At 67.7% G+C, this 56,279-nt stretch carries 52 protein-coding genes (1 of these 52 cut by a window edge); 21 read left to right on the top strand and 31 right to left on the bottom strand.

Going from position 1 to position 56,279, the window contains the following annotated elements; translation table 11 throughout:
• A protein-coding gene (locus VH569_RS21535) for a PAS domain-containing protein (protein ID WP_423317783.1) crosses the window boundary here: on the bottom strand, positions 1 to 2,879 show its 5' portion. The gene continues 895 nt to the left of window position 1, outside the view; 2,879 of the gene's 3,774 nt are visible here — the first part of the coding sequence; it begins with the start codon at positions 2,877 to 2,879; the stop codon falls past the left edge of the window.
• 208 nt (positions 2,880 to 3,087) lie between these two features.
• On the opposite strand from VH569_RS21535, the gene VH569_RS21530 reads away from it, so the two are divergent.
• Positions 3,088 to 4,539, top strand: a complete 1,452-nt coding sequence (locus VH569_RS21530; protein ID WP_423317781.1) for an aldehyde dehydrogenase family protein — start codon at positions 3,088 to 3,090, stop codon at positions 4,537 to 4,539.
• A 291-nt stretch (positions 4,540 to 4,830) separates the two neighbouring features.
• Here VH569_RS21530 and choX read toward each other — a convergent pair whose 3' ends face one another.
• Both choX and betC read right to left on the bottom strand, forming a co-directional pair.
• Positions 4,831 to 5,823 (bottom strand): choline ABC transporter substrate-binding protein, encoded by a 993-nt coding sequence (gene choX / locus VH569_RS21525; RefSeq protein WP_423317779.1) that lies wholly within the window; start codon positions 5,821 to 5,823, stop codon positions 4,831 to 4,833.
• Positions 5,824 to 5,878: 55 nt separating this feature from the next.
• Positions 5,879 to 7,420, bottom strand: a complete 1,542-nt coding sequence (gene betC / locus VH569_RS21520; RefSeq protein WP_423317777.1) for a choline-sulfatase — start codon at positions 7,418 to 7,420, stop codon at positions 5,879 to 5,881.
• 111 nt (positions 7,421 to 7,531) lie between these two features.
• Here betC and VH569_RS21515 point away from each other — a divergent pair, with 111 nt between their 5' ends.
• Positions 7,532 to 8,470 carry a choline sulfate utilization transcriptional regulator gene (locus tag VH569_RS21515; RefSeq protein ID WP_423317775.1) on the top strand — a complete coding sequence of 313 codons (939 nt, stop codon included), beginning with the start codon at positions 7,532 to 7,534 and terminating at the stop codon, positions 8,468 to 8,470.
• A 28-nt stretch (positions 8,471 to 8,498) separates the two neighbouring features.
• On the opposite strand, the gene VH569_RS21510 is transcribed toward VH569_RS21515, so the two are convergent.
• The 9 genes from VH569_RS21510 to VH569_RS21470 all read right to left on the bottom strand — a co-directional run bounded on the left by VH569_RS21510 (position 8,499) and on the right by VH569_RS21470 (position 18,005).
• Positions 8,499 to 10,277: a chloride channel protein gene (locus VH569_RS21510; protein ID WP_423317773.1), complete on the bottom strand. Its 1,779-nt coding sequence runs from the start codon at positions 10,275 to 10,277 to the stop codon at positions 8,499 to 8,501.
• A 48-nt stretch (positions 10,278 to 10,325) separates the two neighbouring features.
• A complete protein-coding gene (locus VH569_RS21505; protein ID WP_377805335.1) occupies positions 10,326 to 11,249 on the bottom strand; it encodes an aminotransferase class IV in 924 nt (307 codons plus the stop codon).
• Between the two features lie 58 nt (positions 11,250 to 11,307).
• Positions 11,308 to 12,135: an amino acid ABC transporter ATP-binding protein gene (locus tag VH569_RS21500; protein WP_423317771.1), complete on the bottom strand. Its 828-nt coding sequence runs from the start codon at positions 12,133 to 12,135 to the stop codon at positions 11,308 to 11,310.
• Positions 12,136 to 12,161: 26 nt separating this feature from the next.
• On the bottom strand, positions 12,162 to 12,827 hold the full coding sequence (locus tag VH569_RS21495) for an amino acid ABC transporter permease (protein WP_423317769.1): 666 nt from the start codon (positions 12,825 to 12,827) through the stop codon (positions 12,162 to 12,164).
• 12 nt (positions 12,828 to 12,839) lie between these two features.
• Entirely contained in the window at positions 12,840 to 13,505 is a 666-nt protein-coding gene (locus VH569_RS21490) for an amino acid ABC transporter permease (RefSeq protein ID WP_423317767.1), read from the bottom strand.
• Between the two features lie 85 nt (positions 13,506 to 13,590).
• Positions 13,591 to 14,454, bottom strand: coding sequence for a transporter substrate-binding domain-containing protein (locus VH569_RS21485; protein ID WP_423317766.1), 864 nt, complete (start codon positions 14,452 to 14,454; stop codon positions 13,591 to 13,593).
• Between the two features lie 58 nt (positions 14,455 to 14,512).
• Complete coding sequence (locus VH569_RS21480; RefSeq protein WP_423317764.1) at positions 14,513 to 15,229, bottom strand: GntR family transcriptional regulator; 717 nt, start codon at positions 15,227 to 15,229, stop codon at positions 14,513 to 14,515.
• A 136-nt stretch (positions 15,230 to 15,365) separates the two neighbouring features.
• Entirely contained in the window at positions 15,366 to 16,961 is a 1,596-nt protein-coding gene (locus tag VH569_RS21475; RefSeq protein ID WP_423317763.1) for a gamma-glutamyltransferase family protein, read from the bottom strand.
• A 135-nt stretch (positions 16,962 to 17,096) separates the two neighbouring features.
• Positions 17,097 to 18,005 carry a LysR family transcriptional regulator gene (locus VH569_RS21470; protein WP_423317761.1) on the bottom strand — a complete coding sequence of 303 codons (909 nt, stop codon included), beginning with the start codon at positions 18,003 to 18,005 and terminating at the stop codon, positions 17,097 to 17,099.
• Between the two features lie 164 nt (positions 18,006 to 18,169).
• Between VH569_RS21470 and VH569_RS21465 the strand changes: the two genes are divergently transcribed.
• The 6 genes from VH569_RS21465 (at position 18,170) to VH569_RS21440 (ending at position 23,974) form a co-directional block, all read left to right on the top strand.
• A complete protein-coding gene (locus VH569_RS21465) occupies positions 18,170 to 19,279 on the top strand; it encodes an ABC transporter substrate-binding protein (RefSeq protein WP_423317759.1) in 1,110 nt (369 codons plus the stop codon).
• 73 nt (positions 19,280 to 19,352) lie between these two features.
• Positions 19,353 to 20,426, top strand: coding sequence for an ABC transporter ATP-binding protein (locus VH569_RS21460; RefSeq protein WP_423317757.1), 1,074 nt, complete (start codon positions 19,353 to 19,355; stop codon positions 20,424 to 20,426).
• On the top strand, positions 20,423 to 21,274 hold the full coding sequence (locus VH569_RS21455; protein WP_098736408.1) for an ABC transporter permease: 852 nt from the start codon (positions 20,423 to 20,425) through the stop codon (positions 21,272 to 21,274). Before VH569_RS21460 ends, VH569_RS21455 begins: the two co-directional genes overlap by 4 nt.
• Positions 21,274 to 22,071 carry an ABC transporter permease gene (locus VH569_RS21450; protein ID WP_423317755.1) on the top strand — a complete coding sequence of 266 codons (798 nt, stop codon included), beginning with the start codon at positions 21,274 to 21,276 and terminating at the stop codon, positions 22,069 to 22,071. The genes VH569_RS21455 and VH569_RS21450 overlap by 1 nt, the downstream gene beginning before the upstream one ends.
• A gap of 37 nt (positions 22,072 to 22,108) precedes the next feature.
• Positions 22,109 to 23,161 (top strand): agmatinase, encoded by a 1,053-nt coding sequence (gene speB, locus VH569_RS21445; protein ID WP_423317753.1) that lies wholly within the window; start codon positions 22,109 to 22,111, stop codon positions 23,159 to 23,161.
• Between the two features lie 276 nt (positions 23,162 to 23,437).
• Entirely contained in the window at positions 23,438 to 23,974 is a 537-nt protein-coding gene (locus VH569_RS21440; protein WP_423317751.1) for an HD domain-containing protein, read from the top strand.
• Between the two features lie 11 nt (positions 23,975 to 23,985).
• Here VH569_RS21440 and VH569_RS21435 read toward each other — a convergent pair whose 3' ends face one another.
• Positions 23,986 to 24,363: a hypothetical protein gene (locus tag VH569_RS21435; protein WP_109050894.1), complete on the bottom strand. Its 378-nt coding sequence runs from the start codon at positions 24,361 to 24,363 to the stop codon at positions 23,986 to 23,988.
• Positions 24,364 to 24,642: 279 nt separating this feature from the next.
• On the opposite strand from VH569_RS21435, the gene VH569_RS21430 reads away from it, so the two are divergent.
• Positions 24,643 to 25,140, top strand: coding sequence for a nuclear transport factor 2 family protein (locus VH569_RS21430; RefSeq protein WP_376962986.1), 498 nt, complete (start codon positions 24,643 to 24,645; stop codon positions 25,138 to 25,140).
• A 70-nt stretch (positions 25,141 to 25,210) separates the two neighbouring features.
• Here VH569_RS21430 and VH569_RS21425 read toward each other — a convergent pair whose 3' ends face one another.
• The 3 genes from VH569_RS21425 to VH569_RS21415 all read right to left on the bottom strand — a co-directional run bounded on the left by VH569_RS21425 (position 25,211) and on the right by VH569_RS21415 (position 27,984).
• Positions 25,211 to 26,026, bottom strand: coding sequence for a MetQ/NlpA family ABC transporter substrate-binding protein (locus VH569_RS21425; protein ID WP_423317748.1), 816 nt, complete (start codon positions 26,024 to 26,026; stop codon positions 25,211 to 25,213).
• An 83-nt stretch (positions 26,027 to 26,109) separates the two neighbouring features.
• Positions 26,110 to 26,547, bottom strand: a complete 438-nt coding sequence (locus tag VH569_RS21420) for a hypothetical protein (protein WP_423317746.1) — start codon at positions 26,545 to 26,547, stop codon at positions 26,110 to 26,112.
• 78 nt (positions 26,548 to 26,625) lie between these two features.
• Positions 26,626 to 27,984, bottom strand: coding sequence for an Nramp family divalent metal transporter (locus tag VH569_RS21415; RefSeq protein ID WP_423317744.1), 1,359 nt, complete (start codon positions 27,982 to 27,984; stop codon positions 26,626 to 26,628).
• A gap of 114 nt (positions 27,985 to 28,098) precedes the next feature.
• On the opposite strand from VH569_RS21415, the gene mntR reads away from it, so the two are divergent.
• On the top strand, positions 28,099 to 28,536 hold the full coding sequence (gene mntR / locus VH569_RS21410; protein ID WP_423317742.1) for a manganese-binding transcriptional regulator MntR: 438 nt from the start codon (positions 28,099 to 28,101) through the stop codon (positions 28,534 to 28,536).
• Between the two features lie 6 nt (positions 28,537 to 28,542).
• Here mntR and VH569_RS21405 read toward each other — a convergent pair whose 3' ends face one another.
• Together VH569_RS21405 and VH569_RS21400 are read right to left on the bottom strand one after the other, a co-directional pair.
• Positions 28,543 to 29,175 carry a response regulator gene (locus VH569_RS21405; RefSeq protein WP_423317740.1) on the bottom strand — a complete coding sequence of 211 codons (633 nt, stop codon included), beginning with the start codon at positions 29,173 to 29,175 and terminating at the stop codon, positions 28,543 to 28,545.
• Positions 29,172 to 30,506, bottom strand: a complete 1,335-nt coding sequence (locus tag VH569_RS21400; protein WP_423317738.1) for an ATP-binding protein — start codon at positions 30,504 to 30,506, stop codon at positions 29,172 to 29,174. Before VH569_RS21400 ends, VH569_RS21405 begins: the two co-directional genes overlap by 4 nt.
• A gap of 478 nt (positions 30,507 to 30,984) precedes the next feature.
• Here VH569_RS21400 and VH569_RS21395 point away from each other — a divergent pair, with 478 nt between their 5' ends.
• Positions 30,985 to 32,901: a methanol/ethanol family PQQ-dependent dehydrogenase gene (locus VH569_RS21395; protein ID WP_423317736.1), complete on the top strand. Its 1,917-nt coding sequence runs from the start codon at positions 30,985 to 30,987 to the stop codon at positions 32,899 to 32,901.
• Positions 32,902 to 32,974: 73 nt separating this feature from the next.
• On the top strand, positions 32,975 to 33,655 hold the full coding sequence (locus VH569_RS21390) for a pentapeptide repeat-containing protein (RefSeq protein ID WP_423317734.1): 681 nt from the start codon (positions 32,975 to 32,977) through the stop codon (positions 33,653 to 33,655).
• Positions 33,656 to 33,671: 16 nt separating this feature from the next.
• On the opposite strand, the gene VH569_RS21385 is transcribed toward VH569_RS21390, so the two are convergent.
• Genes VH569_RS21385 through VH569_RS21375 form a run of 3 tightly spaced genes read right to left on the bottom strand, consistent with a single transcriptional unit; the run spans position 33,672 to position 36,221 of the window.
• Entirely contained in the window at positions 33,672 to 33,881 is a 210-nt protein-coding gene (locus tag VH569_RS21385; RefSeq protein WP_423317733.1) for a hypothetical protein, read from the bottom strand.
• A 3-nt stretch (positions 33,882 to 33,884) separates the two neighbouring features.
• Entirely contained in the window at positions 33,885 to 35,819 is a 1,935-nt protein-coding gene (gene feoB, locus VH569_RS21380) for a ferrous iron transporter B (RefSeq protein WP_423317731.1), read from the bottom strand.
• Between the two features lie 36 nt (positions 35,820 to 35,855).
• The gene (locus VH569_RS21375; RefSeq protein WP_423317729.1) at positions 35,856 to 36,221 is read right to left on the bottom strand and encodes a FeoA family protein; all 366 of its coding nucleotides are present in this window, start codon (positions 36,219 to 36,221) and stop codon (positions 35,856 to 35,858) included.
• A 769-nt stretch (positions 36,222 to 36,990) separates the two neighbouring features.
• Between VH569_RS21375 and VH569_RS21370 the strand changes: the two genes are divergently transcribed.
• The 5 genes from VH569_RS21370 to VH569_RS21350 all read left to right on the top strand — a co-directional run bounded on the left by VH569_RS21370 (position 36,991) and on the right by VH569_RS21350 (position 43,435).
• On the top strand, positions 36,991 to 38,496 hold the full coding sequence (locus tag VH569_RS21370; protein WP_423317727.1) for an MFS transporter: 1,506 nt from the start codon (positions 36,991 to 36,993) through the stop codon (positions 38,494 to 38,496).
• A gap of 152 nt (positions 38,497 to 38,648) precedes the next feature.
• Entirely contained in the window at positions 38,649 to 39,767 is a 1,119-nt protein-coding gene (locus tag VH569_RS21365) for an alpha/beta fold hydrolase (protein ID WP_423317725.1), read from the top strand.
• A gap of 11 nt (positions 39,768 to 39,778) precedes the next feature.
• Positions 39,779 to 40,399: a histidine phosphatase family protein gene (locus VH569_RS21360; protein WP_423317724.1), complete on the top strand. Its 621-nt coding sequence runs from the start codon at positions 39,779 to 39,781 to the stop codon at positions 40,397 to 40,399.
• Positions 40,400 to 40,484: 85 nt separating this feature from the next.
• Positions 40,485 to 42,161, top strand: coding sequence for a methyl-accepting chemotaxis protein (locus VH569_RS21355; RefSeq protein ID WP_423317722.1), 1,677 nt, complete (start codon positions 40,485 to 40,487; stop codon positions 42,159 to 42,161).
• Positions 42,162 to 42,307: 146 nt separating this feature from the next.
• Complete coding sequence (locus tag VH569_RS21350; protein WP_423317720.1) at positions 42,308 to 43,435, top strand: malate/lactate/ureidoglycolate dehydrogenase; 1,128 nt, start codon at positions 42,308 to 42,310, stop codon at positions 43,433 to 43,435.
• Positions 43,436 to 43,445: 10 nt separating this feature from the next.
• Here the strand turns inward: VH569_RS21350 and VH569_RS21345 are convergent, their stop codons facing one another.
• The 3 genes from VH569_RS21345 to VH569_RS21335 form a co-directional block, all read right to left on the bottom strand.
• The gene (locus VH569_RS21345; RefSeq protein ID WP_423317718.1) at positions 43,446 to 43,877 is read right to left on the bottom strand and encodes a DUF1810 domain-containing protein; all 432 of its coding nucleotides are present in this window, start codon (positions 43,875 to 43,877) and stop codon (positions 43,446 to 43,448) included.
• A gap of 126 nt (positions 43,878 to 44,003) precedes the next feature.
• On the bottom strand, positions 44,004 to 45,149 hold the full coding sequence (locus VH569_RS21340; RefSeq protein ID WP_423317716.1) for a hypothetical protein: 1,146 nt from the start codon (positions 45,147 to 45,149) through the stop codon (positions 44,004 to 44,006).
• 8 nt (positions 45,150 to 45,157) lie between these two features.
• Positions 45,158 to 46,411, bottom strand: a complete 1,254-nt coding sequence (locus tag VH569_RS21335) for a polysaccharide pyruvyl transferase family protein (RefSeq protein WP_423317714.1) — start codon at positions 46,409 to 46,411, stop codon at positions 45,158 to 45,160.
• A 722-nt stretch (positions 46,412 to 47,133) separates the two neighbouring features.
• Between VH569_RS21335 and rpoH the strand changes: the two genes are divergently transcribed.
• Complete coding sequence (gene rpoH, locus VH569_RS21330; protein WP_423317713.1) at positions 47,134 to 48,087, top strand: RNA polymerase sigma factor RpoH; 954 nt, start codon at positions 47,134 to 47,136, stop codon at positions 48,085 to 48,087.
• Between the two features lie 42 nt (positions 48,088 to 48,129).
• On the opposite strand, the gene VH569_RS21325 is transcribed toward rpoH, so the two are convergent.
• Together VH569_RS21325 and VH569_RS21320 are read right to left on the bottom strand one after the other, a co-directional pair.
• The gene (locus tag VH569_RS21325; protein WP_174474757.1) at positions 48,130 to 48,585 is read right to left on the bottom strand and encodes a hypothetical protein; all 456 of its coding nucleotides are present in this window, start codon (positions 48,583 to 48,585) and stop codon (positions 48,130 to 48,132) included.
• Positions 48,586 to 48,728: 143 nt separating this feature from the next.
• Positions 48,729 to 49,508, bottom strand: a complete 780-nt coding sequence (locus VH569_RS21320) for a class I SAM-dependent methyltransferase (protein ID WP_423317712.1) — start codon at positions 49,506 to 49,508, stop codon at positions 48,729 to 48,731.
• A gap of 548 nt (positions 49,509 to 50,056) precedes the next feature.
• Between VH569_RS21320 and VH569_RS21315 the strand changes: the two genes are divergently transcribed.
• Genes VH569_RS21315 through VH569_RS21305 form a run of 3 tightly spaced genes read left to right on the top strand, consistent with a single transcriptional unit; the run spans position 50,057 to position 52,883 of the window.
• Positions 50,057 to 51,370: an NAD(P)/FAD-dependent oxidoreductase gene (locus VH569_RS21315; protein WP_423317710.1), complete on the top strand. Its 1,314-nt coding sequence runs from the start codon at positions 50,057 to 50,059 to the stop codon at positions 51,368 to 51,370.
• On the top strand, positions 51,319 to 52,101 hold the full coding sequence (locus tag VH569_RS21310; RefSeq protein WP_423317708.1) for a lysophospholipid acyltransferase family protein: 783 nt from the start codon (positions 51,319 to 51,321) through the stop codon (positions 52,099 to 52,101). The genes VH569_RS21315 and VH569_RS21310 overlap by 52 nt, the downstream gene beginning before the upstream one ends.
• Positions 52,098 to 52,883 (top strand): glycosyltransferase family 2 protein, encoded by a 786-nt coding sequence (locus VH569_RS21305; protein ID WP_423317706.1) that lies wholly within the window; start codon positions 52,098 to 52,100, stop codon positions 52,881 to 52,883. The genes VH569_RS21310 and VH569_RS21305 overlap by 4 nt, the downstream gene beginning before the upstream one ends.
• Here the strand turns inward: VH569_RS21305 and fabG are convergent.
• The 5 genes from fabG to VH569_RS21280 all read right to left on the bottom strand — a co-directional run.
• Positions 52,864 to 53,583, bottom strand: coding sequence for a 3-oxoacyl-ACP reductase FabG (gene fabG, locus VH569_RS21300; protein WP_423317704.1), 720 nt, complete (start codon positions 53,581 to 53,583; stop codon positions 52,864 to 52,866). The genes VH569_RS21305 and fabG overlap by 20 nt on opposite strands.
• A complete protein-coding gene (locus VH569_RS21295; RefSeq protein WP_423317702.1) occupies positions 53,580 to 54,029 on the bottom strand; it encodes a hypothetical protein in 450 nt (149 codons plus the stop codon). The genes fabG and VH569_RS21295 overlap by 4 nt, the downstream gene beginning before the upstream one ends.
• Positions 54,020 to 54,832 (bottom strand): beta-ketoacyl synthase chain length factor, encoded by an 813-nt coding sequence (locus VH569_RS21290; RefSeq protein ID WP_423317700.1) that lies wholly within the window; start codon positions 54,830 to 54,832, stop codon positions 54,020 to 54,022. Before VH569_RS21290 ends, VH569_RS21295 begins: the two co-directional genes overlap by 10 nt.
• Positions 54,832 to 56,025, bottom strand: a complete 1,194-nt coding sequence (locus VH569_RS21285) for a beta-ketoacyl-[acyl-carrier-protein] synthase family protein (protein WP_423317698.1) — start codon at positions 56,023 to 56,025, stop codon at positions 54,832 to 54,834. The genes VH569_RS21290 and VH569_RS21285 overlap by 1 nt, the downstream gene beginning before the upstream one ends.
• Before the next feature lie 10 nt (positions 56,026 to 56,035).
• On the bottom strand, positions 56,036 to 56,279 hold a 244-nt coding region (locus tag VH569_RS21280; protein ID WP_423317696.1), incomplete at its 5' end, for a hypothetical protein.

Genomic DNA, 56,279 nt, shown 5'->3' with positions numbered 1-56,279 from the left:
TGCCGCAGGTCGGCGGGAAGGCGGAGCGTGAAGCTGGTGCCCTGGCCCGACGCCGTGTCGACGGAAATCCCGCCGCCCAGCATGTCGGCGAAGGCCTTGGTGATCGCCAGCCCGAGCCCGGTCCCGCCGAAGCGCCGGGTGGTCGAGCTGTCGGCCTGCATGAAGCGTTCGAACAGCCGGCGGACCTGTTCCGGCGTCATGCCGATCCCGGTGTCGGTGACGCGGAAGACGACCATGTCGGCGGTCGTGTCGTCATCCGCGTCGAGCGGGCCGGGAGCCGCCCGCTCGACCGACAGGGTGATCGTGCCGTCTTCGGTGAATTTCGCCGCGTTGCTCAACAGGTTGAACAGGCACTGGCGCACCTTCACCACGTCGGTGTGCATGGTGCCGAGCCCGTCCGCCACCTCCACGGCCAGCCGATTGCCCTTCTTCGACACCAGCGCCTCCACCGTCGCGGCGACCTCGCGCGTCAGCTCGGCGATGTCGGCGTCCTCGCCGTGCACCTCCATCTTGCCGGCCTCGATCTTCGAGATGTCGAGGACGCCGTTGATCAGGTTCAGCAGGTGGCGGGCATTCGCCTCGATCTTCTCCAGATCGGGCAGCATGCTGTCGACGCCGAGGTCGGCCAGCTCCTCCTCCAGCATTTCGGTGTAGCCGATGACCGCGCTGAGCGGCGTGCGCAGTTCGTGGCTCATGTTGGCGATGAACAGGCTCTTGGCCCGGTTGGCCTCCTCCGCGGTGAAGCGGGCGGCTTCCAACTCCTCCTCCGCCCGTTTGCGCACGCTGATGTCCTGCATGGCGCCGATCATCCGCAGGGGCTGGCCGATGGGGCTGCGCAGGACGAAGCCGCGGTCGAGGATGCTGGCATAGCTGCCGTCGGCGCGGCGGAAGCGGTATTCGTCGTTCCAGCGCGTGCCGCCGCCGTCGATCACCGCATGGATGCCGGTCACAACATGGTCCTGGTCGTCGGGGTGGATGTGGTCCATCCACCAGGAGGCGGAGGTCTCGCCGGTGTCCGCGCCATAGCCGAAGAGAGTGCGCACCGCCTCGTTCCAATGGATGCGGTCGGACGACAGGTTCCAGTCCCAGATGGCGTCGTTGGTGGCCTGCGCCGCCAGCCGGTAGCGCTCTTCCGTCTCGCGCAGCGCCTCCTCGGCGCGGCGGCGGGTGGTGATGTCGGTGTGGACGCCGACCCATTCCTGAACCGCGCCACCGGCGTCGAGCAGCGGCACGGCGCGCACCAGCATGTCGCGGTAGACGCCGTCGTAGCGGCGCAGGCGGTGTTCGGCCTTGTAGATGGTCCGTCCGGCCCGCGCGGCGCGCCACGCTTCCGAGGTGTGGGGGCGGTCGTCGGGATGGATGGCCTCGACCCAGCCGATGCCCTTCAGCTTGTCGAAGGTCTGGCCGGTGAAGTTGCTCCAGCTCGGCTGCGGGGCCTCGAAGCGGCCGGCGCCGGAGGTGTACCAGACGATGGCGGCGGTCGCCTCCACCAGCGAGCGGAAGCGTTCCTCGCTGAGGCGCAACTTCTCCTCCGCCCGCTTGGCGTCGGTGGTGTCCCAGGTGACGCCGATCAGCGTCAGGCTGCGTTCCGGCGTGCTGTCGGTCACGACGCCGCGCGCCACCGCCCAGCGGATTTCGCCGGACGGCAGCAGGATGCGGAATTCGGCGTCATACTCGCCGCGCTCCCGCCGGGCGGTGTCGATGATCCCGCCGATCCGCGGCTGGTCGTCGGGATGGACGCGGCCGGTCACGTCGGAGCCGTTTATCGGCTGATCCGCGGTGAAGTCGAAGATCTCGCGCAGCCGGCCGTCGGCCTCGATGCGGTCCTCCTCCAAATTCCACGACCATGCGCCGATCCGCGCGGCGCGCAGCGCCAGTTGCAGCCGGCGTTCCGCCTCCATGATCCGGGATTCGGCCTTGCGCTGCTCGGTCACGTCGGTGTTGGTGCCCAGCCAGCGCAGGATGCGCCCATCCGGGCCGCTCACCGGGACGGCGCGCGACAGGAACCAGCGGTACCGGCCATCCCTGCCGCGCAGGGGGAAGGTGTCCTCCCACGGCTCGCCCGTGCGGATGGCGCGGAAGAAGCCGTCGGAGGCCCGTTCGACATGGTCGGGATGGTGGACGCTCCGCCAGTTCCAGCCCTCCGTCTCGCCCGGCCCGGCGCCGGTATAGTCGTACCAGCGCCGGTTGTACCAATAGATCGCACCGCTGGCATCGGCCATCCAGGTCAGCTGCGGGATCAGGTCGGCGAGGCCGCGGAACTGGGCTTCGTTTTCGCGCAACAGGGCTTCGGTGCGGCGGCGCTCGGCGGCATCGTTGGCACGGTCGATGGCGCCGCCCAGCAGGTTGGCGACCCCCTGGAGGAAGGCGGCGTCGGCGGCGTCAAAGCGGCCCTCCCGGCTGCTGTCAACCTCCAGCACGCCGAAGGGCGCGCCCTCGCCGCGGATAATGACGTCGATGGCGCGCCTCACCCCATGGTCGGCCAACAGATCGGGGCAGCGGAATCGGGACTCGGCGCCGAGGTCGTTGGCGATGACCGGCTCGCCGGTTTTCAGCGCATAGCCGGCAGGGGAGGCGAGGTCGGCGCCGACCGACCGCTTGCCGACCACGCCGGGACGCCAGCCGACACCGGCGCGGACCAGCAGACGCTCGGTGCCATCCGCCTCCTTCACCCGTTCCAGCGCCTTGCAAAATTCGGCCTCCAGCGCTTCGGCGCAGAGGGATGTGGCCTGCTGCAACAGGTTGGCGATGTCGGTGCTTTTCAGGGCGGCCATGCCGAAGCGGGCCAGCAGGTCGTGCTGCCTCTCCCTGCGGGTGAGGCTGGCGGCAAGCTGGCTGCTGGACGGGGTGTCGGTCGGGGACGTTCGGTCGGGGGGCATGAACCATGGACTGGCGGGGAGGGACAGCAATGGAAACAGCCGGCGGCGCCATTCGTTCACGGCGGCGTGCTGGGTACTCCTGACAGGAACGGCGTGTTGCGGCTTCCGGTCCGTCGTGCAGAAGGCTATTTTCATTCGACCTGCGGAGCGGCTGCTCCGGTCCCTGGTCAGGCAGCCGTTCCCGCCACTGTACGAACACGAGGCATGGATGTCGAACAGCCTGAAATTCTACATCGACGGCGCCTGGGTGGATCCGGCGAACGGGCCCGCGACCGGGACGGCGGGCGGCGCGACGCTCGACGTGATCGATCCGGCGACGGAGGAGGCCTTCGCCACCATTGCGATGGGCACAGCGGAGGATGTCGACCGGGCGGTCGCCGCGGCCCGCGCCGCCTTCCCGGCCTTCGCCGCCACCTCGCGCGAGGAGCGGCTCGCCCTGATGCGGCGTCTGCTGGAATGCTACAAGGCGCGCTACGACGCCGTCGCGGACATCCTGTCGCGTGAGATGGGGGCGCCGAAGACCCTGGCCCATCGCTCGCAGGCCGCCATGGGAACCGCCCACCTCTCCCGGATGATCGAGATACTGGAAGGCTTCGCGTTCGAGGAACTGCGCGGCCCCACCCTGATCAGCAAGGAGCCGATCGGCGTCGTCGGCATGATCACGCCATGGAACTGGCCGATCAACCAGATCATGTGCAAGGTGGCGCCGGCGCTGGCCGCCGGCTGCACCATGGTGCTGAAGCCAAGCGAGATCGCCCCGCTCAACGCCGTCGTCTTCGCCGAAGCCGTCCATGAGGCCGGCGTGCCGAAGGGCGTCTTCAACCTCGTCAACGGCGACGGGCCGACGGTGGGCGAGGCCATCGCCCGCCACCCGGGCGTCGACATGGTGTCCTTCACCGGATCGACGCGGGCCGGCATCCTCGTCGCCAAGGCGGCGGCCGACACGGTCAAGCGCGTGCATCAGGAACTGGGCGGCAAGTCCGCCAACATCATCCTGGACGATGCCGACCTGAACCGCGCCGTGAAGCTGGGCGTCGAGGGCTGCATGAACAACAGCGGCCAGTCGTGCAACGCGCCGACCCGGATGTTCGTGCCGGCCGCCCTGCACGGCCAGGCGGTGGAGATCGCCAGGACCACGGCCGAGCGGCTGAAGGTCGGTGCGCCGTCCGCCGCCGACACCCGGCTCGGTCCGGTCGTCAGTCAGGTCCAGTACGACAAGATCCAGCGCCTGATCGAGACCGGCATCGCCGAGGGCGCCGACCTCGTCACCGGCGGCCCCGGCCGTCCCGAGGGGCTGAACCGCGGCTATTATGTCCGCCCGACGGTCTTCGCCAACGTCACCGACGACATGACCATCGCGCGCGAGGAGATCTTCGGCCCGGTGCTGGCGATCCTCCCCTACGGCAGCGAGGAAGAGGCGATCCGCCGCGCCAACGACACGCCCTATGGCCTCGCCTCCTATGTGCAGTCGGGCTCGCTGGAACGTGCCCGCAAGGTGGCGGCGCAGATGCGCAGCGGGAATGTCTATATCAATCATCCGGCCTGGGATGCCGGCGCGCCCTTCGGCGGTTACAAGCAGTCGGGCAACGGGCGGGAATATGCCGATTTCGGGCTGGAGGAGTTCCTGGAGATCAAGGGGACCGTCGGCTACGCGCCCTGAAATCCACTTGTGATGGAGCCGTATGCTCCATCATTCCCGGTGAGGCCGGCCGCCCATGGTTGGGTGGCCGGCCAGGGTGCGCTGACCTGCGCGCCTCAGAACGACCGGATCATGGAAACGAGCATCCTTTGTGCGCTCCAGCCTCATCGTCGGCCGGAGGGGCCGCGCATGTAATGGCGTTCGGGCCGGTAGGATGGACGGAACCAGGACGGGAAGCGGGCCCGGACCCATGCACGCAACGCGGCGAGCATGTCGTTCATCTCCTTGTCGTTTTCATCTCGTTCGGTTGCATCACTTCAGGCCCAATGCCGTGCGCACGGCCGTTGCGGCGTCCTTGCCGTCGCGGGTCGACACGCCGGCCAGCCAGGGTCCGAGCAGGTCGGGATGTGCCTTCAGATGGTCGGCCGTAGCGTCCTTGGGAGCCTTCTTGTCGTCCGTGATGGCGGCCATGATCTCGTTCTCCATCCCGACGGTGAAGGCGAGCTGGCTGAACAGGCGGTAGACATTCGTGCAGTCGGCGCCGTAGGCGCGCCGGGACAGGGTATTGACCGTCGTGCTGCCATAGTTCGGGCCGAAATAGGCGTCGCCGCCGCTGAGATAGGTCATGTCGATCCGGGTGTTCATCGGGTGCGGCTGCCAGCCGAGGAAGACCACCCAATCCTTGCTGCGCGTCCGGCGCACCGCCTGGGCCAGCATGGCCTGCTCGCTCGATTCGACCAGGGTCCAGCCCTCCAGCCCGAAGTCCTTCTTGTCGAGCATGCGCTGGATGTTCTGGTTCGCCGGCGCGCCCGGCTCGATCCCGTAGATCTTCTTTTCGAACCGGTCGCCGAACTTGGCGAGATCGGCGAAGCTGTGCACGCCGGCATCGGCCACCGCCTTCGGCACCGCCAGGGTGAATTTGGCGTTCTCCAGGTTCGGGCGCACGATCTCGACGGATTTCTCGGCGATCAGCTTGTCGAGGAAGGTGGATTGGGCCGGCATCCAGTTGCCGAGGAAGACATCGATCTGCGCGGTCTTCAGCCCCTGGAAAATGATCGGCACGGCGACCGTCTCGATCTTCTGCTGGTAGCCCAGCGCGCTCAGCAAAGTGCCCGCCACCGCGTTGGTCGCGGTGATGTCGGTCCAGCCGGGGTCCGCCATCCTCACCGTCTGGCAACTGGCCGGTTCCGCGGCCGCCACTGAAGAGGGCAGCGAGCCGGCCGCCATCCCGAACACGGCCATCAGGCCGGCCAGCGCCACACGCCCTGCCGTCAAACCGCCGATTGCAACCCCGGGTCCATGCATGCTGCTTTCCCTCCTGTCGGTTGACGGTCGAGGTCCGACGCGCTGTCGCGCCGTCCTATTGTGCGGGGGCGCCGGGGCGCGGGAAGCGCGCCATGGCTTCCAGATCGTCGAGATCCAGATGATTGCGCATATAGCTGGTGCCTGCATCGGTGAAAGGCTGGAAATCCCAGGAGCGGTGCTGCCCCTGCCGCAGCGCGTCGCCGACCAGAAGGCGCAACTGCTGGCTGGCGACAACCTCCTCATGAAGGCGCGCCAGATTCCAGCGTTGCTCCACTTCGGCGCGGTAGCTTTGCAAGGCATCAGCCGCTGCCGAACCGGCGGCAGGCTGCTCCGCCCGGTTGGTCAGCTCGTCCGGGTTGTCGGACAGGTCGTAGAGCTGGTCGGGGTCGGCCGGCGAGTGGATGAATTTTTCGCTGCCGCGCCGGATCATCACAATCGGGGCCACGGCGCCTTCGCCCAGATATTCGCCGATCACCTCGTCGTGGCCGCCGCTGCGCTGAAGGTGCGGCAGCAGGCTGCACCCGTCGATGGGCGTCCGCAGGCCCGGCGCCGCCCCGTCATGGGCAAGGTCGACCAGGGTCGGCAGCAGATCCATCGACGAGACCGAGGCGGCGACCCGCCCGGCCTGGAACCAGCCCGGCGCCCGGACGATCAGCGGGATGCGGCAGGCGGACTCGAAGAAGCTCATCTTGTACCACAGGCCGCGTTCGCCCAGCATGTCGCCATGGTCGGACAGCAGGACGACGATGGTGTCCTCGGCCAGCCCGGTTTCCTCCAGCACGGTCATGAGCCGGCCGATCTGGTCGTCCACATAAGCGACGGACCCGTAATAGGCACGGCGGGCATTGCGGATCTGCCGTTCGCTGAGCGGCATCTCGTCCATGGCGCAGACATGGCGCAACCGCCGCGAATGCGGGTCCATCGCCTCCGGTGCCAGGGTGACGCGCGGCAGCGGCACCTCCTCGTCGGTGTGGCGGTTCCAGTAGCGCTCGGTGATGGCATAGGGGTCGTGCGGATGGGTCAGCGACACCACGAAGCAGAAGGGCCGTTCCCGCCGGCCGCGGGCGATGTCGTACAGCTTGCGCTCCGAGGTGAAGACCACCTCCTCGTCGAAGTCGAGCTGGTTGGTGCGCAGGCAGGGACCGGCATCGCGCACCGAACTCATGTTGTGATACCAGCTCGGCCGTTCATCGGGCCGGGTCCAGTCCGGCGTCCAGCCGAAATCGGCCGGATAGATGTCGGTGGTCAGCCGCTCCTCGAAGCCGTGCAACTGGTCGGCCCCGCAGAAATGCATCTTGCCGGACAGGATCGTCCGGTAGCCCGCCAGCCGCAGATAATGGGCGAAGGTGGGGACGGTCGACGGGAATTCGGCGGCGTTGTCGTAGGCGCCGATGGCCGAGGGCAGCCGTCCCGACAGGAAGACATAGCGCGATGGCGCACAGAGCGGGCTGTTGCAGTAGGCGCTGTCGAACACCACGCCGCTCTCCGCCAGCCGGTCGATGTTCGGCGTCCGCACCGTCGGGTTGCCGTAGGCGCCGAGCGCCTGCGGGATCATCTGGTCGGCCATGAGAATGAGGATGTTGGGACGCCGCGCCATATCCGCCTGCTTCATACCGTCTGTGGACAGATCGTTCGAGGAGGATAGAATTGACCAAGCCGGCAGGGAGCGTGAAGCCCCTGTCTGATCATGCTGGCATGAAGGGTGCTCATGGGAAAGGACCGCCTGCCGCCGCTGCGCACCCTGCTATTCTTCGAGGCCGCCGGCCGGCTGCTCAGCTTCAGCGCCGCCGCCCGAGAGCTTGCCTGCACCCAGTCGGCCGTCAGCCACCAGATCGGCTGGCTGGAGGCCGATCTGGGGACGCCGCTGTTCCGCCGCCTGCACCGCGGGGTGGCGCTGACGCCGGACGGCGTGCGGCTCTACGAGGCGACGCGCGACGCGCTCGATGGCATCGGCGATGCGGTGACCCGCATCCGTGACCGGCGCCGGCCGGGCGTGCTGAACGTCGCCACCGATTTCGGCTTCGCCGCCGGCTGGCTGCTGCCGCGTCTCAGCGCCCTGCGCCAATTGCTGCCCGAACTGGACGTGCGGATCGTGACGATGCAGACCGCAATCGACCTGCGCCGCGAGGCGGCGGACATCGCCATCACCTTCGGGCACGGCCATTGGCCCGGTTGCGAGGCGGAACTGCTGTTCCCGGAACGGGTACTGCCGGTCTGCAGCCCGGCTTTCCGGGCGAGCCGGGCTCCGCATGCCGCCGAGGGCGCGGGTAACCCGGCCGACCTGTCATCGCTGCCGCTCCTGCATCTGGAAAGCGTCGGGCCGGCTGCGTGGCTGTCCTGGGGCGACTGGTTCACCCTGCACGGGCTGCCGATGCCGGCCGGCGGCCAGGAGCTGACCTTCAACAACTATCCGCTGGTCTTGCAGGCTGCCCTGATGGGCCAGGGGGTGGCGCTGGGATGGAGCCCGCTGATCGACGACCTGATGCGGGACGGGCATCTGGTTTCGCTGCTCGACCGGCCGATCCAGACGGAGAGGGGCTATTTCCTCGTCGTTCCCAGCCGGCGTGGGACGGATGAGCGCCACGACCGCTTCCACCGCTGGGTGGTCGAGGAAAGCCGGCGGGATGGAGCCGCAGCCGGTCCGTGATCGCGGGCATCTGGTTGCGCTGCGCTCCTCATAGCAGGCCGCCCTCGCGCAGCCGCCCGTCCAGCTCCTCGTTGTAGCGCTTCAGCGCGTGCTGTTCGGTGAGCAGCCCGATCACCCGCATCCGGTCGGGGCCATCCACCACCGCCAGCACGTCGCTCTCTGCCGTGGCGAAGCTCTTCATCGCCTCGCGAATGTTGACGTTGGGCAGCAGCACCTTGGTCTTCAGGCGGATGAGGTCGGCGAGTTCGGCCGTCTCCGCCGTCTCGCGGTGGGCATCGGAGACGAAGACGATCCCGGCATAGCGGTCGGCCTGATCGACGACGATCACCCTCTGCGTCGCCCCCAGGGGGAAGGCGCGGCGGAACTGGGCGAGCGTCTGGTCGTCGCGCACGGTGCGGACGTCCTTGCGCATCATGCGCCCGACCGTCAGGTCGCGGATCCAGCCGACGTCGGCGGCGCTGCGGATCGACTCGCCGCGCAGATGGAAGCGCCAGGTGGCGAAGGAATAGCCGAAGACCCGCCGGACGGTGATCGACGACACCACCGCCGCCGCCAGCACCGCGATGGTCAGGGGCAGGCTGCCGGTGACTTCCAGGGCGAGGAAGGCCATGGTCAGCGGCGCGCCGAGCACCGCGGTGGCCATGGCGCACATGCCGACGATGCCGATCACCACCGCCGGGATGGTCAGCCCGACCGCCAGCATCCAGCCAATGGCGACCAGCTTGCCCAGCATCGCCCCCAGGAACAGCGAGGCGAAGAACAGGCCGCCGCGGAAGCCGGACCCGATGGAGATCGCCGAGGCCAGCGCCTTCAGCCCGATCAGCGCCAGCAGGACCGGGGCGGTGTAATAGGCGTTGAAGCCGACATGCAGCGCCCCATGGCCCGACGACAGCACCGCCGGCGTGGCGAGCGCCAGCAGCCCGATGCAGCATCCGCCGACGATGGGCCGCGCCCAGACCGGAACGCGGCTGCGATTGAAGACCGTCTCCACCAGCGCGACCGTCCGCATCATGGCGATGCCGAGCAGGGCGCACAGCACGCCCATCAGGCAGACCAGCGCGTAGTCGGCCGCCCCGAGACTGCCGGCGAAGCCGACCTGCAAGGACGGCTGCGGCAGGATCAGCCGCATGACGCCGACCCCGGTCATGGCGGCGACGCCGACCGGGGCCAGGGTGGAGATCGAGTAGCTGGCGATCACCAGCTCGAAGGCATAGAAGGCGCCGGTCAGCGGCGCGTCGAAGGCCGCCGCGATTGCCGCCGCGGTGCCGCAGCCGACCAGCGTGCGCAGATCGCCGCGCCGGACATGGAAGATGCGGCCGAGCTTGGATGCCACCATCGCGCCGGCCTGGGCATAGCCGGCTTCCATGCCGACCGAGGCGCCGAAGCCGTTGGACAGCATGGTTTGCAGGACCAGCAGCAGGCTGCCGTGGATGGGAATGCGCCCGCCATGCAGCGCGTTGGCCTCCACCGGATCGATGATCGACAGGCGGGGAAGCCGGGCGAGCAGCCAGCCGAGCCCCGCCATCAGGCAGCCCCCGGCGACCGGGACCAGCATCGCCCGCCAGGGATCGACGGCGGCGGCCCCGCTGACGTCATGGCCCTCCACCGCGAACAGGATGTGATGGAGCGACTGCACCGCCGTGACGATGGCGGCAACCAGGCAGGCGGCGACGATGCCGATGCCGGCCGCCAGCACCGCCAGCCAGATCTCGTCGCCGCGCACGAAGGCGCGCAGCCAGGCCGGGGCCCGGATCCCCGGATCCTGCTGTTCCGGACGGGACAGCCTGGCTTTCAGCGATTGGAACATGCGACGGCGCGCCGCCTCCGGCATTGGGGTGCGTGGACGGCCCAGCCGTCAGCCGAGCATCGCCCGGGCATACAGCTCGGCGATGTGCGCGGTGACCGGCCCCGGCTTGCCGTCGCCGATCTGCCGGCCGTCGATCCGCACCACCGGCGTGATTCCGCCCAGCGTGCCGGTGACGAAGGCTTCGTCCGCACCATACACTTCCGCCAGGGTGAAGTCGTGCTCGCGCACCGTGCGGCCGTCCTTGCGGTAGAGATCGATGGTCTTGGCGCGGGTGATGCCCTTGAAGTTGAAGCGGCCGGTGGAGGTCCAGAGTTCGCCCTTGCGGACGATGAAGAAGTTGGTCGAGTTGCAGCTCGCCACGAAGCCGTGGGGGTCGAGCATCAGCGCCTCGTCGGCGCCGGCATTGATCGCCTGGATCAGCGCCTGGATGAAGTTGAGCCGGCTGTGCGAGTTGAGGCGCAGGTCGAAGACGTCGGGGCCGCTGCACCGGATGGTCGAGGTGAACAGCGTCAGTCCCTTGGCCTTCGATTCCGGCTTCGGCGCCTTGTATTCGGCGATGATGACGATGGTCGCCTGCCCCAGCGCGAAGCGCGGATCCTGGTTGGGCGTCTTCTTGCGGCCGCGGGTGACCATCAGGCGGATGTGGGCGCCGTCGGTCATGCCGTTGCAGTCCAGCGTGGCCTGGATCGCCGCGACCAGTTCCTGGCGCGTCATGCCGATGTCGAGCTGGATGGCGTTGGCGCCCTCGTACAGCCGGTCCATATGGTCGTCCAGCGCCAGGATGCGGCCCTTGACCAGCCGCAACCCTTCCCACACCCCGTCGCCCAGCACGAAGCCGGCGTCGAAGACCGAGATCTTCGCCTCGTCGCGCCGGAAGAACGCGCCGTTCACATAGATCAGCACCTCGTCGTTGCGGCTGTCGTCGACATAACCCTGCGAACTGGTCTGGCTGACCGTGCTGTTGGAAACCATCGTATGTACCCTTTCCCGGCGGCCACCAGCTTTGCGCCGCCTGTTTTTACGGATGCTCTCAGAAGGAAAATTCGGTGAAGCGCTCCAGGAAGGCGCGCGTGCGCTCCTGTCTGGGATGCTTCAGCACCTCGTCCGGTGTCCCGACCTCGTGGAAGACACCGTCGGCGAGGAAGATCACCTTGGTGGCGAAATGGTAGGCGAAACCTAGCTCGTGGGTGACGAGCAACATGGTCCGCCCTTCCTCCGCCAGTTGCCGGATGACGCGCAGAACCTCGCCCACCAGTTCGGGGTCGAGCGAGGAGGTCGGTTCGTCGAACAACAGGATCTCCGGCTCCATGGCGAGCGCGCGGGCGATGGCCACGCGCTGCTGCTGGCCGCCCGATAGCCGTCCGGGATAGACGTCGGTCTTGCCGCCCAGCCCGACCTTGTCCAACTCGCGCAGGGCCCGCTCGCGCGCCTCCGCCTTCTTCATCCGCTTGACGGTGACCAGCCCTTCCATGGCGTTTTCCAGCACGGTCATGTGCGGGAACAGGTTGAACTGCTGGAACACCATGCCGACGCGCTCGCGGACCCGGCACAGCTCGCTTTCGGGATAGTGCACCTCGTCGGGCTTGCCGGCGGATGCGCGGCCCAGCGGCGTGCCGTCGAGCGCGATCCGGCCGGCGGTCGGCATCTCCATGAAATTGAGGCAGCGCAGGAAGGTGCTCTTCCCCGACCCGCTGCCGCCGATGATGGCGACGCGCTCGCCGGCGGCCACGGAGAAATCGATGCCCTGCAGCACATGCAGCGCACCGAACCATTTGTGAAGGCCGGACACCTGGAGGATCGGCGGTGCCGGGACCTGCGAGGCCGGCGGGATCGACACCGGCATTATGGGATCTGGCATGGACGGAGTCTCCGCTTGCATGACGGTCAGCCCTTGCCGGCCATGCGGCGTTCGAGGGTCATCGACAGGAAGGTGGCCGGATAGATCAGGACGAAATAGACGACCGCCACGGTCGTGAGGATTTCGAAGGGACGGTAGTAGGTCGAGCTCAGCAGCCGGCCCTGATACATCAGCTCATGAACCGACAGCACGGAGGCCAGCGACGACATCTTCGCCACCTCCACCGCGCGGTTGGTGAAGGCCGGCAGCATCAGCTTGAAGACCTGCGGCAGGATGATCCGGCGCAGCACGTCGGCGTGCCGCATGCCCAGCGCCTTGGCCCCTTCCCACTGGCCGCGGGCGATGGACTGGATGCCGCCGCGGAAGATCTCCGCCCCATAGGCCGAGGTGTTCAGCGCCAGCGCGAGCAGCGCTGCCGTGAAGGGCGACAACTGCAACCCGATCAGGATGGGGAAGGCATAGTAGAACCAGATCAGCTGGATCAGCACCGGCGTGTCGCGGAACAGCTCGATGTAGACGAGGCTGCCGCCGCGCAGCAGCCGGCTGCGCGACAGCCGGGCGAGCGCCAGGACGAGCCCGGCGGCCAGCCCGATGGCGAGGCTGGGCAGCCAAAGCTCCAGCGTCACCACGAAGCCGCGCATCAGGATCGGGAAGGTCTCCACCACCAGGGCGAAGTCGAAGGCGTAGTCCATCTCTTCGTCTCCTCAGCGGTAGGCGGTCAGCCGCGCTTCGGCGACCCGGGACAGCGCGCTGCACGAGACCAGCAGCACGAGATAGAGCAGGGCGACGGCGGTGTAGACCTCCAGCGGCCGGAAGGTTTCGCTGTTCACCATCATCGCCTGATAGAGCAGCTCCCCGTAGGCAAGCGTGGAGGCGAGCGCCGTGGTCTTGATCAGTTCGAAAGAGCGTTCGACGAAGGGAGCGACCATGCGCGTCGCCGCCTGCGGCACCACGATGCGCCGCATCAGCTGCGTGTGGGTCATCCCCAGCGCCTTCGCCCCCTCCCACTGGCCGCGCTCGATGGAGCGGATGCCACCGCGGAACACCTCGGCATAGAAGGCGCCGGACTGGGTGGACAGGGCGAGCACGGCGGCGATCAGCGGATCGAGACTGATGTTCAGCACCACCGGCAGGGCGTAGAAGAACCAGAAGAAATGCACGATGGGCGGCGTGTTCCGGTAGAACTCGACGAAGACCGCCGCCGGCAGGCGCAGAGCCCGGCGCGGCGACAGCCGCAGCAGAGCCAGGACCAGCCCGACGAGGACGCCGAAGACGATGGCGATTGCCGCGATCTTCACCGTGTTGAGCAGACCGTCGAGCAGCAACGGCCATCGCGTCAGGACCGGCGAGAAATCCCATTGGTAGCTCATGCGGCGTCCTTGTGGATGGCCACTTCCGACAAACGGACCGATGCGGAATGGCGGCGGACCGGCATCGCTCCGCCGCCTCGCGCTGTCAGTGCCAGGCTTCCTTGATCAGGCCCGGAATCTTCGAGGCATCGACGTTCTTCGACTTCAGATAGCCGGCGAACAGCTGGTCGGGGACGCCGTCGGCGTAGAGCGTCTTCAGCTGCCCATCCAGCCAGTCGCGGAAGGCCGGGCTCTCCTCCTTGCGCAGGCCGACGCTGGTGGCCACCGGCTCCACCGGTTCGGGCAGGATGACCTTGCCCAGCCGCAGGCGGGTCTGCTGGACGACGAGCGCCGGGTGGAACTGGACGGCGACATCGATGCGCTTGGCGGCGAAGGCGGCGATGGTCTCGTCATTGTTGGAGAAGCGATTGATCGCCGCCTGCTTCACCATCGCCGTCACGTTCTTGTCCAGCGAGGTGCCGAGCGTCACGCCGATGCGCAGGCCCGGCTTGTCGATGTCCGCCCAGCTCTTGATGGTCGAATCGCCGGCCACCAGCGCGCCCATGGCATAGTAGAATAGCGGGGCGTCGGGGAAGTCGATGGCCTTGCGCCGCTCCTCGGTCGGGTCGAGGACGAACATCAGGTCGATCTGGTCGGCCTGGAGCGCGCCCACCGCGTTGGCCCAGGTCGTTTCCACCGGAACCAGGGTGGCGCCGAGGCTGGCGGCCAGCCGCTGCCCCATCGCCACGCCGACGCCGGTCCAGGTTTCGGTCATCGGATCCTTGAAGAACCAGGGCTCGGCCGAGGTCACGCCGATGCGCAGGCGCTTGCTCTCCTTGACCCTGTCGAGCGTGGAGGGCGAGGCGGCGAATGCCGGCAGAGCCGACAGTCCGACGGCAGCGCCAGCGGCGGCGCCGGCGGCAAGGCCGAGCAGGGTCCTGCGGCCGATTTTTCCCTGGTCGATGGTCATCTCAAAGCCTCCTCTGTCTGTTCGTCGTCTTTTTGTCGGTCCGGTCGGCGGCGGTCGGTCACGAACCTTGGACGGCGCGGGCCTCGCGGCCCCGCAGGAACTCTTCGGTCTGCCGGCCGCCACGGGCCATGTGGTCGGTGATTTCGGACTTAAGGGCGTCGAAATCGTCGGAGAGCGCCATCTCCACATAGCGGTCATGACCGTCGCGGCGCGGGCCGCGGATGCCGTGCGCCCGGTGGTGCGCCGCCCAATAAAGCTGCAAGCGTCCGCGGATGCTGTCCCAGGTCCGGATCAGCAGCTTGTGCCCGGTTGCCTCATAGACGAAGCCGTGCAGTTGCAGCTCGGCGACGATGCTGGCGGCATCGTCCTCGGCGTCGATGCAAGCGGTGAGCGCATCGCGCCGGGCGACGAGGCCCTGGCGGAAGGATTGGTCCCGGCGCGCCCATATCTGCTCGAAGGCGAAGATCTCCAGGGTGACGCGCATCGAATAGATTTCGCGCACGTCATCGACCGACAGGCCGACGACGTGGGTGCCGGTGTAGGGCACGGCGATCAGCAGCCCTTCGTCGATCAGCTGCCGCATGGCTTCGCGCAAGGGGCCGCGGCTGACCCCGAACTGGTCGGCGAGCGCCGTTTCGACAAGCTGTGCGCCGGGCTCGATGTCGCCGTTCAGGATCGCGGCCCGCAACCCGTCCGCAATGTGGGCGCGGAAGGTCGCTTTCGGCACGCGTGCCAGGACCGATCCCGCAGCCTTGCCCTTCGCTCCGTCGGACATGCGCCCTCGCCGTAGACAGTCGATTGTTGACAATGTGAGCCGCAATGACGGACCTGTCAACCGACATTGCTTCGTAGTCGAAGGACCATGGTGTGGCGACCATGGTCCTTTGCACGGTATCGCCGTCGATGGACCGTCAGTAGCCCAGCGCGCACCCGTCCTTCCGGTGGTCGGAGCCGCCCAGCAGGGTTCCGCTCTCCCAGTCGATGGCGATGGCCTGAGCACCGCCGATGGCCCCGGTGGGCGCCGTCACGGTAAAGCCCCGGCGGGCCAACTCCGCTCCCACCCTGCTGCGGATCGCCGTCTCCGCCTCCACGGTGAGTGTGCCGGGCAGGGGGAACAGGCGTGGCAGGTCGATGGCGCTCTGGATGTCCAGCCCATGGTCGAACAGCTTGGACAGGAAATGGGCATGGCCCATCGCCTGGTAATGCCCGCCCATGACGCCGAAGGTCAGGCTAACGCGCCCGTTTTCGCTGACCATGCCCGGAATGATGGTGTGCATCGGCCGTTTGCGCGGCGCCACCATGTTGGGATGCCCGTCGACCAGGGAGAAACTCTGGCCCCGGTTGTGGAACAGCACGCCGGAGCGTGGCGCCATCAGCCCGCTGCCATAGGGATGGAAGATCGAGCTGATGAAGCTGACGGCGGTGCGCTGCTTGTCGACCACGGCGATGTAGACGGTGTCCTTGTGCTCGACAGCGTCGAACACTCTGCCGATTTCCAGCGCGCGGGCGGTGTCGATGCGGGCGGCCAGTTGGTCGGCCAGCGCATCGGATAGCAGATGCTCCACCATCGACGGTCCGGTCTGCGCCGGATCGGCCAGGAAGGCGTCGCGCGCGGCATAGGCGAGCCGCGTCGCCTCGATCTCCACATGCAGGCTGTCGGGGTCGAGCGGATCGCCGGCGGGGCGGAAACGCTTGAGGATGTTCAGGATCATCAAGGCGATGATGCCCTGTCCGTTCGGCGGGCATTCATGGATTGTGCGGCCGCGATAGTCGGTCCGGATCGGCGTCACATATTCGCCCCTGGCTGCGGCGAAATCCTCCAGGCTGTGGAAGCCGCCCGCCGCCCGCAGGCACTCCACCATGTCTTCGGCGACGGCACCGCGGTAGAAGGCGTCCGGCCCTTCGCGCCCGATGGTTTCCAGCGTATCGGCCAGCAGCGGCTGGGTCTGGACGGTGCCGGCCGCGGGGGCCTCTCCGTCCACCAGGAAGGTGGCGGCGGCCGCCGGGTTCCGGCGGAGCAGATCGGTCTGCTGGGCGAGGTCGTGCGATACCCGCGGCGTGATCGCGTAGCCTTCGCGTGCCATGGCGATGGCCGGGGCGAAGATCTCGCTGAGGGGCAGGCGGCCATGGTCGGCGACCAGCCGCGCCCAGGCATCCACGGCGCCCGGCACCGTGACCGCATGGGGGGAGTGGCGGTCGATGGCGGTGACGCCCGCCGCCCGCAGGCGCTCCAGCGTCATCGCCGCCGGGGTGCGGCCGGAGCCGTTGTAGGCGCGGATGTCGGTCCCACCCTGCGGAGCGACCATGGCGAAGCAGTCGCCGCCGATCCCGGTCGATCCGGCTTCGACCACGCTCTGGACCGCGCAGGCCGCCACCGCCGCATCGATTGCCGTGCCGCCGGCCTTGAGGATTTCCACCGCCGTCAGGGTTGCCGCCGGGTGCGAGGTGGCGGCCATGCCGTTGCGCCCCATGGCGAGCGACCGGCCCGGTTCTTCGAAGTTGCGCATGGTCTCCGTCGACTCCCCGATATTGGCTTTTTGCGGTGAAGGGCCGGATGCGCGGGCATCCTCCACCGTTCACCGTGATGGTATACCAAATCCCACCATGGCGAAGAGATCTGACGGGGGATCGGCGGCGGCCAATCAGCGGCTGGCGATCTCCTCCCGCGTCAGGGTCATGAACAGATCGACCACCGGCGTCCTGGCCCGCTCGCTGTGGACGGCGATCTGGAAGGGCGAGTGATAGGAGAGCACCCGTGGCAGCAGGGGGCGCAGCCGTCCGGCCTGGACGAAGGGGGCGGCGTAATGGTCGGGCAGATAGCCGAGATAGCGGCCGGACAGGATCAGCCGGGCGGCGCCCTCCATGTCGCCGACGGTCGCATGCGGGGCGCTGATGGCGAAGATCTTGATGTCGCGCGCCCCCCAATAGCTGCGGGCGACCAGCCGGTGACGACGCACCTCGTCCAGATCGACCATGTCGTCCGGACGGTCGAACAGCGGATGACCGGACCCGCAATAGAACAGGTTGGTTTCCGTGTAGAGGTCGATGTAGGAGAGGCCGGGCACGATCCGCGGAAAGCTGGCGATGGCGAGGTGCAACTCGCCGCCGACCACGTCGCGCAGCAGTTCGTTGGGCGGCCGGGTTGAGATGGACAGGTTGACCTCGGGGGCGGCGTCGGCGAAGCGGGTGATCACGCGCTCCAGCGGGAAATTGGCGTCGGTCAGCGTGTTGTCCACCAGTCCGATGCTGAGGGTTCCGGTCAGGCGGTCACGCAGTCCCCGCACGCGGGCGCCGAAGCGGTCCAGCGTGTCGAACACCCGCCGCAGCTCGTCATAGACCGCCTGCCCCTCCTCCGTCAGCTTGAAGCCGGAGCGGCCGCGCCGGCACAGCCGCACCCCAAGCCGCCCTTCCAGTTCGGCGAAATGGGTGGAGATGGTGGAAAGCGACAGGTTCAGTTCGCCTTGCGCCGCAGTAAAGCCACCAGCCTCGACCACCGTCATGAACAGGCGAAAGAGCCGCAGATCGGCGGTCTCGATGGTCATCCGGCTCATGGTGTCGGAAGTCCTCCGGCCTGGATGGGGTCTGGGCCGGACTTACTTCGGCTCCTGTCGAAGTAAGATACAAAAAATTCGGGATGTGTGGGAACGCAAAGTCGCCGTCTACTTCCGTCATGCATTTCCATCGGGGCTGACCAACGGCGAGAGGGAGACACGCTATGACGATCGGCGCGGGACTGGGCAGGGGATTGGGCCGGCGGGCGGTGCTGGCGGGGGCGGGCGTGGCGACCGCAGCTGCGGCGGTGGGGGCGGTGGGGTTTCCCTCCATCGTCCGGGCCCAATCGAAGTCGCTGAAGGTCGGGGTGTATGGAGGCTATTTCAAGGACAGCTTCGACAAGCACATCTTCCCGGACTTCACCAAGGCGACCGGAATCGCGGTGGAGGCGGTGGCCGAACCGACGGGCGAGGCGTGGCTGATCCAGCTTGAGCAGGCGGCCCGTGCGAAGCAGGCTCCGGCCGACGTGTCGATGATGTCCCAGGTGGCGATGCTGAAGGGCATGGCCGCAGAGCTGTGGGCGCCGCTCGATCCCGCCAGGCTGCCGAACGCCGCCAAGGTCAAGCCGGCGCTGATGAACAAGTATCCCGACGGCCGGCTGTCCGGCATCGGTGCGGTGTCCTGGTACATCACCCTGGTGACCAACACCAAGAGCTACCCCCAGGCTCCGGAAAGCTGGGCAACGCTGTGGGACCCGGCCAACAAGGACAAGCTCGGTCTGCTGGCGCTGGTCTCCAACTCCTTCCTGCTGGACGTGACCGCCGCCACCTTCTTCGGCGGCCCCAAGCATCTCGACAGCGAACAGGGCCAGTTGGAGTGTTTCAAGAAGCTGGCCGAGCTGAAGAACAATGTGAAGCTTTGGTACCGCGACGAGGCGCAGTTCGAGGCGGCGCTGAAGTCCGGCGAGGTTCCGATGGGGCAATATTACCACGACGTCACCGGCCTTGCCGCCGCCGACGGCCATCCGGTGCGCTCCACCTTCCCCAAGGAGGGCGGCATCCTCGATTCCGGCAGCTGGGCGGTGTCCAAGGCCTCCAAGGCCGCCGATCTGGCCCACGTCTTCATCGACTACATGTGCCAGCCGCAAATCCAGGCGCTGCTGTCGCGCAAGGTCGGCACCTCGCCGACCATCGACCGGTCGGCCACCGACCTGACCGACAAGGAGTTCGCCGCGGTCTCCTCCGATCTGGCGCCCATCGTTCCGCGCTATGACCTCTATGTGTCGAAGGCCGACTGGCTGAACCAGAAATGGACGGAAATGATCGTGGGCTGACCCACGAGCGCCCTTCTCCCCCAAGTGCGGGGGGAAGGGCTCCGTCCTTTCCGAACGATCCGAAGGCCCGCCCATGTCTGCCCTCGTTCTCGACGGTCTCACCAAGCGTTACGGCAGCTTCACCGCGGTGCATGGGGCGAGCCTGCGCATCCCGCACGGTCAGTTCGTCTGTCTGCTGGGGCCCTCCGGCTGCGGCAAGACCACGCTGTTGCGGATGATCGCCGGGCTGGAGGAACCTTCCGGCGGTCAGCTGCTGATCGACGACCGCGACATCACCGCGACCCCCGCCCATAAGCGGGATTTCGGCATGGTGTTCCAGTCGCTGGCCCTGTTCCCCCATCTCAGCGCCGGGGAGAACATCGCCTACCCCCTACGCATCCGCGGCGTTCCCGCCGATGAGCGCCGCCGCAAGGCGGACAGCCTGCTGGAGCTGGTGCGCCTGCCCGGCATGGCCGACCGGCCGGTGTCGCGGCTGTCGGGCGGCCAGCGCCAGCGCGTCGCCATCGCCCGTGCCCTGGCGCTGGAGCCGAAGCTGTTCCTGCTCGACGAGCCGCTGTCGGCGCTCGACGCCAAGCTGCGCGAGGCGATGCAGATCGAACTGAAGCAGCTTCAACGCCGGCTGGGCATCACCACCATCGTCGTCACCCACGACCAGCGCGAGGCGATGACCATGGCCGATCTGGTGGTGGTGATGTCGGAAGGGCGGATCCGTCAGGCCGCCCCGCCGATGGAGGTCTATCGCCAGCCTGCCGACGCCTTCGTCGCCGACTTCATCGGCATGACCAACCTGCTGGAAGGCGAGGTGACGGCCCCCGGCCGCGCCAGCGTGCCGGGAGGCGAACTGGCCCTGGCCGGACTGCCGCCGCACGGCCGCGCCCTGCTGTCGGTCAGACCGGAGGAGGTGCTGCTGCATCCGGCGGTTGCGTCCGGCGGGCAGGGGGATGCTGCCAACCGGCTGGCCGGGACCCTGTCCTTCGTCCGTGATCTCGGCGCCAGCGTCGAATTCCGTATCGATGTCGCCGGGCGGGAGATCGTGGCGCTGACCCGGCCGCAGGACCGCCCGGCGGTCGAACCGGGCGCCGCCGTCATCGTCGAGATTCCGGCCGAGGCCTGCGTCGTGCTGCCGCCGGAGGGGAGGGCGTCATGATCCGCCGCGCCCCCCGCAGCCTGGGCGAACATGCGCCGATCCTGTTTCCGGCGCTGATGCTGGTCGTCTTCTTCGTCATTCCCTTCGGCCTGATGATCGCGGTCAGCGTCGCCCGCCGGATCCCCGGCGGCTTCTATGAGCCCGATCTGGTGCTGGCCAATTACGAACGCTTCCTCAGCGCCTTCTTCGGCGGCGTGCTGTCCTTTTCGCTGGAACTGGCGGCGCTGGTGGCGGTGGTGGCCGTCGGCATAGGTTTCCCCTTCACCTACCGGCTGGCGCGGCTGCCGCGGGCGGCACAGGTGCGCTGGCTGGTCTTCCTGCTGTCGATCCTGTCGTTGTCGGAGGTGATCATCGGTTTCGCCTGGTCGACCCTGCTGTCGCGCACCGCCGGCATCACCAACCTGCTGGTGGCAGTGGGCCTGATGGCGGAGCCGCAATCGCTGTCGCCCAGCTTCGGCGCGCTGCTGGCCGGCATGGTCTATCAGGCCTTCCCCTACACCGTGCTGGTGCTCTATCCGGCGCTGGCCCGGCTCGACCCGGCGCTGGTGGAGGCGTCGCGGACGCTGGGGGCCTCGCCGCTCAAGGCCTTCTTCACCGTGGTGGTGCCGGCCCAGCGCAACACCATCGTTGCCACCCTGATCATGGCCTTCGTCTTCGCGCTGGGCAGCTACCTGCTGCCGCAGCTTCTGGGACGGCCGCAGCACTGGACCCTGTCGGTGCTGATCACCGATCAGGCGATCTACCAGTCCAACATGCCGTTCGCGGCGGCGATGGCGGTCTTCCTGGTGCTGGTCAGTCTGGCGCTGGTCGGGCTGTCCCTGCTGTTCGGACGCAAGGAGGAGGCGTGATGCTGCGCTGGCTCAACAGCCTGATGGCCGGCCTGATCGGCCTCGTCCTGGCGGCACCGATCCTGGTGGTGGCGGGGGTGTCGCTCAACGCCAAACGCTCGCTCGACTTCCCGCCCAAGGGTCTGTCGCTGGCATGGTATGCCGAGGTCTTCACCGATCCCGGCTGGCGCGGGGCGCTGGTCGCCAGCCTCGTGGTGGCGGCGTCTTCGGCGGCGCTGGCGGTCGCCATCGCCTTTCCGCTGGCGTGGTTCATCTGGCGCTGGCGGGCGCCCTGGGCGCGGGCGTTCGAGGTGCTGGGCATGGCCCCCTTCATCCTGCCGCCGGTCATCACCGCGCTGGGGTTCCTCAGCTTCTGGTCCACCTTCGGGCAGTATGGCGAGCCGTGGACGGTGGTGGTCAGCCACGCCGTCTTCTTCGTCACCCTGCCGCTGGTCACGCTGTCGCTGGGTTTCGGCGCGGTGGACCGCAGCTTTGTCGAGGCCGCCTCGACCATGGGGGCCGACGACCGCACCGTGCTGCGGACGGTGGTGATGCCGCTGGTGCGGCCATACATGATTTCCGGTTTCGCCTTCGCCTTTGTGCTGTCGCTCAACGAATACATCGTCGCCTACATGGTCGCCGGCTTCACGCTGGAAACGCTGCCGATCAAGATCTTCAACGCCCTGCGCTACGGCTACACGCCGACCATGGCCGCCGTCACCGTGCTGTTCGTGCTGCTGACCGCGACCATCTTCGGGCTGATCGCCCGCTTCGGCGACCTGCCGCGTCTGCTGGGCGCCTGGATACGGCAGGACTGACCGGCCCGACTGACCTTCCGACAGGAGACCTTTCGAAATGATCGATCCGAACAAGCTCAACCGCCTGCGCGAGAAATACAGCGGCAGCGGCGGCGCCGACATCCACTCTCCCGAGTTCCAGCGTGTCGCCGCCCTGCAATTCTCCGCCGGGGGGCGGCGGACCCAGCCCTTCGCCGGGGTGTCCACCCTGCTCGACGCGTCATACCGTCCGGACGCGCCCGAACTGCCGGATTTCGGCGGGCTGGAGGTTGCGCTGATCGGCGTGCCGATGGATCTGGGGGTGACCAACCGCGCCGGCGCCCGCTTCGGTCCGCGGGCGGTGCGGACCATCGAGCGGATCGGTCCTTACGAATATGTGCTGAAGATGGTGCCGTCGGCGGCCTGCCGGATGGCCGATGTCGGCGATGTGCCGCTGTCCAGCCGCTTCAACCTGGAGGCCTGTCATCACGACATCGAGAGCTTCTACAACAAGGTGATGGATGCCGGGGTGATCCCGCTGTCGGTCGGCGGCGACCATTCGATCAGCCAGTCGATCCTGAAGGCGCTGGGACGGGATCGGCCGGTCGGCATGATCCATTTCGATGCCCATTGCGACACCGGCGGCCCCTACGAAGGGTCCAAGTTCCACCATGGCGGCCCCTTCCGCCAGGCGGTGCTGGACGGCGTGCTCGATCCGGAGCGCACGGTGCAGATCGGCATCCGCGGCAGCACCGAGTTCCTCTGGGAGTTCTCCTACGAGTCCGGCATGACGGTGATCCATGCCGAGGAGGTGGCGCAGCGCGGCATTCCCGCGGTGATCGAGCAGGCCCGCCGGGTGGTCGGCGACGGGCCGGTCTATGTCTCGTTCGATGTGGACTGCCTGGATCCGGTGTTCGCGCCGGGCACCGGCACGCCGGAGGTTGGCGGGCTGAGCACGAGGGAGGCCATCGAGCTTCTGCGCGGTCTGGCCGGGCTCGACGTCATCGGCGGCGACGTGGTGGAGGTGGCGCCGCAGTATGACGCCAACACCACCACCGCCCAGGCCGGTGCGCAGATGCTGTTCGAGATCCTGTGCCTTGCCGTCAAGGCACTGGAGCAGCGGCGGGGCTGAGGCCGGCTGCCGAGGATGCGCGTGCAACGGGCGAAGGCGGTTTCCGCCTTGCTCCGCCAAACCCGGAGGTCAGACCGCGGCGATGTGCCGCCGGCCGAGGGCCTGGACTTCGGCCGCACGAGGGCGGAGCATCTCCTTACCCGGTTGCGAACATTCGGGGATCGGTCGCCGCCGCGCCTTCACCGCGGGCGCCGCCCGACCGGGCATCCTTGCGGACTGTCGCCGCCGGGACGGGCCATGGCTTCCGCCGCCCGCCCGCGGCGCGGAGGAGAGCACATGTCTATGGACAAGGAAGTGGTCATCGCGGCGCTGCGTTACGCGGCGGAACTGCATGACGGCACCTATCGGCCCGACCGGGCGCGCACGCCCTTCGTCTCGCATCTGTCGGAAACGGCGGAGCTTGTGGCGCAAGCCGGCGGTACGCCCGCCGAGATTGCCGGGGCCTGGCTGCACGATGCGGTGGAGGATGGGCTGACCACGGTCGCCGATCTGGCCCGGCGGTTCGGACAGGAGGTCGCCGACCTCGTCGCCGCGGTCAGCGATGCACCGGAGGATGTCGGCAAGGCGATTGCCGAGCGCAAGGCGATCCAGGCGGCCCGTCTCGCCGCCGCGCCCGAAGGGGCCAAGCGCATCAAGCTTGCCGAGCAGATCTCCATCCTGCAGGCGCTGGCGGTCGAACGCCCGCTGTCCTGGAGCGTCGAGCGGGCCGACGCCTATGTCCAGGGCTCCCGCCTCGTGGCGGAGGCCTGTGCCGCCGCCAGCCCGCTGCTGGCCGAACGTTACGCCGCGGCGCTGGCCGGGGCGACGCATTGAGCGCGGCGATGTCAGAGGGCTGACGACCGCCAGAGCCAGACCAGACCGGCGACCGCACCCGCCGCCAGAAGCACCAGCACCAGGATGATGGCAAAGGCGGTGCGCCGGTCCTTCGCCTCGCGCTGTTCGGCCTCGCGCCGCTTCTTCAGCAGAAATTGCTGTTCCGGGCTGAGGAAGCGGCCGGCGGCGGCATCCGGCGTGGGCACGTAGCGCACCCGGCCGCGGCCCTTGGCCGCCATGCCTGCGGTCGCCGCGGTCCCCCTGATCGCCGTCGTCAAACCGCCCTGGGACGGCCGCCCGGTGTTGACCGGCTCCCCTGCCGACCCGCGAACCGCGGTTGCCTGCCGGCCCTTGCGCTTGCGTGGCAGCTTTCGCCGTCTGGTCGTCATGCCCCTCTCCCCCGCTCTCAAATCCGTCTCCGCGGCCGGGAGCATAGCCGCCCGCCCGGTCCGGCGCAGCCAATCACAAGATGATCTCCGGAAAGTCACATAGTCCATGCGGATGGGGGCATGCCAACCGGAAATCCACTGGGGGCCGATCCGGTCCTCTGCGGCGAACCGGCGCACACCCCAATGGTTTGTGGCGCTGACGTGGATACTAGTATATCACATTGCAAGCCCGCCGACGTTCCGGGTGGGCGTGACTGCAATCGAATGGGAGGGGTCACCATGCTCAAGAAGACTGCGTTCAAATCCGGCCACATCCGCTCGCGCCGCACTCTGCTCGCTGCCGCCGCCGCCGGGCTGGCGATGCCCGCCGCCATCGCACCGCTGGGCGGCGCGTTTGCCGCCGATGACGACCAGCAGGCGGTGGCGAAGGCGGTGAACGGGCTTCGCGACGCCATGCTGGCGGGCGACGGCGCCACGCTGCGGGCGATGACGATGGACCAGCTGACCTACGGCCATTCGAACAGCCGGCTGGAGGACAAGGCCGCCTTCGTCGGCAGCCTCGACGGCAAGAACGCCTTCAAGGCGCTGGACCTCAGCGACCATGCGATCCAGGTGGTCGGCGACATCGCGGTCGCCCGCCACACCTTCGATTCGGTCAACAACCTGCCGGACGGCAAGACCAACACCGCCCACATCAAGGTGCTGCAGGTCTGGAAGAAGGTCGACGGAGCCTGGAAGCTGCTTGCCCGTCAGGCCTCGCCGCTTCCGGCCGCCTGACCGCCCGACCGCCTGATCGGGGCTTTTGCCGCCTCCCACCCGCAAAGGTGGGAAGGCGGCAGGGCATCGGTCACCAGGCCGGCAGGATCGCGCCCTTGAACCGGGTCTCCAGGAAGTCGCGGACCTCCTTGGACTGGAAGGAGTCGACCAGCGTCTTCAGGGCGGGACGGTCCTTGTCCTTCTCCCGCGCGGCGATGAAGTTGCCGTAGGGGTTGCCTTCGCGCGGCTCCTGGATCAGCGCGTCCTTCGACGGGGTCAGGCCGGAATTCACCGCATAGTCGGTGTTGATGATCGCCGCGTCGAAGTCTTCCAAGGCGCGCGGCAGCTGCGCCGCCTCCAGCTCCACCAGCTTGAGCGCCTTCGGATTCTCAGCGATGTCGAGGATGCTCGGCGACAGGCCCTTGCCGGTCGCCAGCTTGATCAGGCCGTTGGCCGCCAGCAGGTTCAGCGCACGGCCGCCGTTGCTGGGGTCGTTCGGAATGCCGATGCTGGAACCGGGCTTCAGGTCGCCGACGGATTTGATCTTGCGGGAATAGAGCCCCATCGGCTCGACGATGGTGAAGCCGATGGGCACGATCTTATAGCCGCGCGCGGCGATCTGGACCTCCAGATAGGGCTTGTGCTGGAAGGCGTTGGCGTCGAGGTCGCCGGCATCCAGTGCCGCGTTGGGGATGTTGTAGTCGGAGAAGGTGATCAGTTCGACGGTCAGACCCTTGCCGGCCGCCACCGTCTTCGCCACCTCGGCGATCTCCTCCTCCGCACCGCCCATGACACCGAGTTTCACGGTCTCGGCCGCTGCTTCGGAAATCTGGGCGGCGAAGAGGGCCAGCGCAATGCCGCTGGCCAGTCCGGCCCGGCGCAGCCATGATGTTGTTTTGCCTTGCATGTCGACTCCTTATCTTTGGCTCGGTGGACCCCGGTCGTTGTCGGGGTGCCGAGAGGCCGCCAGATAGCCCGACTGGCCGGCGCCTAGCGCATGCAATTTCCGACGATCTGGTAGCACAGCGTGGGATCGCGCCTGTCGTTGTAGCGCACCGCGCTGACCCGCCCGCCATGCAGCTCGAAGGTCGCTTCGCAACTGTAGGTCCGGGACCACGTCGTCACGTCGGGCTGCCACAGCAGCGGTCCGCGCGGGCCGAGCCAGGGGCTGGGTTCCCAATCCACATCGCGGTCGACCAAGGTCTGCCGGCGGGTGTAGACCAGATACTCCGCATCGCCGTTGACGGCGGAGCGTTCCGGCACGCCGGCGCAGGACAGCAGGCTGCCCTTGCTTATCCCGACCATCGCCTCGGGCGCTCGCAGCGCCAGCTCGGCCTGCGGGTTGGCGCAGGAGGCGGACAGCAGGGTGGCCGCGGCAAGAAGCCCGCCGCGCCATACCAACATCATTCGCTGACGGCCGATGGTCATGTCCGATCCTCCGCGGCGATGCGCAACCGTTTGGGACAGTCTTTCACATAAAGCGTCCCGCCCGATGCACAACAGCGCTCAGGCCAGAACGGTGTCGTACAGCAGCTTCAGGTTCAGCACGACGATCAGGCCGGCGACGGCCCAGGACAGCCCGGCGACCCAGCCGGGCACGACGAAGCGGCCCATCTTGCCGCGGTCGGTGACGAAGCGGACCAGCGGGATGACCGCGAAGGGAAGCTGCATCGACAGCACGACCTGGCTGAACACCAGAAGCTGGGCTGTGCCGCTTTCGCCGTAGAGCGCCGTCACCACCACCACCGGGATGATGGCGAGGCCGCGGGTCAGCAGCCGGCGCATCCAGTGTGGCAGCCGCAGCCGCAGGAACCCTTCCATGACGATCTGCCCGGCCAGCGTCGCCGTGACGGTGGAATTGAGGCCCGACGCCAGCAGCGCCACCGCGAACAGGGTGGACGCGATGCCAAGCCCGAGCAGGGGTGACAGCAGTTCGAACGCTTCGCCGATCTCCGCCACCTCGGTATGGCCGCTGCCGTGGAAGACGCTGGCCGCCAGGATCAGGATCGCCGCGTTGACGAACAGGGCCAGCATCAGCGCGATGGTGCTGTCGACGGTGGCCCAGGTGATGGCGTCGCGCCGCCCCTCGTCCGTGCGCGGATAGGCTCGCGTCTGGACGATGGAGGAGTGGAGGTAGAGATTGTGCGGCATCACCGTCGCCCCCAGGATGCCGATGGCGACATAGAGCATGCCGGGGTTGGTCACCACCTGGGTCGTCGGCACGAAGCCATGCAGCACGGCGGCAACCGGCGGGGCTGCGGCGACGATCTGCACCAGAAAGCAGCCGGCGATGACCGTCAGCAGGGCCACCACGAAGGCTTCCAGATAGCGGAAACCCCGCTGCATCAGCAGAAGCACCAGAAAGGCGTCGAGCGCGGTGATCAGCGCGCCGCCGATCAGCGGGATGCCGAACAGCAGGTTCAGCGCGATGGCGGTGCCGATGACCTCGGCAAGGTCGCAGGCGATGATCGCCGCCTCGCACGCCACCCACAGCATCAAATTGACCGGGCGCGGGTAATGGTCGCGGCAGGCCTGCGCCAGATCGCGTCCGGTGACGATGCCCAGCCGAGCCGACAGCGATTGCAGCAGGATCGCCATCAGGTTCGACAGCATGATGACCGACAGCAGCGTATAGCCGAACTGCGACCCGCCGGCGAGGTCGGTCGCCCAGTTGCCGGGGTCCATATAGCCGACCGACACCATGTAGCCCGGCCCGGCGAAGGCCAGCAGCCGGCGCAGCCACAGGCCGCCCTGCGGCACCGCGACGGAGGCATGGACCTCCGGCAGGCTCGGCCGGACTTCCCCGTCCGGGCTGGCATATCTCCAGGCCCGGTGGGGTGGCACGGCGGCTTCGGCTTCCGACATCGGCGTGACTCCCGGCCAAGATGCGAACTGGTATCAATCAAGTATGTACCGGGACAACGAGTATGCAAGGTGCTATACTTTCAGCATCCGAACATTTTTCCGGGCGGGTGGGGCGTGACTGACAGCGATGCGGACCTTCCCGATGCCGAACTCCATGCCGAAGGCTTCCGCAAGACGCGGGAGGCCCAGCGGACCGCCCTGGCAGAGGATTACGTGGAGCTGATCGCCGACCTGATCGAAAGCGGGCAGGAGGCGCGGCAGGTCGACATCGCCGCAAGGCTGGGGGTGGCGCAGCCAACCGTCGCCCGCATGCTGGACCGGCTTGCGGCCGACGGGCTGGTCTATCGCAAACCCTACCGGGCGGTGTTCCTGACCGATGCCGGCCGGCGGATCGCCGAGGAAAGCCGGGAGCGGCACCGGACGGTGGTGGCCTTCCTCCGCTCCCTCGGCGTCAGCGCCGACACGGCGCGCATCGATGCCGAAGGCATCGAACACCATGTCAGCGCCGAGACGCTGGACGCCTTCCGCCGCGCGCTGGCCCAGGGCAGCTGACGCCGTTCAGTCGGCGAGACCGTTGTCGATGGCGATGCGGATCAAGGCGCGGGCGCTGTCGGCGCCCAGCTTGTCCTTGATCTGGGTGCAGCTGTTGGCGACCGTCTTCTGGCTGATCCCCAGCCGCTCCGCGATGGCCGCCGCGGTCATGCCGCGTCCGACCAGGGTCAGGATCTCCCGCTCCCGCTGGGTCAGGACGGCCAGCGGATCGGACGGCGGCGACAGGCTCATCAATGCCAGATCGCGGGCAAGCCCGCTGTCCAGATGGATGCGGCCGGCCAGCACCGTGCCGATGGCGGAGGCCAGGCTGTCCGGCGCGTCGTTCTTGGTGACATAGCCGCGGGCACCGGCCTTCAGCGCGCGGGCGGCGATGGCCGGATCCTCGTGCATGCTGAAAATCAGGACGGGCACCGCCGGGTTTTCCTCGCGGATGGTGCGCAGCACGGCCATGCCGCCGCCGTCGCCGGGAATATTGAGGTCGAGGACGACGACGTCCGGATGCTCCGCCCGCCACAGATCCAGTGCGCTGCCGACATCCTCCGCCTCCACCACGCGGCCGAGTGCCGCTTCGGCCAGCAGGCGCTGGCAGCCGGCCCGGACGATGGGATGGTCGTCGACCAGAAGAATGGTGTGGGTCACGCCATGCGCTCCAATGCTGACGGAGAGGCGGGCGACAGGGCAGTCCGCGGCAGGCGGGCCGACACACGGGTGCCGCCGCCCTCTGCGGTTCCGATCGACAGGCTGCCGCCCAGGGTGTGCACCCGTTCCGCCATGCCGGAAATCCCGAAGCCATTCCTTGCCGGTTCGTCGCCGTCCGGCAGGCCGGGCCCGTCATCGGCGACGACGATCTCCACCGCCTCGGGATCGACCCGGAGGTTGACGGAGACCGCCGACGGTTTGGCATGGCGAAAGGCGTTGAGCAACGATTCCTGCACCAGCCGGTAGACGGTCAGCCGCAGCACGTCGTCGGAGCCATCCAGCTCCGCCACCGCCACAGCCGGCTCGATGGCGAGGGTCAGGGCGACGTCGGGCTGGCGCCGCATCCAGTCGCCGGCCAGTTCCGCCAGCGCCTCGCTCAGCGGCAACTGGTCCAGCAGGGCGGGGCGCAGGCGGGCCAGGAGCCGGCGGCTCAGCCGGTGGACCTCCGCCGCGGTGTCCAGGATCTTGCCGGCGCGCTCGGCCGCTTCGTTGGTGGCGTCCCCATCGGCTCCACCCTCCCGCAGGCGCAGGATGCGGCCGGCATCGACCTTGATCGCGAAGAGGGCGGCGCCGAGTTCGTCGTGGATTTCGCGGGCCACCTCCCGCCTTTCGGCATCCTGCGCCGCGACGATGCGCTGGCCGGCCCGCCGGTTCTCCGCCTCCGCCGCTGCCAGCCCATGGGCCAGCGCGGCGATTCCGGTCCCCAGCCGGTCGAGTTCGGGAACGCCGCGGCCATCGAAGGAAAAGGCGTAATTGCCGGCGCGCAGCCTTTCCACCCCGGCTTCCAGCCGCGCCAGCGGGACCAGGGCACGTCCGACCGCCAGATAGGCGGCTCCCATCAGCAGCAGGCCGACCGTCAGCGTCGCGGCGGCGAGATCGGTCATGTCCTCCCAGACCTCGGCGATCTCGTCCCAGGGCTCGGCAACGATGCGCAGCTTGCCCGCCGCCAGCTGCCGTTCCTGCAAATCCACGCCGATCAGCGCGGCGAACCAGTCCGGTGCGCGCCGTTCGGCCGGCTCCGGCTTCGGCAGGCCGTCGGCCCCGATGAAGCGCAGGTGGCGCAGCCCCAGCCCGTTCAGCATGGCGATGCCGCCGGGGATGTCACCGCGCTCCGCCACCGCGAGACTGAGCGCGCCGCCCAGTTCGAGGGCGGAGGCCATTTCCGCGCGGACGGCATCGCGGGCATTGGCGACCATCACCGCCCCGCCGGCGGTTGCCATCAGCAGAAGGAAAAGCCCGATCAGGGCCAGGATGCGCATCCTCAGCGACACCGGCGCCCACTCCGAAATACGACCATCGACGGAATGCTAACCTATCCATCGGTTCAGTCGCCATCCGCCCTTCGCACAATCGAGCCACAGTGCGGATGCCGATCCTGGCCGTGTACGGCATCGGACGGGAAAAAATCCCGGCCGATCCGGGATGTCGTCATGGGATTGGGTCAAGAAATTCTTCCCCGGATTGTCGAATGGAACCATGGCTCTGCCCGGGAGACTATTGGAGCCGGCAAGACATGGTGCTGTGCGCCGGGCGGGATGCACAGACCGGCCTGAAAAGGGTCCTGCCATTCAGGAAGCAACGGCTTTCTGGCGCGACATCGTCACGTTCGGCTCATCCCGCTACCGGGGACGGCATCGCCTCCCGCCGTCCGCAGGAACGGGATCGAGCCGGCGTGACGCCATCGCCGGCACGGCTTCGCAAGGCCGTGTTCGCAACTGCCGCTTCGCGGCCAATCATCGGGGGAAACGCATGACACTTTCGTCCTACAGCACGATTGCGGCCGTCACCGGCGGCAAGCCGCGACGCCGCTTCCGCGGGGCCTGTCTGGCCGGGATCGCGGCCGTGGCCGCCGCGCTGTTCCTGGCTGCGGCGCCTGCCGGTCCGGCGCTGGCGTCCGACGTCACCTGGGATGCCATCGCCAACGATGCGAAGAATCCCGGCGACGTGCTGATGTACGGGATGGGGGTGGAAGGCAAGCGGTTCAGCACCCTGAAGCAGATCAACACCGAAAGCGTGTCGCGTCTGGTCCCCGCCTGGTCCTTCTCCTTCGGCGACGAGAAGCAGCGCGGGCAGGAAACCCAGGCGCTGGTCCATGACGGGGTGATCTACGTCACCGGCTCCTACTCGCGGATGTTCGCGCTGGACGCCAAGACCGGCAAGCGGCTGTGGAGCTATTCCCACCGGCTGCCCGACGACATCCGGCCCTGCTGCGACGTGGTCAACCGCGGTGCCGCGATCTATGGCGACAAGGTCTTCTTCGGCACGCTCGACGCCTCCGTCGTCGCGCTGAACAAGGACACCGGCAAGGTCGTCTGGAAGAAGAAGTTCGCCGATCACAAGGTCGGCTACACCATGACCGGCGCACCGACCATCGTGAAGGACCAGAAGACCGGCAAGGTTCTGCTGATCCACGGCTCTTCGGGCGACGAGTTCGGCGTGGTCGGGCGGCTGTTCGCCCGCGATCCCGACACCGGCGACGAGATCTGGATGCGTCCGCTGGTCGAGGGCCATATGGGCCGGCTGAACGGCAAGGACAGCACCCCGACCGGCAGCGACAAGGCCCCCTCCTGGCCACGCGACAAGGACGGCAATCTGGTGGAGGCGTGGAACCACGGCGGCGGCGCGCCCTGGCAGAGCGCCACCTTCGACGTGGAGACCAACACCATCGTCATCGGCACCGGCAACCCGGCGCCCTGGAACGGCTGGGCGCGCTGGCCGGGAGATAGCCTCTACACCTCCGGGCAGGCCTATGTCGACCCGACCACCGGCGAGCTGAAGGGCTTCTACCAGCACACGCCGAACGACACCTGGGACTTCTCCGGCAACAACGAGCTGGTGCTGTTCGATTATACCGACGCGTCGGGCAAGACGGTGAAGGCGACGGCGCATGCCGACCGCAACGGCTTCTTCTACGTCACCGACCGCACCAAGCTGGCGACGGCCGGCGGCGAGGCGAACAAGCCCAACAGCGTGCTGGCGGCCTATCCCTTCGTCGACGGCATCACCTGGGCCAAGGGCATCGACCTGAAGACCGGCCGTCCGATCGAGAATGAGGGCCAGCGTCCGCCGCTGCCGGCCGAAGGCGAGAAGCGCGGCAAGCCGGTCGAGGTGTCGCCGCCGTTCCTGGGCGGCAAGAACTGGAACCCGATGTCCTACAGCGAGGACACCAAGCTGTTCTACATCGCCGCCAACCATTGGAAGGAGGATTACTGGACCGAGCATGTCGGCTACAACCCCGGCTCGGCCTATCTCGGCATGGGGTTCCGCATCCACAAGATGTTCGACGACCATGTCGGCAGCCTGCGGGCGCTGGATCCGAAGACCGGCAAGATCGTCTGGGAGCATAAGGAGGAACTGCCGCTGTGGGCCGGCACGCTGGCGACCGCCGGCAATCTGGTCTTCACCGGCACCGGCGACGGCTTCGTCAAGGCCTTCGATGCCAAGAGCGGTCAGGAGCTGTGGCACTTCCAGACCGGCTCGGGGATCGTCTCCTCCCCGATCACCTGGGAGCAGGACGGGGTGCAGTATGTCGGCATCACCACCGGCTATGGCGGCGCGGTGCCGCTGTGGGGCGGCGATCTGGCCGACCTGACCACCCGCGTGACCCAGGGCGGTTCCTTCTGGGTGTTCAAGCTGGCCGACGTGAAGGTCTCCAGCAGCAAGTGACCGGCTCCGCGAAACCGGAGCATGGAGCGCCGGGGCGGTTGCCGCCCCGGTCCTTTTCATCGGAGGCATCATCATGACGTCGCACAGCAAGGCCGCGCTGCCGAGAAAACTCTGCCGGATCCTGGCCCTGAACGCCCTGGCCGTCTGTCTTGCGGCGCCGGTTCCCGCCGTCCTGGCGGCGGAGATGGAGACGGCGGCGATTCCGGCGGCTGTCGAGGAGGCAGCACTGCCGGTCGGCGGCGGCGAGGAGGAACGGGCCAGCGTCGTCAACGGATGCACGCTCGGGCCCCGCATCGTCTGCCCCAACCTGGATCTGCGGCATCGCAATCTGCGCGGACTGTCGCTGGCCGGGGCCGATCTGCATGGGGCCAACCTGATGCGGGCCGACCTGCGCAAGGCGGACCTGCGCGGCGCCGACCTGACCGGCGCCATTCTGGACGGCGCCGACCTGCGCACCGCCTTTCTCCAGGGAGCGCGCCTGTCCGGTGCGCGGTTGCGCGGTGCCAATCTGGAATTCGCCCGTGCCACCGGTGCCGACTTCACCGGCAGCGACCTGACCGCCGCCAATCTTGAGGCGATCCGCGCCGACAAGATCAATCTTGCCGGCGCCAGCCTGGAGGGGGCCAACCTTCAGGAGGCGAAGATGGCCCTGTCCAACCTGTCCGGCGCGAACATGGACGGGGCCAAGCTGCGCTTCGCCATCTTCCAGGACGCGCTGATGACCGGCTGCCGGTCCTGCCCGACCGGCTGGTGACGGTACGGCGGGACCGTCAGCAGCGCTTGCCGCGTTTCGGTCCCGCCGCCTCGCAACCGCAGCAACCGCCGGAGCAGCCGCCCGCCTGCGAGGGGACCGGCCGCCCGGCCAGCCGGCGCAGCCGGTTGCGCAAGGGGGCGGGCAGCAGGATGGTCCAGGCCACCCAGGCGAAGGCGGCGACGACGATCAGGCCGACAAGGATGGTTTCGGGAAGACTTTCCATCATGGCTCACCCTCCCAGCAGGGCGCTGGACAGGTGGAAGGTGACGAAGGCGGCGCCATAGGCGAGCGCCGTCATGTAGACGATCATCACCAGCATCCAGAACCAGCTGTTGGTTTCCCGCTTGACCACCGACAGGGTGGAGACGCATTGCGGGGCGAACACGAACCACGCCAGCAGCGACAAAGCCGTCGGCAGGCTCCAGTCCGCCGCCAGCACGCCGGCCAGCGAGCCGGAGAGCGCATCGCCCGTCTCGCTCAGCGCATAGACGGTGCCGAGTGCCGCCACCGCCACCTCGCGCGCCGCCATGCCCGGCACCAGCGCGATGGCGATCTGCCAGGTGAATCCGATGGGGGCGAGAAGCGGGGCCAGCGCATGGCCGAGCATCCCGGCGAAGCTGTAGTCGATGGCCGGTCCGGTCGCGCCGTCGGGCGCCGCTGGGAAGCTGCCGAGGAACCACAGCAGGATCATGATGGAGAAGATCACCGTGCCGGCGCGGGCCAGGAAGATGCGTGCCCGCTCCAGCAGCCCAAGCAGGATGTCGCGCGGGCTGGGCAGCCGGTAGGACGGCAGTTCCATCAGCAGCGGTTCGCGGGCTCCTTTGAAGATCGTGCGTTTCAGCACGAAGGCGGCGGCCAGCGCCGACAGGATGCCGGCGGCATAGAGGGCGAACATCACCAGCCCCTGCAAGCCGATCATGCCGCCGGTCACGGTCCGGTCGGGAACGAAGGCGGCGATGATCAGCGTATAGACCGGCAGCCGGGCCGAGCAGGTCATCAGCGGGGCGATCATGATGGTGGCCAGCCGGTCGGCGCGGTTCTCGATGGTGCGGGCCGCCATGATGCCGGGGACGGCGCAGGCGAAGCTGGACAGCAGCGGGATGAAGGCCCGGCCATGCAGCCCGACCCCGCCCATCAGCCGGTCGAGCAGGAAGGCCGCCCGCGCCATGTAGCCGGTGGATTCCAGCATCAGGATGAAGAAGAACAGCACCAGGATCTGCGGCAGGAAGATCACCACGCTGCCCACACCGGCGATGATGCCGTCGGTCAGCAGGCTTTTCAGCAGGCCGTCGGGCAGGGCCGCTCCGGCGCCGGCCTGAATCCAGCCCAGCCCCTTGTCGATCATGTCCATCGGCACGGCGGCCCAGGCGAACACCGCCTGGAACATCAGGAACAGAACCAGGAACAGGAAGGGCAGGCCGATGGCCGGATGCAGCAGGGCGTCGTCGATGCGGCGGGTGGCGAGCGACGGCCGACCGGCATCGCGCAATGCGGCGGCCAGGATGGTTTCGACCTCCTGATGATAGGCGCGCAGGTCGAGGGCGGAAGGTTCGCTCCAGCCGCAGGGGGAGTTGGCGGGGGCGCTGCCGGAGGAGGGGGCCAGCGCGGCGGTCATCGCGATCATGCTGCGGTCGATCTGGTCGAGCAGCCCAACCACGCTGGTGCGCTTGATCGCCACCGTCGGCACCACCGGCACGCCCAGCGCCGCCGACAGGGCCGCCGCATCGACGCGGCAGCCCCGCGCCTCCGCCACGTCCATCATATTGAGCGCGAGGATGATCGGCCGGCCGAGCTTCTTCAACTCAAGCACCAGCCGCAGATGCAGGCGCAGGTTGGTGGCGTCGGCGACGCACACCATCACGTCCGGCGGGGCTTCATGCTGGAAGCGGCCCAGCACGACGTCGCGCGTCACCTCCTCGTCGGGGGAGCGGGCGCGCAGGCTGTAGGTTCCGGGCAGGTCGACGAGCTGCACGCGGGTGCCGGCCGGGCTGAGGAACTCCCCGATCTTGCGCTCGACCGTCACGCCGGGATAGTTCGCCACCTTCTGGCGGGCGCCGGTCAGCGCGTTGAACAGGGCGGTCTTGCCGCAGTTGGGATTGCCGACCAGGGCGATGCGCGGCGGGATGCCGGTGAAGGCTGGGGTGGATAGAACGGTATCGGACATCGCGGAAACCTTTCCGCAGGAAGAGGAGGTGACGGCTCAGCCGAGCGTCACCAGGACGGCGTGCGCCTCTGCCCGGCGCAGGGCCAGGGTGTGGTCGTTGATGCGCACGGCAAGCGGATCGGCGCCGGGGAACCCCTCATGCAGGATTTCGACGCGGGCACCTTCGATCAGGCCCATCTCGATCATGCGGCGTTCCAGTTCGCCGGGTGGCAGCGGGGTTGCGACGGCGGAATCGTCCAGACCGGTCACAACCGCGCGCTGGCCCTTGCGCAACGCGCCGAGACGGCAGCAATCGCCATCGGTGGGCGGATCGGAGCTGGTGCCGGGGGCCGGGCCGGGAGGCTGACGGGTGGCGGGAGACGGAGAGGTGGCGTGAGCGGGGCCGGGTAGCGGCGGAATCATGGTGTGACACCTGTGGGCGGCACGCCGAAAAGGACGTGCGCATCGGCGGCAAGGGCCGTAGACCCGATAATGATGCGAATCATTTGCATTTGTGATGTGGCGAAGCGCCGCGGAGCGGTCCCGTCCTCGCGCTACGGGGGCGGAGGGGGGGGTGAAGCGCGCCTCCCATGGACGGCAATTTTTTCGATTTTTCCGGAAAAAAAGCGAAGGAGCGAGGTGCGCCTTTGCGATCTCACTCTCATTCTGTGTGAAAATCAGAGAGCGATTCCAATTCGAAATAGCAAAGCTCAACCTTTGCTGCGCTGCAACCAACGTGTGTATTCCGTTCTCTGGCGTCGCGGAATTCTCGGTATCTGCTGCCTGCGCCGTCAAAAAACATTGAAATTCGTATAAAAAGCCTATCAGGAATATGCATCAAGAGAAGTGCTATTGCATTTATCTGAATATTTTCAGTATCCGTATCTCCAACAAAAAACATACCCAGGTATGGTTCTCAGAATCCAGAGCTTTTATTTTCGAAGCAATTTCGATTTACCAATTCTTTGGAGTTACGATTTAGCCTCCGAAACACTTCTGCGCAGCGGTTGTGTGTCTGGAGCTAACAATGCAATCGAAATCATTCACACGCCCGCACGTGATTCTGCCTGTTCTGGCGATGATTGGAATCGCACTGTTTTCTTTTCTGATTTATGCAAAATTTTATGGAAATGCCGCTGCGGATTCCGCCTTTTCTGCTATGCGGATTTCGCTCGATTCAGCACGCAACCATATGGCGATCCTAACGGCGGCAGTTCCGGCGGTCCTGTGGTCGGCCGGCCTGCTGCTGCCGTCTTTCCGACGCTTGGCCGGCGCCACGCCCCTGCGGGGGCTGACGGTGGTCGCAGCGGCCATGCTTGCCTTCTGTGCCATGACTTTGCCGGGGCTCGCGGGTCTGCTGCCGGCCGAGGCGGTGCGCGGCTTCTTCTATGACGCCGCCGTGCTGCTGGTCGTCTGCCTTCTTCTGGTGTTCGAAGGGCTGCTCCTGCTCGCCGCCCGTCCGGGCCGCGGGGATGCGGAGCCGGCATCGGCGGTGGGCCGCATGCGTGCCGCCCTGTTCCTGTTCATGCTGGCGGAGGAACTGTCGCGGTCCTTCCTGCCGCTCTACGCCCGCGAACTCTACACCCCGGCTCCCGGCCTGTCCGAGACCGTGATGATGGGGCTGCCGATCGGGCTGTTCATGGCGCTGGTCGCCGTCTTCACGCCCTTCGCCGGCCATTGGGCCGACCGGTTCGGCAGCCGCCGCACGCTGCTGCTCGGCACCCTGCCGGCGGTGGCGGGATTCATCGGAACGGCGATGGCCGGGTCGATGGCGGAACTGCTGCTGTGGCGCGGGGCCTGCGCGCTCGGCTATGCGGTGATGTTCATCGGCGCGCAGGGCTTCGTCGCCCGCCACACCCCGGCGGACCGGCGCGCGCGCGGCATGGCGCAATTCGTCGCCGCGGTGATCGTCGCCGGCCTGTGCGGCGCGCCGCTGGGCGGCATTCTCGCCGATCAGTTCGGCTACCGCGCCACCTTCGCGGTTTCGGCGCTGCTGGCGCTGGCGGCCGCGGCGGCGGTGACGCTTCTTCCGGCCGACCGGACGGAGCGGGTGCAACGACGCCCCTTCCGCCTGGGCGATGCGACCGCACTGCTTGCCAATCTCCGGTTCCTGGCGTTGCTGCTGTTCTCGTCGGTGCCGACCAAGCTGATGCTGACCGGATACCTCTTCTATCTCGTCCCGGTGTCGCTGCATGCGGCGGGTGAGACGCCGGCCGGGATCGGCCGTCTGATGATGACCTATGGGCTGATCATCGTCCTGCTCGGCCCATGGGTGTCGAAGGTCGCCGACCGCACCGGCCGTCATGCCCTGTTCGCCGGGCTGGGCGGGCTGATCGGCGGGGCCGGCACGCTCGCGATCCTGCAGGAACAGGGCGTCGCCGGAATCCTGATCGGCATCGCCGCTCTCGGCGTCGCCCACGCCCTCAACAACGCCACCCAGCTGGCCCTGGTCCCGGAGGTCTGCCGCGCGGACTGTGCCCGCATGGGCGATTCCAGCGTCTTCGCGGTCTACCGCCTGCTGGAACGCGGCGGTTCGGTGATCGGTCCGTTGCTGGCTGCGGCGCTTGCCGACCGCTTCGGAATGCAGGCAGCGCTGGTGGCTCTCGGTGCGCTCGGCATGCTGTGCGGCACGGCCTTCTGCGTCGTCTTCCTGCTGGCTCCGTCCGCCTCGCCGGCCGCGGAAGAGGCCGTCCGATGAATTCCCTCGCCCCCAGCCCCCGCTCCCGCCCCGTGCGTCATCCGTCGATGTCGCAAATCCCGACAGCCTTATGTCCCTCGCCCCCACACCCATCGATCACGGAGGCTTCGACGCCCATGCCTGACCAGATGCTCGTGGAGCCTGTTCTGACGATGCCTTGCCCTTCCTTCGCCGGGGAAACCCTTCCTGTCCATGGCCGCCACGACGGCGCGATGGAAACCCTGCGCGTCACTCTGGAGGCGCTCGGGATCGGATCCGTCGAGGAGATGACCTGGAAGAACTATGAAACCATCATGCGGGTGGTCGAGCCGCTGATCGGCGCCGGCCATCGCCTGCGCCATTTCGACTATACCCACAGCGCGGCACTGCAACTCGGCACGGTGGAGCGGCTGCGTACCGACTACACCATCCGCCTCGCCTACACGGAATGGGGCAGCCCGCAGAATCCGGCGCTGCTGTGCCTGGGTGGAATCGCGAATTCGGCCCGGCGTTTCGACTATGTCGCCCGCGCCCTGTCGCACCGCTACCATGTGCTGTGCCTCGATTGGGCTGGGCGCGGCCGCAGCGGCTGGCTGGCCGACCAGTCGGACTACAGCTTCGACGGAACCGTCGCCCAGGTGCTGGCCCTGATCCGCCACAAGCAGTTGGGCCCGGTCACCCTGCTCGGCTCCTCGCTCGGCGGCAGCGTGGCGATGCGGGTGGCGGCGGAGGCTCCGGATCTGGTGGAACGCCTCATCCTGAACGACATCGGCCCCTTCATCCCGACCGAGCGGCGGCGGCGCCGCGCCGAGTCCGTCGCCCGCCACTATGTCTTCCGCCACCCGGCCCAGCTGTTCCACCGCACCGGAGCGGCCCAGAAGAACGACGGGCCGGTGGACGACACCGTTCTCCTGCACAACAGTTTCCACCAGACCCGCTGGTCGGAGGAAAACGGCGGGCGGGTCTACCGCCACGACATCCGGGCACTGCAATGCTACCGCGACGGCGCCATCCAGGACCACGACCAGTGGGACGACTGGCAGCGCATCGACTGCCCGGTGCTGCTGGTGCACGGCATGATGAGCGACGCTCTCCAGGAGGCGACTATTGCCCGGATGATGGGCAAGCCGGGGTTGAGCGTCCTGCATGTGCCGGATGTCGGCCACACCCCGACGCTCAGCGATCCTCTGCACATCGACGCCCTGGCCCGCTGGATGTCGGCCCCCCATACCCTGCCGGCGGAAAGCACCATCGGCTGGACCGCGGGCGCCGCCCGCATCCTGTTCCGGTGAGGGAGCCGGCGATGACGGACGGCTTCCATTTCGTGCGCCATGGCGAGACGGACGACAACCTTCGGGGCGTGCGCTGCGGCGGCGACCGGGACATTCCCTTGACCGAACGGGGGGTCGAGCAGGCCCGGCACGCGGCGGAGCGGCTCCGCCGGTCCGGCCGGATCTGCGGTCTGGTGATCGCCGGTCCGCTGGACCGCACCGCCGTTACCGGCGCCGTGTTCGCCGAGACGCTGGGCGTTCCGCTTCTGAGAAGGGACTGGCTGCGCGAGCGCAGCCTGGGGGATTGGAACGGCCTGCCGATCGAGCTGACCCGCCCCTGGTTCGCCGCCGGGGAGACGCCGCCGGGCGGGGAGAGCGAAGGCGCCTTCGCCGCCCGTGTCTTGGATGGGGTCGACGAACTGGCGAACGGACCCGCCGGACTGCTGGAGCACCGGCCGCTGCTGGTCGGCAGCAAGGGCGTGGCCCGCATTCTGCTGCACCGGCTCGCCGGGCGGCCGGGCGTGGAGCTGGGAAATTGCGAGGTCGTGGACTTCACCCGCCTGTCCGCCCCGCCGGGCGGGCCGGGATGGTGGCGGTGCGACCCACTGGTGTCTCCGCTGGAGGCGAAAGCCGGGGCCTGTTGCCCGGCCTGACCGTCGAGCCGGTCTGTCGAACAATCGAAAATCGATGCGTGGATGCCGCGCGATGCCGCGTGGATCAGGAGTAAGGAGAAGGGCGATGAAGCTCAAGATTGGTACGCGGCTCATGCTGCTGGTGTTCGGCGTGGCGCTGCTCAGCACGCTCGCCGGGGCCACCGTCCACCTGACGGGAACGCGCACGAACCTGATCGAGCAGCGCAAGGCCAAGGTCAAGGAGATGGTCGATGCGGCCGCGTCCGTCATCGCGCTCTATGGCGAGCAGGAGAAGTCCGGCAAGCTGCCGCGTGCTGAGGCGCAGGAGCGTGCCCGCGACGCCGTGCGCGCCATGCGTTATGGCAACGGCGAGTATTTCTTCGTCTACGACTATGCCGGGGTCAGTCTGGTCCATGGCCTGCGCCCGCAGGTCGAGGGCAAGAACCTGCTGAACCTGAAGGATCCCGACGGCGTCCCCTTCAACGTGCAGATGACAGAGGCGGCCAAGGCCGGCGGCGGTTTCGTCGCCTTCCGCCACAAGCGCAGCGACGATGCCGAGCCGACTCCGAAGATCGCTTATGCCGCCGGCTACCAGCCCTGGCAGTGGATGATCGGCACCGGCGTCTACACCGACGACGTCGATGCGGAATTCCGTGCCCGCATCTGGCGCGAGCTTGAGGTCTCGCTGCTGCTGCTGGCGATCAGCGTCGGCATCGGCATCTGGGTGTCGCGCGGGATGTCGCGTCCGCTGCTGGCGATCCGCGACGTGCTGGGCCGCATCGGCGGCGGCGACCTGACGGCTGCCGTGCCCCATGCCGACCGGCCCGACGAGATCGGCGACATGGCCCGCGCCGTCGCCGGCCTCGCCACCACATTGCAGGGTGCCCGCGACGAGAGCCAGCGCGCCGACCTGGAGCGTGCCGCCCGCGACCTTCAGCGCGAGCGCCTGTCCGTCCGTGCCGCCGAGTTCGCCCGCGCGATGGACGAGGTCGTGGCGACGCTCAGCACCACCACCGTGGCCCTGCACGAGCGCACCGCCGCCCTGACCAACGACGCCGCCAGCACGACCGACGAGGCGCATGCCGCCGCCGGAGCCGCGCAGGGTGCCTCCGACAGCGTCGAATCCGCCGCTCAGGCCAGCGAGGAGCTGCGCGGCTCCATCGCCGCGATCAGCCGTCAGGTGGAAAGCGCCGCCCAGACCGCGTCCCGCGCGGTGACGGAGACCTCCAACACCACCGGGATCGTCACCGGCCTCGCGTCGGCCGCCGAGCAGATCGGCGCGGTGGTGGAGCTGATCAACTCGATCGCCGGTCAGACCAACCTGCTGGCGCTCAACGCCACCATCGAGGCGGCCCGCGCCGGCGAGGCCGGCAAGGGCTTCGCCGTGGTGGCGAGCGAGGTGAAGAGCCTCGCCACCCAGACGGCGAAGGCCACCGAGGACATCCAGTCGCAGGTCGGCGCGATCCGGGCGGCGACCGCGAACGCCATCGGCGCCATCGAAAGCATCGCCAGCCTGATCACCAACCTCAGCGCGCTGAACGGCGAGGTGGCGTCGGCCGTGCAACAGCAGGAGGCGGCGACCCACCAGATCTTCGCCAACGCCCGCGCCGCCGCCGACAACTCCCGCCGCGTCACCAGCAGCGTCGGTTCGCTGTCGTCCACCATGACCACCACCAGCGAGCGGATGCGCCTCGTCTCCACCAGCGTCGAGAGCGTCTCGGGGCAGTCCGAGCGGCTGAAGGACGAAGTCCGGCGCTTCGTGGCGGAGGTCAACGCCGCCTGACCGGGGGCTGCCTGATCGGCTGAAGCGGGGCGGATTTCCGGCGGCCCAGGCTGCCGGGATCCGCCCCTTGCTATTTCGGCAACAACTCAGCCCTTGCCCCGCCGCGGGACCGGCAACCAAATAGGGGCCATCGAACGGGAAGGCAGATGATGACGGAAACACAAAAGGATCCCTTCGCCGCGGCGGCGTCCTTCACTGCCGGCGTCTATGGCACCGGATTGCGGCCGGTCCGGGCGGAGCGGCTGGCGGAGGCTGCGCGGCGTCTGCTGCAAGCGGCGGGAAGCGAGGCTTCGGAAGCGGCCATCGTCGCCGACCATCTGGTCGAGGCCAATCTGCGCGGGCACGACAGCCACGGTGTCGGCATGCTGGCGATGTACATGCCGGCGATTGCCGCCGGGCTGCTGCGTCCCAACCGGCATGCGGCGGTAATCGGCCGCTCCGGCCCCTTCCTGGCGGTCGGCGGCGACAGCGGCTATGGGCAGGTGATCGCGCGCGAGGCAACGGAGCTTGCCATCGAACAGGCGCGGCAGGACGGGCTGGCCGTGCTGTCACTGCGCGATAGCCACCATATCGGCCGCGTCGGCTCCTATGGCGAGCAGTGCAGCGGTGCCGGGATGGTCATGCTCGCCTTCGTCAACGTCGTCACCCGCCCGGCGGTGGCGCCGCATGACGGCACCCGGCCGCGGCTGGGCACCAACCCGATCTGCATCGCGGTTCCGGCCACGCAGGCGACACCGGCCTTGATCCTGGATTTCGCCACCAGCGCCGTTGCCGTCGGCAAATGCCGCGTCGCCATGGGCAAGGGGCAGGAGATGGCGCCGGGCCTGCTGCTCGACCCGCAGGGCGACCCCACGCGCGATCCCGGCGTGATGTTCCAGGACCCGTCGGGCGCCCTGCTGCCGCTGGGCGGGCACAAGGGATTCGGGCTGGCGCTGATGTGCGACGTGCTGGCGGGGGCGCTGGCCTCGGCGATGCCGGGGACGCCGTCCCACCAGGATTCCGGCCGAGTGATGAACAACATGTTCGCCATCGTCTTCGACCCGGCGCGCGGCGGCAACGCGCAATGGGCCGCCGATCTCGACGAACTGGTGGCCTATGTCCGCGACACGCCCACGGTGCCCGGAGCCGACGCTATCCAGATGCCGGGCGAGCCGGAAACCCGCACCCGCCGGCAGCGTCTGGCCGATGGCATCCCGCTGGACGGCGCCACGCTGGCGATGCTGGACAGTCTGGGGCGGGAGCGCGGGCTGGCGCTTGGTGACTTGCTGGCCTGACGGCCGGCTGTCAGGCCAGCAGCCTCGAGGTCGCGTCGTCCGGCTGGCCGTCGCAGAATCGGTCGAGTGCCTTGCGGTAGAGGTCACCCTCCTCTGCCGCCGCCTGGGCGAACAGGGTCATGGAGGAGCGGAACTTCAAATCGTCGGGCGAGCCGAAGATCTCATGAAGCGTCCGCCCCTGCACGGCCAGCACGGTCTCGGTCGCCTGCGCCAGCCGGCTGCCCAGGACGGGGTGCGCCAGATAGGCCCGCGCCTCGTCCAAACCGGCGATGCCGTAGAACCGGGCGGTGGGCGAGCGGCCGAGGTCGCGCAGCTGCGGGAAGATGAACCACATCCAATGGCTGCGTTTGCGGCCGTCGCGCAGCTCCGCCAGTACGGTCGCGTAGACCGGGTCCTGAGCCTCGACGAAGCGCTGGAGATCGAAGGGATCGCTGTCCGGCATGGCGCCGCTCCTCGTTCCTGGGTCCATGCCGAGACATCGGTCGCAGGCCGGCGCTTCGCAACGGTTGTTTGTCAGGTCATAGGGTCCGGCCGCTCTGAGCGCGGCATCCTTACCGCTGCCGGACGATCAGCCTCCGTCGAACTCCACCCGCATGCGGACGAGGTCGCGGTTCCAGGTGATCCTGCATTTGTCGAGGTTCAGCCGCGTCATGTAGACATAGGCGGTCTTGCCGACATCCTCGAAATTGCGGCTCTGGCTGTCCGGGTCGAGCAGAGCCGGATAGTCGAAGGCCGCCGCATCGCCGCAGCCGTAGCGGAACAGCAGGGGGGCGGCCCACAGAAGCTCCGGTTTCGACCAATTGACCAGATCGGGGGAGGTGATGGTCCAGATGCCGGTGCGGCCGTCGCGGGTCATCGCCACGGTGGCGATGAACAGGCCGCTGGCACGGTGGCGGACGATGCTGCGCACGGTGCCCTGCAAAATATTGGGGGCGACCGGCGCGCAGACATGGTTTTCCGGCGCGTCGCCGCTCTGACCGTCGCGGACGAAGCGGACGGAATAGGATTTGCCGTCCCACCCGCGCCAGCTCTGCGGATCGGCGAGGTTGTCGGTGCGCATCAGGCAGGCGCCGCGCTGTTGCGCGCCGAATCGCTCGGCCCACAGGAAGGCGTACCAGTGATCGCCGTTGCGGACGATGTTGCTGGGCGCGAAATAGCCGGTGCGCTGGCCGACATCGCCGCTGTAGGGATAGGGCAGCGTCGCGACGGTGTGGTTGGGCGGGGCGGCGCTCAGCCGGAAGCTGGCCCCGCCGTCGCTGGAGACCGCCGCGGTGATGCTGTTGCGCCAGCAGCGCATGTACTCGCCGGAGGGGCAAAGCGCCCGCCGCTTCTGCGCATGGAATTCGTTGCTGACCAGGGCGAAGACCGTGCTGCCGTCCGGCGTGTAGAAGGACGAAATCCAGCTGCGGTCGTCATGCAGGCGCGGATCGTCCTGCCCATGGCCCTGGAAGATCACCGCACAGTTGGGCCGCACGGCATCCAGCGACGGGCCGGTCAGCGCCCGCGCGGTGGAATGCGAGGCGATCAGATGCACCGTGCCGCCGGCATCCCGGAAGGCGCGCGCCGGGGTGTCCGGCGCGTCGCTTTCGGCACAGGCGTCGCGTTGCCAGGAGGTGACCGTTTCCGGTTCCCCTGTCTTCCTCATGGTCAATGCGTTGACCTGTGCGGCGACCATGCCCAGCGTGAGCGCCAGCGCTGCGGTCCGGCGGAGCATGGCGGCCTTCACTTGCCGTTCGCGATGGACTTCAGGAAGGGTGCCGGCTGAAGCCGGTTGGCAACCAGGAAGTCCAGGTAACGGGCTGCCGACTCCGCACGGTGGCGGTCGTAGGCGTCCGGGTCGAAATTGATCAGCGTTTTCAGGCGGCTGCGGGTCAACGGCATCGTCAGGTCGGCGGCGTCGGCATAGGGCACGCCGGTGTTCTCGCAAAGCTCGCGCGTGCGGGAATCGATGGTGACCGTCAGGCCCATCCGTTCCGCCTGGATCGCCAGGGCGACGCCGTGATAGCGGCAGCCGATGGTCAGATCCTGCTGGCGCAGAGTGTCCATCCAGGCCGGCACGTCATAGTAGGAGCGCATATAGTTCCGGCACCACGCCTTGAACTCCTCGAAGGAGTAATGCGGCACGGTGTGGCGGTGGATTTCCTTCAGCGCATGCGGATCGATGCTGTCGAACAGCCCGCGCGAGGCACGGATCATCTCGCCCATCGACTGGACGATGTACTGGCCGGGGGCGATGGGGTCCATCATCAGGGCGATCAGCTGGTGCTCGATTTCCCGCGTCTTAACCCAGGCCTGATGGCCGCCGGCCACGGTGATCGAGCGCGGCAGGTCGAGAGCCGACCAGTTCGCATGGATCTTCCGGCCGAGGCCCGGCGCCTGGTTGAGGAAATGCGACGGGCAGCCGCCGGGCAGCGATCCCGCGATGCCCAGCTTGTCCAGCTGTGCAGTGGTGTAGGCGCCGCGGGTGTAGATGTTGGGCGAGGTCGCGGAGGACGGGTTGGAGGCTGCGATCACCTGCGCCCAACGCAGCGTGCCGGGGCTGAGTTCGATATCATGCTCGTAGCTGTTCGCCTGGGCGCCGAGGCCGATGGCGACGACGGGAAGCCCGGATTTCTCCAGATTCTCCGCCATCTGGCCGTAATCGGTGTGGCGGCCCAGCTGGTTGGCGCAGGGAATGACGATGATGTCGGCGTTGTTCCGCAGCGTCTCCGCCGACGAGCCCCAGCTGAAATGCTTCACCGGGTTGGTGATGTGGCTGCAGATCGAATGCACGAAGGCGAGGTTGCCGTTGTTGTGCCCGATTCCGTTGTACAGGTCGTCGAAGGGGGCGTTCGAATAGAGGCCGAGATTCGGCGTCTTCCACAGCACCGCGACGCGCAGAGGCTGGGACGGCGCATGGCCGGAAATCCGTTCAGACGTCTGGCCGGAATTGTGCGGCCGGTCGACAGGGGTGTCGATCACGATGTCTTCAAGCATGTCGGCTCTAGCCTCGGGTCGGTGGATGCTGGAAACAGGCTGACGGTAAGCGCAGAAGAGGTAAGACTGCAAGTGACAACCTAAAAATAACACGGCTTGATCATTGGAAGACAATGTTTAGACTTTCTAACAAAATCTCATGCGGGATTTTATTTTGTATGATTTGAACGACGATCGGTTGATCGTCTTATGAAGGTCCATCGAAATTCGAAAGGTCATCGATATTGCGGCAGGGGGGTTGAAAGCTGCGGTGGCGTGTCCCATTTCCGGAAGCGTTCCGCCGAGACAGGCGCGGGAACCAAGCTTCAGTTGGGGTGCCAGGAAAATTCGCCTGGGCGCCCCTTTTATGCGTTGTGAAAATTCCTATATAGTATCTGTTGCGCCGCTGATGGCGCCGGCTCCGACAGAATGGCTTTCGCCCCGATGATCCTTAAGTTTCCCCCGGTTCGGTCGCGCTGATCGCGTGGCCCTGCCGTTCCTCTCCGGCCCTCGTGGCGTGCCGGCTGCTGCGACCTCCTTCCCCGGTCGCGGCGCCCCCGCGGGGCTGGAGAGGACCTCTCTCTGACCGTTCCAGCACCGAGACCCGGTGCACGCCGTCCGGCAGCGTCGAATGCCGGTAACGCAACGAACCAAAAATCGACCTTTCAACAGGACCGACCCGAACAACGCCGGGGCCTTTGCCCGTGGCGCCGCTCCCGTCGGATGGGAGAAAAAGAGACACCATGCAGCGAAATGCTGAAACCCGCACGACCCAGACCACCGTACAAGCCATCGCCCAAACCCGTCCTGCCGAACCCCGCTCCGCCGAGCCGATGCAGCTCTATCTCCAGGATGCCCGCAAGTATCAGTATCTGACGCCTGAACAGGAACATGATCTGGCGGTCCGCTGGCACGACAACCAGGAGCCGGCGGCCCTCGACAAGCTGGTCGGCAGCCATTTGCGGCTCGTCGTCAAGATGGCGCGCGGCTATCTCGGCTATGGCCTGCCGCTGTCCGATCTGGTGGCGGAGGGCAATGTCGGCGTCATGCAGGCGGCGCAGAAGTTCGATCCCGGCAAGGGGTTCCGCTTCGCCACCTATGCCTCGTGGTGGGTGCGTGCCGCTATCCAGGAGTATGTCCTGCACAACTGGTCGCTGGTGAAGATCGGCACCACCGCCGGGCAGAAGAAGCTGTTCTTCAGCCTGCGCCGTCTGAAGGCACGGATGCAGGAGTTGGAGAGCGGCGACCTGTCGCCGGAAGCGGTGGAGAGCATCGCCACCGAACTGAACGTGTCGAAGGCCGAGGTGGTGGAGATGAACCGCCGCCTGGGCAACGACCGCTCGCTGAATGTCGGCCTGTCGGAGGATGGCGATGCCGAGTGGCAGGACCTGCTGGCCGATGACCGTCCGGACCAGGAGACGACCCTGGCCGATTCCGAGGAGCGCCGCCGGCGCCAGCAGTTCCTGAAGCTCGGGCTGGGCGTGCTGGACGACCGCGAGCGCAAGATCCTGATCGCCCGCCGCCTGCGCGACGAGCCGCTGACACTGGAGGAACTGAGCCAGACCTTCCACGTCTCGCGCGAGCGCGTGCGCCAGTTGGAGGTGCGTGCCTTCGAGAAGCTCCAGAAGGCGGTGATCGCCACCGCCAAGACGGAGAAGGTGACGATGGAAAAGAACCGCCTTCTGATCGATGCCTGAGCGGGGTGGGGCCGCCCCCGCTTTGGCCCGCCGGCGGCGGCTTTACGTGTCCAGGCAACCGCCCTTCGGCGCGACGGTGATGCGGATCAGCTCCGACCCGCCGCCGCCGAAGACGTTGCCGCCGGTGTAGGTCAGGCAGCCTTCGTTGCGGTAGATGACCTGAAGCCGCTGGGCGTCATTGCCGAAATAGAACGGGATCCAGCGCTTGCCGGTCTCGTGCCGGATCATGTTGTCGGGCGCGCCGATCAGTGTGGAGACCTCCTCCATCGTCATGCCGATCTGCAATTTTGCGAAACGGCTGCCGGGGGCGGGGGTGCCGATCACCTCGCCCTCATAGCGCCCGTCGCGCGACTTCACCATTCTTCCCCCCGGCGTCGACGGTGCGGCCGAGGCGGTGGCGCCTGTCCCGTCGCCGGTCGCCGCACCCTGTTGTTGCCCGGCACAGCCGACCAGCAAAGCCGCCACCGACAATGCCGCCCAAGTCGTTTTACCCAGCATGTCTTCCCTCACCGAATCTGTTCTGGTTGTTGCCCTGTAGGGACAACTATGAGTGCGATAACCCGATGAAGGCATCGGCAAAGGCGGGTGAAGAACCCCTAAGAGGGGTAGTAACAACAGGCGGATCACCGCCTGTCAGCCCTTCACGCCGTGGCTTCGGCTTGGCGCTTGCCGGTATAGTTCTTGAACAGGTCATAATCGGTGTCACAGCGTACCTGCGCCAGCCCGGCCGCCGCCATCGCGGCGGTGATGACCTCCGGTTCCACGCAGCGGTCGATCGTCTCCCAATAATAGCGCATCAGCGTCCGTCCGCTCTCGCCGCCACCGCTGAGGCGCGAGACTGCCGGCACCACCATGCCGAGATAGGCGTTCATCAGGTGCCGGGTGACCGGGCGGCGCGGCCGGCCGATCTCCATCACCAGCACGGTCCCGCCCGGACGCAGCACGCGGCGGAACTCGCGGAAGGTGGCGGTCAGGTCGCCGACATGGCGCAACGCATAGCCGATGGTGACGAGGTCCACACTGCCATCGGCCAGCGGCAGGGCATCGGCCACGCCCTGGATCAGTGGGATGGGAAGGCTGCGCCGTGCCTCCGCCAGCATCGCTTCGCTGAGATCCAGGCCGATGACATCGCCGGGATTGCCGCAGAGCGACACGGCCTCGCGCGCCACGAGACCGGTGCCGATGGCGACGTCCAGCACCCGCATGCCCGGCTGCAACCCTGCCCGCCGCAGGCATTGCGACCGGTACCAGGAACCGGACCCGAGCGCGAAGATGGCGTTGATGCGGTCGTAATGGTGGGCGGTGCGGTTGAACAGCCCGCGGACGAAGCGCTGCCGCTGCGTCCTGTCGCCGTAATAGGCGTCCAGAACGGGATGCGGTTCGACGGCGGTGCCGACGCGGGGCGTGGATTCGGTCGGCACGGCAGTGTTCTCCTTCGAAAGGGAGCGGGCCAATGGGCATTAGGGTCAGTCGAGAATGCCGCTCACCGCGCTGGTCCGGTTGTCCGACCGGTAAAGCGAGACGGTGAAGCCGCCGGCCTTGACCGACAGGTTGACGGTTCGCGTGTAAAGCATCCCCGGTTGAGTTGATTGTTTTCAGATCGTCGGCATCTTGTGGGTGCGGAACCCGGCAGGCAAGTGGGTTTCCATGTCACCAAATGGGTAACCAATCAAGACGGTTGCATTGGCTCAAGTGCATCGGTCGGATTGAACCGCGGCGTGCAGTGGATTTGAAATCAATCCGAAACATTGCTTGCCGGAATGTTGAGAACAGCAAGCGCTAATATCAGAGTCGAGCGGATATATCCTTTCGGCTAGTCCCCGGATAAAGGGCAGTGTCAGGGTTTTGTCCCTGGATTGCGCGGGATGGGCTGCGGTAAATTTTGGCGAGAGTGACCGGTCACAAAGCCAGAAACGGGTATCCACCTCGAACACCCCAATGCGGGACAAGCGGGAGAGCGGCAAAGCCCATGGTGTCGAACGGTTCCGATTACGATTGCGATGTCCTGGTGGTGGGTGGCGGACCGGCCGGTTCGTCCGCAGCTGCACTGCTGGCCGGAAAGGGCCATCGGGTGGTTCTGCTGGAAAAGGACCATCACCCGCGGTTCCACATCGGCGAATCCCTGCTTCCCTGCAACCTGCCTCTGCTGGAACGGCTGGGCGTGCTGGAGGAGGTCGAGCGGATCGGCATGCTGAAATATGGAGCGGAGTTCGTTTCGCCCTATCACGGCAAGGCCGTCACCTTCGACTTCGCCAATGCCTGGGACAAGACCAAGCCCTATGCCTTCCAGGTCCGGCGGTCGGAATTCGACCATATCCTGATCCGCAATGCCGCGGCGAAGGGGGCGACGGTCATCGAAGGCTGCAAGGTGACGGATGTCGATATCCGGGGAACGGAGGGCAGCACCGTCACCGCCCGGCAAGAGGACGGCACGACCCGCACCCTGCGCACGCGCTTTCTGGTCGATGCGTCTGGCCGCGAGACGCTGCTGGCGTCCCGCTTCGGCATCAAGCGGCGCAACGTCAAGCACAACAGTGCGGCGATGTTCGGCCATTTCACCGGCGCCAAGCGGTTGCCGGGCAAGGCCGAAGGCAACATCACCGTCTTCTGGTTCGACCATGGCTGGTTCTGGTTCATCCCGCTTGCGGACGGCACCACAAGCGTCGGGGCGGTCTGCTGGCCCTATTACTTCAAGACGCGCAAGACCGACCAGACCCGCTTCTTCCTCGACACCATCGCCCTGTGCCCGGCGCTGGCGGAGCGGCTGGAAGGGGCGGAACTGACCGGACCGGTGACGGGGACCGGCAACTTCTCCTATCAGGCCGACCGCATGTCGGGCCCCGGCTATGTCATGCTGGGCGACGCCTTCGCCTTCATCGATCCGGTCTTTTCCACCGGCGTCTATCTGGCGATGACCAGCGCCTTCGAAGGGGCCGAGGCGGTCGACGCCTGCCTGCGCGAACCGGTCCGTCAGGAACAGGTGCTGAAGCGTTTCGAGCAGACCGTCCGTCAGGGCATCGGCACCTTCTCCTGGTACATCTACCGGGTGACGACGCCGGCCCTGCGCAACCTGTTCATGGGACCACGCAATGTCTTCCGGGTGGAGGAGGCGTTGCTGTCGCTTCTGGCCGGCGACGTCTTCCGCCCGTCGCCGATCAAGGCGCGGCTGAAGATATTCAAGGCGATCTACTACATGAACGCCCTGCTGGACTTGAAAAGGAACTACATGGCATGGCGGAAACGGCGGCAGAACGTGCGCACCCCCGTGGGCGACGCGGTCTAGGCATTCTCGGCGCGGTCCGGCGGGCCTGGGACTATCCCCTGTTCTACGGCCTGCTGTTCCTGTTCGGCCTGATGTCGCTGGCCTGGAGCCTGACGGCGGCGCTGATCAACCCGCTTCTGCCGCGGCGGATCGCCGGTCCGCTCGGGCGGCAGGCGATCAGGACGGGATTCGGCCTCTATCTCGACACGCTGCGGGCCTGCGGGGTGCTGAGGACCGACCTGTCGGCGCTGGATTCGCTGAAGGATGATGGCGGCCTGCTGATCTGCCCGAACCATCCGTCGATCCTGGATGCCGTGCTGCTGATCTCGCGGATGCCGGACCTCGTCTGCATCGCCAAGGCCCCGGTTTACGACAGCCTCCTCTTCGGCGGCGGGGCGCGGATGGCCGGTTACATCCGCAACGACGCGCCGAACTCGCTGATCAAGATGGCGGCGCAGCGTGTGCGCGCCGGCCATCAACTGCTGATCTTTCCCGAAGGCACGCGGACGGAGCGGGCGCCGGTCAACCCGCTGAAGGGCGGCTTCGCGCTGATCGCCAAAACGGCGGGCGTGCCGGTGCAGACCGTGTTCATCGAGGCCAACACCAACTTCCTCGGCAAGGGCTGGCCGTTGTTCCGCAAGCCGGAGTTCCCGCTGGTCTACACCGTCCGCCTCGGCCGCCGCTTCGATCCGCCGACCGATGTGCGCCAACTGGTCGGGGATGTGGAACGCCATTACAGGGCAGAGCTTTGATCACCGACGCCTCCACCAGCCATCTTGTCCTGATCCCCAGCTACAACACCGGGCCGAAGCTGTTCGAGACGGTGCGGGCGGCCCGCGCGCATTGGGCGCCGGTCTGGGTCGTCGTCGACGGCAGCACCGACGGCACCGGCGAAAAGCTGCGGGCGATGGCCGCGGACGATCCGCATCTGCGCGTGCTGGAACTGCCGGTCAACCGCGGCAAGGGGGCCGCCGTGCTGCATGGGCTGGAGGAGGCGGAGCGCTGCGGCTTCACCCATGCGCTGACCATGGATGCCGACGGCCAGCACCCGGCCGACCGCATCCCGCAGTTCCAGGGCGTGTCGCTGGCCAACCCCGATGCGCTGGTGCTGGGCCGGCCGGTGTTCGACGCCGGGGCGCCGCGGCTGCGCGTCGGCGGTCGCAAGATCTCCAACTGGTGGGCCAATCTGGAGACCCTGTGGGGTGGGATCGGCGACTCCCTGTTCGGCTTCCGGGTTTATCCGATCAAGCCCCTGCGCGCGGTGATGCGGCGCAATCCGTGGATGCGGCGCTTCGACTTCGATCCGGAGGCGGCTGTGCGGCTGTGCTGGGCCGGCCTGCCGACCATCAATGTCCCGGCCCCCGTCCGCTATTTCAAGGCGGAGGAGGGCGGCGTCTCCCACTTCAAGTATGTCCGCGACAATGCCTTGCTGACCTGGATGCACACGCGGCTGATGCTGGGCTTCATCGGCCGGCTGCCGATGCTGGCGGTCCGGCGGGTGCGGTCCCGGCCGATCAGATCATTCCTCCGTTGATCGACACGATCTGGCCGGAGATGTAGGCGGCGCGGTCGGAAGCCAGGAAGGCGACGAGGTCCGCCACCTCCTCCGGCCGGCCGGCGCGCTTCATCGGCACCATCCGCTTGACCATGTCGGCATCGAAGGCGGCGTCGGCCATGGGCGAGGCGATGATGCCCGGCGCCACCGCGTTGACGGTGATGCCGCGCGGCGCCAGTTCCAGCGCCAGCGACTTGGTTGCGCCATGCAACCCGGCCTTGGCGGCGGCATAATTGGTCTGGCCGCGGTTGCCGGCGATGGCCGCCACCGACGACACCGTGACGATCCGGCCCCAGCGCGTGCCGATCATCGGCATCAGCAGCGGTTGCGTCACGTTGAAGAAGCCGTTCAGCGACACGTCGATGACGCGGCCCCACTGTTCCCGCCGCATTGCCGGCATCACCGCGTCGTCGTGAATGCCGGCATTGTTGACCAGGATCTGGATGGGGCCGGATTCCAGCACCTGTTCCAATGCTTCGCCGGTGGCATCGACGTCGGTGACGTCGAAGGCGACCGCTTGCGCCGATCCGCCGGACGCGGCGATCTCCGCCGTCAGCGCTTCGGCGCGGGCGATGGAACCGTTGGCGTGGACCAGCACATGATTGCCATCGGCGGCCAGCGCCTTGCAGATGGCGGCGCCCAGCGCCCCACTGCCGCCCGTGACGAGTGCGCGTTTCATGCCGCCCCCAAATCCGTGACGCCGGCGTCGATCACCACAGCCGCCCGGCCGCTCAGCAACTCGCGGTCGCCGGCCGTGATGGAGAAGGCGTAGATCACGCGGCTGCCCTCGCCGGTCAGGTTCTCGGCGTCGATGACCAGATCCTCCGCGATGTCGTCGAGCCGTGCGACCTGACAGGACAGGTCGCGCAGGCTGGCGAGATAGCCCGCGGCGGGACGCCCGCCGTCGGCGGTCAGCCCGCCATGCACCGCCATCGCCTGGGACGCGTATTCGACTCCGCACAGCGCGGCGAGCCGCCCGGCGTGGCGCAGCGGATTGTCCACGGCACGGTGGCTGCGGGCGATGCAGCGGATGCGGCTGCGGTCCCAGGACAGCACGCCGTCGAGCAGGCACATGGTCCCGGCATGCGGGATCAGGGAGGCCAGTTCCGCATGGCTCAGCAACATGGCGCGCCCACCCAGATGGTCACCCGTCCGCCCGGCGGCAGGTCGAGCACGACCGCTTCCGGCGCACCGCCTGCACTGACCCGCGCAAGGGCAGCCAGCAGCGGCAGGGAGCGGGCGGTCGGGTTGCCTGTGCGCAGTGCCTCCAATCCGATATCGACCATGCGGCTGACCGGCTCGTCCCCGCGCGACAGCTCGATGTCCAGGCTGGCGAGGCAGTGCCCGGTCGGCTGCGGTGTCAGGACCAGGGCCGTGCCGAAGGCCCCGGCGATAGGGCGGACCTTGCTCAGCGGCCCCGGATAGGGGAGGTCGTAGGCGATCAGCGTGACGGTCCAGCCGTCGCTCGAAACCTCCGCCGCCGCTTCCAGCAGGCCGGTCTGGAAACTCTCGTCATGGGCGGACAGGCTGGTGGAGGGCTCACGGCAGCGGGTGGCGATGCTCCAGTAGCCGGCCGGTGCATTGTGGACGGAGTTGTGGAAGCGCGTCGGCGAGATGTCGCGCTCCTCCGACGCCAGAGAGTCCAGGATCTGGTGCAGCGTGTCGGGATCGCCACTGGAGGAGGTGAAAACGGTAGCGACGGTGGCTGCATCGCGTCCGGCCTGTGCCAGCGCCTCGGCCCCCACCGCCATGGCGAGCTTCACTGTCGGCACGCTGCGGCGCCGTTCGGCAGGTGGCAGGAGCGGGCTGGCGGTCAGCACGGCCGGCGCGGCCACATAGGCAGCCTCGCCGGTCAGGATCGCACGCGATTGCTCCCAGCCGGGAAGTCCCGGACCGAGCAGGCCGATCCCCTCGACATAGGCGCGCATCAGGCCGCCCACCCGAAGATCAGGCTGCTGTTGCTGCCGCCGAAGCCGAAGGAGTTGGTCATCACGCGGTCCAGTCGGCCCTGTTCATTGGCTTGCAGATAGCGGCTGCGTAGGGCAGGGTCGAGGGTCAAAGTTTGCGGGCTGCCGGGGATCAATCCGGTGCGGAGCGCCAGCACGCTGATGATCGCCTCGACGATGCCGGCGGCCCCCAGCGTGTGGCCGGTGTAGCCCTTGGTCGAACTGACCGGGGTGCGGGTGCCGAGCAGACCGGTGATCGCCTGATCCTCCGCCGCGTCGCCATAGGTGGTGGCGGTGCCGTGCAGGTTGACATAGTCGATGTCGGCCGGGAGCAGACCGGCGCTGGTCAGCGCCCGCTCCATCGCCAGCCGGGCGCCCAGCCCTTCCGGATGGGGGGTCGACATGTGGTGCGCATCGTTGCTTTCGCCGGCGCCCAGCAGATGGATGGTGCCGGGGCTTGGGTTGGCAGCGGCACGCTCCAGCAGGGCGAAACCGGCGGCCTCGCCCAGCGAGACACCGCCGCGGTCCGCATCGAACGGCCGGCAGGGGGTGGGGGAAACCAGTTCCAGTGAGTGGAAGCCGTAGAGCGTCGTCAGGCACAGGCTGTCGGCACCGCCGACCACCGCCGCATCGCACAGGCCGGCAGCGATCATGCGGGCGGCGTTGGCGAAAACCTTTGATGTGGTGGCGCAGGCGGAGGAAACCACGAAGGCCGGTCCCGTCAACCCCAGGCGCAGGCGGACGAAATCGGCCAGCGAACCGGTGCTGTGGGTGGTGGCAAAGCTGAAGGCAGATGGCAGGGCTCCGGTCTGCGGATCGCGCGCCCGGAAGGCCTGCTCGGCCGACAGGATGCCGGAGGTGCTGGTGCCCAGGAACACACCGATCCGGTCGGCGCCATAGCGCTCGCGGGCGTCGGCGACAGCCGCGGCGAAACCGTCCGTATGCAGAGCCATCTCGGCCAGCCGGTTGTTGCGGCAGTCGAAATCGGCGAGATCGTCCGGAATGCGGGTATCCTCCACCCCGGCGACCTCGCCGATGTGCGTGTCCAGTGTAGCCGTCTCGAACCTGCAAGGTTTCAGGCCACCACGGCCGGTGAGCAGAGCATCCAGGGTTGCATCCTGGCCAGCGCCGAGGCTGCTGACGATGCTCATATGGCTTAGGGAAAGTGGCTGCACGATAGACTTCTTATGAATTTTGGACGGTGTCGGCGGTCGGTTGCGGTTTCATTGTCGATGGAATGCTAACACCGGCTGAATCATGCAAGGAAGGGCAAATTTGGACTGAGACTTTGCTTTGCCGGGCTATGAACAAGGTGTTGGCAAAGGGTGTTCCCTGGCTCATCGGCAGAGCCTCGGTTGCGAATCCAAGGCTGCTCAGCAATTCCGACCACTCCGCCGCCGGGCGGTAGGTCAGCGGCTGGCGCCAGCCG

It is taken from the genome of Azospirillum sp. 11R-A (assembly GCF_049472615.1).
Taxonomy (GTDB): Bacteria; Pseudomonadota; Alphaproteobacteria; order Azospirillales; family Azospirillaceae; genus Azospirillum; species Azospirillum palustre.
Note: the sequence above shows the minus strand (reverse complement) of the source record. Positions and strands in the feature narration are given on the sequence as shown.

Coding starts and splice junctions, on each gene's coding strand:
- VH569_RS21530 (WP_423317781.1), top strand. CDS start 3,088: ATGTCGAACAGCCTGAAATTCTACATCGACGGCGCCTGGGTGGATCCG.
- choX (WP_423317779.1), bottom strand. CDS start 5,823: ATGCATGGACCCGGGGTTGCAATCGGCGGTTTGACGGCAGGGCGTGTG.
- betC (WP_423317777.1), bottom strand. CDS start 7,420: ATGGCGCGGCGTCCCAACATCCTCATTCTCATGGCCGACCAGATGATC.
- VH569_RS21515 (WP_423317775.1), top strand. CDS start 7,532: ATGGGAAAGGACCGCCTGCCGCCGCTGCGCACCCTGCTATTCTTCGAG.
- VH569_RS21510 (WP_423317773.1), bottom strand. CDS start 10,277: ATGTTCCAATCGCTGAAAGCCAGGCTGTCCCGTCCGGAACAGCAGGAT.
- VH569_RS21505 (WP_377805335.1), bottom strand. CDS start 11,249: ATGGTTTCCAACAGCACGGTCAGCCAGACCAGTTCGCAGGGTTATGTC.
- VH569_RS21500 (WP_423317771.1), bottom strand. CDS start 12,135: ATGCCAGATCCCATAATGCCGGTGTCGATCCCGCCGGCCTCGCAGGTC.
- VH569_RS21495 (WP_423317769.1), bottom strand. CDS start 12,827: ATGGACTACGCCTTCGACTTCGCCCTGGTGGTGGAGACCTTCCCGATC.
- VH569_RS21490 (WP_423317767.1), bottom strand. CDS start 13,505: ATGAGCTACCAATGGGATTTCTCGCCGGTCCTGACGCGATGGCCGTTG.
- VH569_RS21485 (WP_423317766.1), bottom strand. CDS start 14,454: ATGACCATCGACCAGGGAAAAATCGGCCGCAGGACCCTGCTCGGCCTT.
- VH569_RS21480 (WP_423317764.1), bottom strand. CDS start 15,229: ATGTCCGACGGAGCGAAGGGCAAGGCTGCGGGATCGGTCCTGGCACGC.
- VH569_RS21475 (WP_423317763.1), bottom strand. CDS start 16,961: ATGCGCAACTTCGAAGAACCGGGCCGGTCGCTCGCCATGGGGCGCAAC.
- VH569_RS21470 (WP_423317761.1), bottom strand. CDS start 18,005: ATGAGCCGGATGACCATCGAGACCGCCGATCTGCGGCTCTTTCGCCTG.
- VH569_RS21465 (WP_423317759.1), top strand. CDS start 18,170: ATGACGATCGGCGCGGGACTGGGCAGGGGATTGGGCCGGCGGGCGGTG.
- VH569_RS21460 (WP_423317757.1), top strand. CDS start 19,353: ATGTCTGCCCTCGTTCTCGACGGTCTCACCAAGCGTTACGGCAGCTTC.
- VH569_RS21455 (WP_098736408.1), top strand. CDS start 20,423: ATGATCCGCCGCGCCCCCCGCAGCCTGGGCGAACATGCGCCGATCCTG.
- VH569_RS21450 (WP_423317755.1), top strand. CDS start 21,274: ATGCTGCGCTGGCTCAACAGCCTGATGGCCGGCCTGATCGGCCTCGTC.
- speB (WP_423317753.1), top strand. CDS start 22,109: ATGATCGATCCGAACAAGCTCAACCGCCTGCGCGAGAAATACAGCGGC.
- VH569_RS21440 (WP_423317751.1), top strand. CDS start 23,438: ATGTCTATGGACAAGGAAGTGGTCATCGCGGCGCTGCGTTACGCGGCG.
- VH569_RS21435 (WP_109050894.1), bottom strand. CDS start 24,363: ATGACGACCAGACGGCGAAAGCTGCCACGCAAGCGCAAGGGCCGGCAG.
- VH569_RS21430 (WP_376962986.1), top strand. CDS start 24,643: ATGCTCAAGAAGACTGCGTTCAAATCCGGCCACATCCGCTCGCGCCGC.
- VH569_RS21425 (WP_423317748.1), bottom strand. CDS start 26,026: ATGCAAGGCAAAACAACATCATGGCTGCGCCGGGCCGGACTGGCCAGC.
- VH569_RS21420 (WP_423317746.1), bottom strand. CDS start 26,547: ATGACCATCGGCCGTCAGCGAATGATGTTGGTATGGCGCGGCGGGCTT.
- VH569_RS21415 (WP_423317744.1), bottom strand. CDS start 27,984: ATGTCGGAAGCCGAAGCCGCCGTGCCACCCCACCGGGCCTGGAGATAT.
- VH569_RS21395 (WP_423317736.1), top strand. CDS start 30,985: ATGACACTTTCGTCCTACAGCACGATTGCGGCCGTCACCGGCGGCAAG.
- VH569_RS21390 (WP_423317734.1), top strand. CDS start 32,975: ATGACGTCGCACAGCAAGGCCGCGCTGCCGAGAAAACTCTGCCGGATC.
- VH569_RS21385 (WP_423317733.1), bottom strand. CDS start 33,881: ATGATGGAAAGTCTTCCCGAAACCATCCTTGTCGGCCTGATCGTCGTC.
- feoB (WP_423317731.1), bottom strand. CDS start 35,819: ATGTCCGATACCGTTCTATCCACCCCAGCCTTCACCGGCATCCCGCCG.
- VH569_RS21375 (WP_423317729.1), bottom strand. CDS start 36,221: ATGATTCCGCCGCTACCCGGCCCCGCTCACGCCACCTCTCCGTCTCCC.
- VH569_RS21370 (WP_423317727.1), top strand. CDS start 36,991: ATGGCGATCCTAACGGCGGCAGTTCCGGCGGTCCTGTGGTCGGCCGGC.
- VH569_RS21365 (WP_423317725.1), top strand. CDS start 38,649: ATGCCTTGCCCTTCCTTCGCCGGGGAAACCCTTCCTGTCCATGGCCGC.
- VH569_RS21360 (WP_423317724.1), top strand. CDS start 39,779: ATGACGGACGGCTTCCATTTCGTGCGCCATGGCGAGACGGACGACAAC.
- VH569_RS21355 (WP_423317722.1), top strand. CDS start 40,485: ATGAAGCTCAAGATTGGTACGCGGCTCATGCTGCTGGTGTTCGGCGTG.
- VH569_RS21350 (WP_423317720.1), top strand. CDS start 42,308: ATGATGACGGAAACACAAAAGGATCCCTTCGCCGCGGCGGCGTCCTTC.
- VH569_RS21345 (WP_423317718.1), bottom strand. CDS start 43,877: ATGCCGGACAGCGATCCCTTCGATCTCCAGCGCTTCGTCGAGGCTCAG.
- VH569_RS21340 (WP_423317716.1), bottom strand. CDS start 45,149: ATGCTCCGCCGGACCGCAGCGCTGGCGCTCACGCTGGGCATGGTCGCC.
- VH569_RS21335 (WP_423317714.1), bottom strand. CDS start 46,411: ATGCTTGAAGACATCGTGATCGACACCCCTGTCGACCGGCCGCACAAT.
- rpoH (WP_423317713.1), top strand. CDS start 47,134: ATGCAGCGAAATGCTGAAACCCGCACGACCCAGACCACCGTACAAGCC.
- VH569_RS21325 (WP_174474757.1), bottom strand. CDS start 48,585: ATGCTGGGTAAAACGACTTGGGCGGCATTGTCGGTGGCGGCTTTGCTG.
- VH569_RS21315 (WP_423317710.1), top strand. CDS start 50,057: ATGGTGTCGAACGGTTCCGATTACGATTGCGATGTCCTGGTGGTGGGT.
- VH569_RS21310 (WP_423317708.1), top strand. CDS start 51,319: ATGGCGGAAACGGCGGCAGAACGTGCGCACCCCCGTGGGCGACGCGGT.
- fabG (WP_423317704.1), bottom strand. CDS start 53,583: ATGAAACGCGCACTCGTCACGGGCGGCAGTGGGGCGCTGGGCGCCGCC.
- VH569_RS21295 (WP_423317702.1), bottom strand. CDS start 54,029: ATGTTGCTGAGCCATGCGGAACTGGCCTCCCTGATCCCGCATGCCGGG.
- VH569_RS21290 (WP_423317700.1), bottom strand. CDS start 54,832: ATGCGCGCCTATGTCGAGGGGATCGGCCTGCTCGGTCCGGGACTTCCC.